Genomic DNA, 57,671 nt, shown 5'->3' with positions numbered 1-57,671 from the left:
AGTGAGTTCGGCCTCGGCTACCTGCAACTCGGCTGCTCGACGACCACGCTCTCCGGTGGCGAGGCGCAGCGGCTCAACCTGGCCGGCGAACTGCTCAAGCAGCGCCGCAACCGCACACTGTTCATCTTCGACGAGCCGACGCGCGGCCTGCACACGGCGGACATCCGGCACCTTCTGGCCCTGTTCGAGCGGTTGATCTCCACGGGCAACACCATCGTGGTCATCGAGCACGACGTGAAGGTGATCGCCATCGCCGACTGGGTGATAGACCTGGGGCCCGGGGCGGGCCGCGAGGGCGGCCGGGTGGTACACAGCGGGACGCCGGAGGAACTCGCGGACAACGCGGAGAGCGTCACCGGCCGGTTCTTACGCCGCCTGCGCGACGAACCCGCTGCCGTCCCGCCGACCGCCCCGGTGGAGGGCCGGAGGCCGGGTGCGGCGCCGGACCTCGGGGTCATCGGCGAGCTCCTGCCGCGGGCCGTCACCGTGGTCGCCGGCACCGCACGACAGTCCGAGCGGAACGGTCCGACACCGTACGGACTGGTGATCGGCTCGCTCACCGTCGTCTCCGACGAACTCGCCCTCATCGGCTTCCTGGTGCGCTCGGGCAGCACCAGCTGGAACGCCATCGCGGACACCGGCCGGTTCTGCGTCAACATCCTCGGCGAGGACCAGCACGACGTGTCCGACGCCTTCTCACAGGGCAGGCCGGACAGCCGCTTCGACGCGCTCGCCTGGACGCCCTCCAGCAACGGCTGCCCGCGGCTGTCCGGCGCCGTCGGCACCCTCGACTGCAGCCTGAAGTCGACCTACCGGATCGGCGACCACGAGTTCGTCCTGGCGACGGTCGTCAGCATCGACATGGAGGCCGGCACCGACCGCCGTCCCCTGCTCCGCGCCGAACGGGGCGACAGCGCTCTCGACGACTACGGGTGGCGCCGGTTCGCCCGGGAAGCGGAGGCCAGGTGACGACGACCACGTCCATCGCGACGCACTACGAGCAGTTCCTGCAACTGCTCACCCGCGGCCCCCGTGCCGGGGCGGACGGCAGCGGCACGGTCCGCGCCCGCTACGGCGAACGGGCCGACCCCTCGGGCGGCTCGCAGCCGATCGTGCTGACCCGCGACGAGTGGATCCTGAACCAGATCGACCTGGCGCTGGCCCTGGGCCGGCTGCTGACCGAGGACGACGTCGTGGTCTCGGCCGTGCCGTACGAACTGTCCTTCACCGGCGCCGAGGTGGACCGTGTGATCGAGATGGTCGGCGCCTCGGTGATCAGCGTCGGGACGAGCGGGACCATCTGCCCGATGCAGCGGCTGCTCGGACTGATCGAGCAGTACGAAGTGACGGCCCTGGTGTGCCCGCCGAGCTTCGCCGCGGAGCTGGCGAGCCTGGCTTCCTCACTCGGACGGCGACCGGAGGACTCGACCGTCCGGACGCTCGTCTGCGTGGGGGAGGCCTGCTCCACCGAGCGCCTCGACCGCATCGGCGCCGCCTGGGCGGCGAAGACCTCCGCCGTGTACGGGACGCCGTCGACACCGACGGTCGCCGTCGCCTGCGACCACGGCGCACTGCACCTGTGCGACCACCGGCTGCGGGCGGAAGTCCGCGGGGCCTCGCGCGGCGAGCTGCTCCTGGACGGCTCACCGACCGGCGAACTGGTCGAGCTGTGGCCGGCCGACCGCCGCTGTGACTGCGGGTCCGCCAGCCGGGTCCTGGTGCCGCTCGGCACCGCGGCGTCGGCGGTACGCGGACCGGACGGACTGGTCTCGACGCTGGACGTGGAGCGAGTCGTGTTCGGCCACAGGAGGCTCGCCCCGCACTTCGCCTGCGCCGTCCGGGACGGCACCTTCCACGTGACCTGCGCCCTGGCCGGACCTCAAGCGGTCGACGAGGGCGCGATGCGGCGCGCGATCCGCAGCGGCATCGGCGAGGCGCTCGGGGTCGAGGCCGAGGTCACGGTCGTCGGCGTGCACGACTGGAGTACCGCCACGTCATGACCCGCACCCGGCCGGGGCACGCAGCCGCCGCGGCCGATCCACCGGTGGCATCTCGAGGAGACAAGACGCATGAGGGTAGCGGTAGTACAGACCCAGTGGGTCGACGATCACGAAGACGGCCTGCGCAACGCCTACCAGGCGATCGAGGACGTCTGCGGCGCCGGCGACATCGACCTGGTGTGCTTTCCCGAGTTCCTGCTCGGCCCGCCGTGGTACATGCCGGGGCAGGACGGCCTGAAAGGGCGGACCGACACTCCGATCCCCGGGCCGATCGTCGACGGCTTCCAGTCCCTGGCCCGCAAGCTCAGCACGCACATCCTGCTGGGTTCGCTCGTCGAGGACCTGCAGGACGGCATGTACCGGAACACGTCCCTGCTGATCGGCCGGCAGGGCGTCATCACCGGGCGCGCCGTCAAGGCACACGCCTTCGGCAACGAGATGGTGGTGTGCCGCCAGTCCGACTCGCTCGGTGTCCTGTCGACCGAGTTCGGGCAGATCGGCATCGCCGTGTGTTCGGACTTCTGGATCCCCGAGGTGGTCCGCCTGCTGGCGCTGGCCGGCGCGCGCACCATCTTCGTGCCGGGCGGAACGCTGGAGCAGAACCAGCCGCTGATGGTGAACGCCCTGCGCACCGCGGCATACCTGAACGACGTCAACATCGTCTACGCGAGTTCGGTCGGCGTCGTCCGCGGCAAGCGCGGGGACCGGCTCGTGGAGATCCACTTCGCCGGTACCAGCCTGGTCGCCGGCCCGCAGGGCGTGATCACGCAGGCCGGCAGCGACGAGCCGGAGACCCTCGTCGTCGACCTCGACGAGCCCGCGCACGGCGACGGCCGCCGCTGGCAGCAACTCCGCCGCCCCGCCGCCTACCGGGCGCTGCTCACCCCGTACGCCGGAGCGGACCGGGATCTCGCGGCCGAACTGCGGGCGAGCCTGACCGGGGGCGGCCCGGACCGGGGCCGGCCCGCCGGCGCGACCAGTGCACATGAGGGGACTCGTCCGTGACCATCTTCGTAGCCCAACACGCCCGCCGGGCCACCCCCGAGGCGACCGCCGACGCCATACTCGACGATCTCGACAGCCGGGTGACCGACGAGGCATCGTTCGTCGTCCTCCCCGAGAACGCGTTCACCACCGGCGACGCCGGCCCGGCACTGCACCGGCCGTTGCGTGAGCGGTGCCTGGACCGCCTGACGGCACTGGCACGGACCCGCGGTACCTACGTGCTCACCGGCTCGTGGGCGGAGGAACGGCCGGGCGGCGGGCTGATGCAGGTGGCCAGGCTGCTCGACCCACGCGGCTCGGAGTGCGCCCGGGTGGAGCGGCCCGTCCTGCCCGACGGGACGACCGGCACCGGCGACGACTTCCCGGTCGTCGAGACGCCGTTCGGCCACGTCGGCGTGCTCCTCGGCCCCGACTTCTGGCTGGTCGAGCCGCCGCGCATCGAATGCCTGACGGGTGCGGAACTGCTGCTGGTGGCCGGGTCCCTCGACGGCACGCAGCAGGCGGCGCAGCGCGCCGCGGTGTGGGGCATCGCGACCCTCAACACCGTCGCCGTCGCGTTCGCCGGTTCGCTGAACGAACGCTGCGGTGGAGGCAGCGCCGTGGCGGCGCCCGAGGGGTTCCTCGCCGAGGCCGGCACCGACGAGGGCGTCATCGAAGCGCCCTGGGACGTGGCGAGGATCCGGCATCTGCGCGAACCCGACCTGCGCTTCCAGCAGACCCTCTGGTTCGGGCTGTGGGCGCGCCGGACGGAGCTGTACACGGACCTGACGGCGCAGGTGAGTTGACATGCGTACCTCCGGCGCTCCCGCCTCCGACGTCCGACGACGGATCGCGACGGAGCTGGCAGACGACGTGCCGTGGAACCGGGTGCTCAATTCCATCTGCACCGAACCCCATCCGCTGGGAGTGGAGATGGCGTCCGCCGCGGCGCACACCAACCTCGGCGACGTACGCATCTTCCGCGGCACCAAGCGGATCGAGCGCAGGGTCGTCCGGCTGCTGCTCGATCTGATGGGCAACCCCGGCGGGTCGGGGAGCCTGGTGTCCGGAGGAACCGAGGCGAACCTGATCGCGCTGCTCGTGGCCCGCGAGTCGGCGCGCGCCCGGGGACGTCTGACCGACCGTCCCGAAGTCGTCGTCAGCAGCACCGTGCACTTCTCCTTCACCAAGATCTTCGGCCTGCTGGGTCTGACCCCGGTCGTCGTGCCGGTCGACGACTCCCTGCGGTTGCCGGCCGGCGAGGTGGCCCGGCGCATCGGCGAACACACCGTGGCCGTCGTCGCGACCGCGGGCAGCAGCGAGTTCGGTGTGGTCGACGCGGTCGACGAGATCGGCCCGGTGGTGGCGGGACGGGACGTGCACCTGCACGTCGACGCGGCCACCGGCGGCTTCATCATCCCGTTCGCCCGGGAACTCGGCCACGACCTGCCCCAGTTCGACTTCAGCGTCGACGGCGTCGACTCGATCACCATCGACCCGCACAAGTACGGACTGGCCAACGTCCCGGCCGGGGCGATCCTGTTCCGGGGCGCCCAGGACGCCGGGCGCTTCGCAGTCGACTCGTTCTTCATCGACACGCCGGTGCACAACACCCTGCTCGGCACCCGGCCGGGCGCCGCCGCGGTGTCGACCTACGCGGTGCTGGAGCACCTCGGGCGGGACGGCTTCCGCGACCTCACCCGGACCAACTACGAGGTCACGCAGTACCTGGTAGGCGGGTTGCGCGCGGCCGGGCACGAGTTGTTCGCCGAACCGCAGCTGAACATCGTGGTGGTCAGGATGCCCCACGCGGTCCGGATCTCGCAGCTGCTGGAGTCCAAGGGCTGGATCGTCTCCACCTCGAAGCGCTTCGGTGAAACCCTGCGGCTGGTCGTCACCCGGCACGTGACCCCCGAGATGGTGGACGCGTTCCTTCCGGTGCTGGAGCGGGCGTGCAAGGAAGTCGCGGCCGAGGTGGCGCCGCGATGAGCCTCTTCCGTGGCGCCCGGACCCGGCTCGCCGCCCTGCAGATGCGGATCGAGCCCGGACAGCGGGACGAGAACCTAGCGCGAGCCGCCAAACTGCTGTCCACCGCGCGGGAACGCGAGGCAGACCTGGCGTGCCTGCCGGCCACCTTCGCCACCGGCCTGAACTTCCCCACGCTGCGCACCGACGCGACCGCCGAGGACGGCCCGGTCGTGGAGTTCCTCGCCGAGCAGGCCCGCACCCTCGGCATGCACATCGCCGCGGGCGTGCTGCTGTCGAGCGGGCGGGACCTCTACGACGCCGCCGTGCTCGTCGGCCCCGGCGGCGACCCGCTCGGCTGGTACCACCGCGCCTGCGTGTGGGCGGGCGAGTCCGAGTACATCTCCACCGGCTCACCCGGCGAGGTGATCGACACACCGGTCGGACGGATCGGCCTCCAGGTGAGCTACGACCTGCGCTTCCCCGAGGCGAGTCGGCAGTACCTGGCCCAGGACGCCGACCTCGTCGTCTGCGTGGCGAACCTCTTCGGGCCGTTCTCGCACCCGCTGCGCTCCGTGTGCCGCGCCCGGGCCGCCGACAACGAGTGCGCCCTGGTGTTCGCCAGCGGAGTGGGGGAGAACCGCTTCGCGAACATGACCTACGTCGGCCGCAGCATGATCGTGGACGGTCTGGTGCAGGACGCCCGGGAGGACCAGGACGCGGACGTCCTCGCCGAGGCCGCCCCGGGCAGCCAGGAGACGGTGATCGACGCGGACGTGCACTGGCGGCAGCGGCGCAAGGTCCGCGCCGGGCTGCCGTTCCACGACGACCTGCGCTCGACCTGGACCACGATCCACGGAGGGCGCGCCTGATGAGGGCAACGCGTATGCGGCAGGAGTCCGGGTGGCTCGGCGACGTCCTCGGCCTCGTCGTCATGGACATGCGGCAGTTCTTCGACAACCGCCTGTTCGCGGTGTCGACGCTGCTGACGTCGGTGTCGATGGTGCTGGCCTTCGGAGCGGCGACCGACCAGATGGTGAGCCCGGCACCGACGGCCGCCAACTACTTCGGCTTCGTCTTCCCCGGCATCATCGGCGCCGGCATCATGTTCAGCTGCACCTACACCGTCGGCTACACGGTCATCATCGACCGCAACCGCCGCACCATCGAGGACCTCATCCTCTCGCCCCTGTCCTACTCGGGGTTCCTGCTCGCCCGGATCATCGGCGTGGTGCTCAAGTGCCTGTTCCAGTTCGTGCTGGTGCTCCTGCTCGGCGTCGGGGTCTTCGACGCCCGGATCGAGTCGGTACCACTGCTCGTGCTGGGCTTCTTCACCGCGTGCACGGCCTTCGCCGGGCTCGGGATCCTCATCGCGACCTACACCAACGAGATCTCCTTCCCGGCGGTCGTGAACATCATCGTCATCCCGCTCATGTACTTCGCCGGGATCTTCTTCCCCCTCGACAACCTCGGGAAGCTCGGCGACGTCTTCGCCAGGCTCCCTCTCTCGGTGCACGTCGACGTCTTCCGCGCCGCCACCTCGCCGGACGTCTCCGCCACCGGGGCGTCGGTGCTGGCGGTGGCCTACTCGTTCCTGGCCCTCTCCATCGCCGCCTGGGCCTTCCGCAGGAGGATCGGCCATGGCTGACACCACGAGCACCGCAGCGCCGGTCCTGTCCGTCTCCCGGCTCGACCACCGGGTGAGCCCCGACTTCGCCCTGCGTTCCCTCACCTTCTCCGTGCACGCCGGCGAGGGCGTGGCCATCATCGGCACCAACGGCGCCGGCAAGACCACGCTGATCCGGCTCGTCGCCGGACTGCTGCGCCCCTCCGGCGGCGAGGTGCGCATCTGCGGCACCCCGCCCCGCCGCTGGGGGCAGGTCGGCCGTCACATCGGGTACGTCCAGCAGGCCAAGGACCTCCCGGACGGCGTCAGTGTGGAGACGTACGTCAAGCACCAGCTCAAACTCCGACGGGCCGACCCCGGCCGGTACGAGGAGCTGATCGCCCTCGCCGAACTGGAGCAGTACCGCCACCAGTACGTGCGCAGTCTCTCCGGCGGCAGCCAGCGCAAGCTGCACGTCATCTGCGCTGTCGCGCACCGGCCCGACCTGCTGATCCTCGACGAGCCGACCACCGGCCTGGACCCGACGGCGCGCGAGACGCTGCTGGAGCTGCTGGGGAGCCTGAAGAAGGACGGCGTCGGCGTGCTCTTCGCCAGCCATCACCGCGACGAACTGGTCGCCCTGGCCGACTCGGTCGTGGTGCTCCACCAGGGCCGCCAGATCCAGGACGCCTCGCTCGACGCCGTCACCCGGTGGGGCGAGCGCTCCAGCCTGATCCTGGAGGCCTTCACCGACGAGCACCTCGCGCGGCTGCACGACTGGGCCGGACAGGAGGTGCAGGCGGGCGGCCTGGTCCGGTCCGTCCGCGCCGTCGACCAGGGCGTGCGGCTCGACCTGTCCGACGGCGACCACCAGGGCACGCTGGCCGAGGTCGTCGCCCGGGCCCACGCCGCCGGCCTCGCCCTGCGCTCCGCGTCCTACTTCCAGCCCACTCTGGCGGACGTCGTCCGTTCCATCGTCGACCAAGTCGAACCGGAGGACATCGCATGAGCATCACCACCACGACCACGAGCATGCCGTTCTGGAAGGAGTACCCGGAGCGCGACAGCGAGTGGGTGCGCCAGTACCCGACCAAGCACGTGCCGGTGAACGAGGAAGAGGTGTTCGCCCGCAAGCCCATGGGCGTGTACGTCCACATCCCGTTCTGCAACCGGCTCTGCTTCAGCTGCCCGTACATCAAGCACCAGACCGACCGGGACCTGACCCGCACCTATCTGGAGGCGCTGAAGACGGAGATCACCAACTACGCCGAACGACCGTACATCCAGGACCACGTCATCACCCTCGGCTACATCGGCGGCGGCACCCCGACCGCGCTCACCGCCCCGCAGCTCGACGACCTGCTCGGCCACATGTACAGCAGCCTCAACGTCGAGGAGGGCGCGGACTTCTCCATCGAGACCACCCCGGTCGACATCAGCGAGCGCAAGGCCACCGTCCTGCTGGAACGCGGCATACGGCGCATCAGCCTCGGGGTGCAGACCTTCGTGCCCGAGGAACTGAAGAACATCGGCCGCCCGAACGACCCGGAGATGCTCAAGGAGAGCATCCGGCTGCTGCGCCGGTGCGGATTCGAGAACATCAACATCGACCTGATGCACGGCATCAACGGCCAGACGATGGAGAGCTGGGAGCACAGCCTCGACGTCGCCATCGAACTCGGCGTCACCTGCATCTCGTTCTACACGTACATGGAGTTCGCGCAGATCTCCACCAAGCGCAGGAAACTGCCGCCGGTCCCGGAGAAGGCCGTGGTCGACGACATGTTCCTGTTCGCCGCCGAGAAGCTCTCCAGGAACGGCTTCCTGGGCTACTACGGCGACTGCTTCGCCAAGCCCGGCTACCAGCCCAAGTACGGTGAGACGTCGTGGAGCGAGGACATCCCCATCATCCCGCTCGGTCCCACCGCCACCGGGCACCTGCGCGACCACTGGTACTTCAACGAACCCGACATCGGCCGCTACATCCAGACGGTGATGGAGGGCCGGCTGCCGATCTCCATGGGCAAGCACATCACCAAGTCGGAGGCGATCCGCCGCTCGATGGTCCTCGGCGTCAAGGCCGGACGGGTCAACCGGGAGCGTTTCCGCAGGATCCACGGCGTCGACTTCATGGAGATGTTCCGCGCCGAGATCGACGACCTGATCGAGAAGGAACTCATCACCGCCGACGAGAACGGCATCGAGGTGACCGGCCCGAAGGGCTGGTACTACCTGGACAACATCTCCAAGGCGTTCTACTCGCCGGAGTTCCGGCGCTACCCGCAGCACCTGGGAGCCGACATCTCCAACTTCATCTCCAGCCGGCCGATTCCCCTGCAGCTCACCACGCGCCCCAAGGACGAGGAGGCCGGCTGTGACCACCACTGAGGCCCGACTGCTGAACCTGACCGACCGGGTGCCGCAGCCCTCACCGCACGACGACATCGACAAGGTCCGCTTCTACGACCTCGGCATGCGTCGCTCCGCGCTGATGGCCTACAAGCGGCCGAGCGACCGCATCCTGGCCCACGTCCGCGACGGGATGACCGACCTCGTCGAAGTAGGCTTCAACACCGGTCTGCTGTCCCTCCACGTGGCCGGCAAACTGCCGGACCTGGCCGTGTCCGGGGTCGAGGAGAACCAGAACCTCGTGGACGTCGCCGAAGACAACCTGACGCTCGCCGTGTGGGCGAACAGCGCCGGCGACGTCGAGTTCGAGATGGCCAAACTGAACCGGCTGCCCTTCCCGGACGACTCCGCCGACATCGTCTTCTCCTTCTCCTCGCTGCACCGCTGGCGTCGGCCGGTCGAGACGCTGAAGGAGTGCGCCCGCATCTGCAAGCCCGACGGCGTCGTGATCATCGAGGACATGAACCGGCACGCCGAGGAAGGGCACATCACCTTCATCCTCCAGTTCGTGAAGGAGGGCGGCGACGAGTTCATGCGCTCGTTGCAGGCCGCCTACACCAGGGACGAGGCGGCCGAGCTGCTCCGGGAGGCCGGGCTCGCGGACTGGCAGGTGGTCGAGGAGGACCTCGGCCTGGTGATCTCCTCACGCCCCCTCGAACCGGTGAGCACGTGATGCCCGGGACGAAGATCGCCGTCGTCCAGATGGAGTCGAAACTCGGCAAGCCGGCCCAGAACCTGCGCCGTGCCGAGCACTACATCCACGAGGCCGTCGAGCAGGGCGCGGACCTGATCTGCCTGCCCGAGGCGTTCTCCACGTCCGGCAACATCCTCGAAGCGGCGGACGTGTCGGTGCCCATTCCGGGACCGGAGACCGAGTTCCTGTGCGAGCAGGCGAAGCAGGCCCGCGTGCACCTCGTGGCCGGCCTGCTGGAGCGCGGCGACGACGGCAAGTACTACAGCACATCGGTCCTGTGCGGCCCCGAGGGAACGATCCTCGGCCACTACCGGCGCGTGCACTGCCACGAACTGGAGGCCCGCTACCTCTCCGGCGGATCGGAATACCCGGTCTTCGACGTCGAGTTCGGGCGCATCGGACTGATGCAGGGCTACGACATCAACTTCCCGGAGGTCGCGCGGGAGTACTGCCGCCGCGGAGTCGACCTCATCGTGTGCTCCGCACTCGTACCGGAGATGTTCGCCTACGTGGCGAACATGCGCCTGCCGGTCAGGGCGGTGGACGCCGAATGCATCGTCGCGTTCGCCTCCGGCATCGGCACCAACCTGTACGCCGGATTCGGCTACATGGGGCGCAGTCAGATCCTGGCCGATCCGCTGTTCCTCGAAGCCGAACGCTTCGACTTCGTCGACGGCGACGAACGGATGGTGGACCTCGGCAAGGAACCCGGTGTCGGCGTCGTCGAGGTCGACCTGGACCGTATGCGCCGCTACCGCACCAAGGCCACCCTGAGCGGCGACCTGAAGCCGGCGACGTACTGGCAGTCCTGACGAGAGTGAAGGCCCATGCGCGTACTGCTCATCTCCACCAACAAGATCCGGGTACCGCGGCCGGCGCTGCCCATCGGCATGGCCTACATCAGCGCCGCGCTCAAGCACGCCGGACACCAGGTCGACGTCCTCGACCTGCTCTGGGAGTCCCGGGAGCTCAAGGCGGTCCGGGAAAAGCTGACCACCGGGACGTACGACGTCGTCGGCATCGCCGTACGCAACCTGGACAACCTGACGTTCATCGACCCGGTCTTCTTCGGCCCGATGACCGAGAAGATCGTCCAGTGCGTCCGCAAGTACACCAGCGCCAAGGTCGTCCTCGGCGGATCCGGCTTCTCCGTCGAGCCGTTGTCGTTCTTCGAGTACGCCCAGCCGGACTACGGCATCGCGGGTGAGGGCGAGGCCGGCATCGTCCAGCTGCTGGACCACCTGGAGTCCGGCGGGCGCCTGGAGTCGATCTCAGGGCTCTGCTACCTCGACGACAACGGCAAGTTCCGCCAGAACCAGTCGAGCCAGGCGTTCGACCTGGGCGCACTGGAGCCCGACCGGTCCGTGTACGACCCCCGCTACTTCGAGGAGGGCGTCTCGGCGGCCTCCGACCTCACCCGCGATCACCAGCCGGCCATCGAGACTCTGCAGACCAAGCGGGGCTGCAAACTGTTCTGCTCCTACTGCATCATCCGCAAGACCGAGGGCAAGGGCGACCGGTTCAAGGACCCGGCCGAGGTCGTCGGAGAGATCCAGCGGGCCATGGCCGAGAACCCGGCCGTGCGGGAGTTCGAGATCGTCGACGCGACCTTCAACTACCCCATGGAGTACGCGGCCGAGGTCTGCGAGGAGATGATCCGCGCCAAGCTCGACGTGCCCTGGTACTGCCAGTTGACGCCGAACGCGGTCACGCCGGAGTTCGTGAAGCTGCTGCACGCGGCCGGCTGCATCCGGGTCGACCTCGGTACCGACGCGCTCACCGACGAGGCCCTGGCGGACCTGATGAAGGGCTTCGACATGGCCCGGGTCCTGGAGATCGACCGCCTCTTCACGGCCAGCCCGATCGAGCACACCCACTGCATCTTCCTCGGCGGGCCGGGGGAGACCCCGGAGGCACTCAGGGAGTCGATCCGCTTCACCGAGCGGTACCTCAACCCGGCCCAGATCTACGCCAACCTCGGCATCCGGATCCTCAGCGGCACCAAACTCCAGCGCCAGGCCGTCAAGGCCGGGATCCTGCGCGAGGGCCAGGGCACCTTCGTCCCCGCCTTCTACGTGGAGCCGGCGATCCTCGCCGACCGGGACACGCTCGACTTCGTCCGCAACGCCTACCTGAGCCACAAGAACTGGTACCTGTGGTGGGGCCTGGGCGGGCAGAACCTGACGGACCGCTCGAAGGACACCATCCAGGCCGTCGCCGACATGCACCAGGAGTACGAGTACGTCATGCAAGGCAAGCCCCGGCTGGAACGCGCACCGAAGCCGGTGACGACCCAGCCGCTCAAACTCACGATCGGCACTCCGTGACCCATGTTCCAGCCGCCGCCGAGGAGCTGGCGAAGACACTCGCGGCCAGGGCCGACCCCGACTTCGCCGTGCGCATGCAGCGGTACTTCCCGCACGAGATCAAAGCCCTCGGGGTCGGCAACGCGGCGGTCGTCGAGATCGCCACCGACTACTTCCGCGAGCGGCGGGACACTCCCGCGGCGACGCGGCTGCTCCTGGCGGAGGAAGTGCTGGCGCGCGCCGAGTACCACGAGGAGGTGCTCCTTGGCTTCGCGGTCCTGCACAAGGTCGCCAGGACCGGACTCGGTGAGGAGCTCCTGGACCGCTGCGAGCACTGGCTGCACACCTACGTGTCCAACTGGGCGCAGTGCGACGACATGTGCCTCAAGCTGCTGTACCCGTTCTTCCTCGGGCACCTGGAGCTGATTGCGCGGACCCGGCGCTGGGCCGGGTCCGCCTCCCCGTGGGCCAGGCGTGCCGCGAACGTGGCCGTCGTGAAGTTCGTCCGGCGCACAGTGGGCCGTACGGTCTTCGAACTGCCGCTGTCGCACGTCTTCGACAACTGCGTCCGGCTGATGCACGACGACCATGTCTACGTGCAGAAGGGCTGCGGCTGGCTGCTCAAAGTCACCGCCGAGGCCCATCCGGACGAGGTGGCCGACTTCCTGCGCACCTGGCACACCGAGATGCCCCGCGACACGTTCCGGTACGCGGTGGAGAAGATGGACCCGCGGCTGCGGCGGTCCTTGATGGAACTGGGACAGGGGTGACGCGATGAGCGCGACCAACCGCTACGCCCACCGGCGGGGCATCCACTGCGAGTCGGCCTGCCAATGCGCCGTTCTCGCGGCCGGCGGATACGACGTGGACGAGGAGATCGTGTTCGGGCTGGACGGAGGGTTCGGCTTCTCGTTCTTCCCGGCGAACGGCAACGCGCCGGACATCGTCGTCGGCAAACAGGCGATCATGCCGCTCCGCGCGGCACGGCTGATGGGCGTCGAGGTTGTTGCGCACACGCCGAAGTCCGGTGACGGCCTGGCCAGGCTGCTCGCATCGGCGCCGGCCGCCATGACCCGGGTGGACCTCGGCCTGCTTCCGTACTGGGGCCTTCAGGGGCGCACCTCCTTCGGCGGGTACTTCGTCAACGTGGTCCGCCCGCTCGGCGCCGACGCGTTCGAGGTGTCGGACCCGGCGTTCGACGAGCCCGTCACCGTGAGCGCGGCCGAGCTGCAGGCAGCACGGTCTAGCCGCGCCTCGCCGCCGCTGAACCCGGACTGGAAGGTGTACGTCTTCGGCGCGCCGCGACGCACTCCGCAGCTGGACCGCGTGGGTCCGGTGGCCGTCCGCACCCTGTGCCGCGAGGTCCTCAAGCCGGGCAGCCGGAACCTCGGCATACCCGGGATGAAACTGCTGGCCACGACAGCGCCGTCCTGGCCGCAGTCCAAACACGGCGAGGTCGAGGACGTGGACCTGGCCGGACACGTGGTGCGGACCGACGCGCTGGCGCGTCAACTGCTGCACCTGGGACGGCAGATCGAGTCATTCGGAACCGGCGGCGGACTGTTCCGCCCGATGATCGGCCGCTACCTGAACAGGGTCGCCGACAGCACCGGCGAGAGCCGCTACGCCGATGCGGCCGCGCAGTTCCTCGACAGCGGCCGGCTCTGGTCGAAGCTGGGATCCGCACTGCTGGCAGCGGGAACCGCCACCGCACGCGACGATCTCAAAACGCTCGTGGACGCGGTGGCGGACACGGCGCGGTCCGCGATGGACGTCGAGAAGCGGGCGCTGACCGCGCTCACCCCTCTGTAGACGCGAGGTCGAGACATGCCCACCGAGGACGAGACCGTACTGCTCCAGGGCCCGGCACGATGGAACGAGCACGCCCGCCGGCGCCGGGCGCGGGGCCCCTTCCGGCCCGACCTGCGCAAGGCGGTGCTGCACGGCGCCGACCTGCAGGGCGCCGAGCTGGCCGACGCGGACTTCACCGACGCGGTGCTGACCGAGTCGTACCTCATCTCCGCCGACCTGAGGGGCGCGAATCTCGAAGGCGCCGATCTGTGCGAGGCGTACCTCATCCTGGCCGAGCTGAACGGCTGCCGCCTCGTGGGCGCGAACCTGGACGGCGCGGACCTCAGCGGAGCCGATCTGACCGGCGCGGTCCTCGACCCGGGCTTCCGGCGGACTGCCGTGATCTCGGACTACCTCACGATCTGGCCATAGCGAAAGGAGCTCCTCACATGATCGTTCTGGGCTACAACGGATTCGGCAGGTCTGCGGAAATCTTCGGACGCCTCTTTCGCGCCACCGGCATCGACCGTCACCTGTTGTACGGCCATGACTCGTCCGCCGCGCTCGTCATCGACGGGGAACTGGTCGCCGCCGTCGAGGAGGAGCGGCTCAACCGGGAGAAGAAGACGTCGAGCTTCCCGGTCAACGCGATGCGCTGGTGCCTGGAATCGGCCGGGATATCGTTCGACGACGTCGACAAGTTCGCCTTCGCCTGGCAGTTCTCCCAGGACGTGGTGAACAAGATGATCACCGAGATCACCGAGGATCGCGCGGCAACCGTCGAGCAGAAGTTCGCGCGCCTGGAGCGTCTGGCGGAGACGCATGCGGCGATGTTCAGCGAGGCCGCGACCGAAGCCGACTTCCTGCAGCACACCGGCCACAGGCTGGACCCGGAGAAGCTGGTCCGGGTCCCGCACCACATCGCGCACCTGATGACGGGATATCACCTGTCGGGCGGCGGGGACGCGGCATTCCTCGTCAGCGACGGCCGCGCCGAATGGCTGTCGTCGATCATGGGCGAGGTGCGCGACGGCGAAGTGAAGGTCTTCGACGACATGACCATCGACTCGCGGCATTCCCTGGCGATGCTCTTCTCCGTGGTGACGCGCTACCTCGGATTCGTCCCGAACAACGACGAGTACAAGGTGATGGGGCTGGCCGGCTATGGCGCGCCGCCCGAGCCGAACCCGTTCCTGGAGCACGTCGTCGAGATGTGCCCCGACGGCACCTACAAGATTCCCTACCCGGCGAACGCCGTACCCGCCTATTACGACCTCTTCGACCGCGTCTTCGGCGGAGATGCCGAATGCCGGGAAGAGTTCGACTACCGGGTACGCGTGGCCAGTGCGGCACAGCACATGCTGGAAACGGTGACCGCCGGCCAGATGCGGACGCTCGAAACCCGCAGCGACCTCCCCCGCGTGATCTTCGAGGGCGGACTGGCCCTCAACTGCGTCAACAACAGCAAGCTGCTGGAGCGTTCACGCTTCACCGGGATGGACGTCAGCTTCGGCGCCAGCGACGTCGGCGTGGCCATCGGGGCGGCGCTGTTCACCGGCGGGCAGGCCGGCACACCGCCCCGGACCGGCACCTCGCCCTACCTGGGCCCGAGCTACGACGGCCAGGAGATCCACGCGGCCCTCCAGCAGTACGCCGACCAGGTCGTCTGGCGGGAGCTGGACCCCGCGGACGTGCCGCGGGAGGCCGCGCACCTGATGCGGGAGCGATGCGTCATCGGGTGGTTCCAGGGGCGTATGGAGTATGGGCCGCGCGCCCTGGGCAACCGCAGCATCCTCGCCAACCCGAAGTTCCCCGACATCAAGGACATCATCAACGAACGCATCAAGCACCGCGAGCAGTTCCGGCCCTTCGCCCCCGTGGTCCTGGAGCACCGCGCGCCCGAGGTCTTCGAGCTCGGCAAGAAGACGTCCTCTCCGTACATGACGTTCGTGGTTCCGGTGCGGCCCGAGTACCAGGAGAAGATCCAGGGCGCCTGCCACGTCGACGCCACCTCGCGGATCCAGACGGTCACCGAGCAGAGCAATCCGCTGCTCGCCGAACTGTTGCGTGAGTTCACGGAGCTGACGGGGATTCCCTGTCTGATCAACACCTCCTTCAACGTCGCCGGTGAACCCATCGTCTGCTCGCCCGCGGATGCTCTGTCCTGCTTCCTCAAGACGGAGATGGATCATCTGTTCCTCGGCAACTTCCTGGTTTCGCGAATCTGACCGAGTGGACACCTCCCTGATTTGGGCGGCCGCAATCGTACTTCAGGAGGTTGCGCTACGCTCTACGCGAAGGAAGGGAGACAAGAACAAGTGTCGCTTTTAGAGGCAGATCCGTACGTTGGAAACCACTGCGAGTCGACCACCCTCGTGAACTTGTTGAGGCAGCGAGAGATCGACTTGTCGGAGTCACTCATCTTCGGGCTCGCCGGTGGTTTGTCATTCATCTACTGGCGGACGAAGCAGATGCCGACACCGTTCGTCGGTGGCCGCATCAAGCCGGACACGCTGTCCGAGAATCTGGCGAATGCGCTGAACCTGCGACTGTCCGTTCACGAGACGTCGTCGGTGAACCGGGCAAGGGAACACTTGCTGGCCGAGCTGGATTCCGGAACCGTCGTCGGTCTCAAGCTCGACCGCTACTTCCTCGACTACTCCACCGACGACTTCCGGTTCGCGGCCCACTATGTAGCCTGCGTCGGGTACGACGACGACCGTTTCGCCCTGGTCGAGACGCAGCCGCTGGGCCTGCAATGGGCATCCGGCGAATCCCTGGCCACCGCGCGAAACGCCCGGGGCCCGATGAGTTCGCGCAATCGCGCCTTCACCATCGATATCCCGAAGGGCGGTCTTCCTGACCTGGGTGGAGCCGCTCGCAAAGGCATCAGATCGGCGGCGGAGAATTTCTTGAACCCGCCGATCTCCAACTTCGGATACAAAGGCATGCACAAAGTCGCCGATCTGATGCCGCAGTGGCTCGACGATCTCGACTCGCCCGCCGAGAGCCTTCCCGAGATCTGCACGATCATGGAGGATGCCGGGACCGGTGGCGGCCTGTTCCGCATGATGTGGGCGGAATTCCTGGCGGAGACCGCCGACATCACCGGCACCGGCGAGTTCCGGGAGATCTCGGACGCGTACCGCGAGGTGTCGAAGAAGTGGACCGAGGTGGCCGAACTTCTGAAAGAGGCCGGAGTCGCGTCGTCGCGGGAATCCCTCCACAGTGCGTCGAAGATCGTGCATGAAGCAGCCGACAAGGAGCAGCACCTGATGCATCGCCTCATGGAACTGTCGAGCTGACCGGAGCCCGGGCCCGATCAGGCACGTCCCGGCCAGGGACCCGGGCGCGATCAGGCCCGCACCGGCGACGAGCGCGGCGTACACCCCCGGCACGACGGCGCTGAGGACGGTGAGGACGATGGCGCGGGAACACGGCGGCCGCGCACGAGCCGCCGAGCATGGCGGTCGCGGCACAGACGAACATCACCGTGTGCAGCCACTCCCAGCCGGCGATCCCGATGGAATTCGGGACGCCATGCACGGGGTCGGTGCCGCTGGGCCGCCGCATCGCGGCCAGTGTGCCGACCCCGGCGACCGTGATGACAGTCCGGGCACATGCCCGACGCGGCGCGCTTTCCAGGCGGCCGTGCGGGAAGAGCAGGGGAACCAAGGGCGTGGCGAACCAGTAGCCGACGACGCCCCAGCAGCCGACCCAGGCCCCCACCTCCCGCCCGGGCAGGGGATCCGCGACGACGAGGCGGCTGCAGCCCGCGTAGTGGGCCGGCAGGTGGTACGGCCCGGTCATCGCGGGGAGCAGCATCGGCCAGCACACGGGACTCGTTCGCTGACGCAGCCTGGGGCGCGGTGATCAAGGGTGCCGCGCCCTCCCGGTCCTCCGTACCGGTCGTTGTCAGTGGGGGCTGCGAGGGTGGACGGATGGACCGTGATGACGAGCAGTTGCTGCGCGGCCGGGTCTACGGCCACGACCATGACGACCCCGACCCGGGCCCGCGCCGCGGGCGGACATATGCCGAACTCGTGGGCGGGCCGCTGGACGGACTGCTGCTGGACATCACGAGGTGGCGGGCGGAGGAGATCGACGAAGGAGCGGCTCTGCCCACCGAACTGGGTCGGTTCCCCGGCGGCCGGGCACTGTACGAGCCGGTGCCCGGTGGCTCCCGCACACCCGGCCCGGGGGTGAGCTGCCGCTTCCACTACTCCGGGGACACGCCCTGACACGCGCCCCGACCCGGGTACGAACGCGGCCGGCCCTGCGGCCGGGCGGGCATGCCGCCCGGCCGCGAGGCGCGTAGGCGCCCGGTGCGACGCAGCTGCTAGAAGGTGAGGTTCCAGGCGTTGATCCGCCCGGTGTCCTGCGTGGCGATGTCGCGGACGCGCAGTTTCCACGTACCCGACGCGGTCTCCGACGAGGCGTCGACGGTGTACGTCTTGAGCACGTCGTCCGCGCCGTCGCTGTCCGCGAAGTCCTCCAGGGAGTAGACCGACCCGTCAGGGGCGACGAGGGAGAGCACCAGGTCGCCGCGGTACGTGTGCTTGATGTCCACGCCGACCTTCAGCGCGGCCGGGGCGTTGCCCGGCACACCGGTCACGCTGATCGGGGACTCGACCGTGGCGTTGTCGGCGACGGTGACGTCGGTGGTGGTCTCGAAGTACCGGCCGGGCTGCGGGCCGGTGCCACCGACGGCCTTCAGCGCGTCGACCTGACCCTCCCCGAAGAAGGCGTTCTTCGCCGTGGTGCCGGTGCAGCGGCTGTCCGACGGGCACGCCGTGTCCGTTGCCTGGCTTCCCAGCCGCGCGCGGAGATCAGCGGGGGTGGCCGCCGGGTCGGCACTCTTCAGCAGCGCGGCGACACCCGCCACATGCGGTGACGCCATCGACGTGCCGTTCATGTTGCCGTACTTGCCGCCGGGGAGCGTGGAGTAGACGCCGTAGGCTCCGTCGCCGCCCGGGGCCGCCACGTCGATGACGTCCCGGCCGAAGTTCGAGTAGGACGCCTTGATGTTCCCGTTGCCCATCGCCGCGACGGTCACGACGCCGGGCAGCTCCGTCGGGATGTCGATGCAGGCGTTGGTGATGGTGCGGCTGACGGGGGTGGAGTCGTTCGGGCTCTCCGTGTCTGTGCGCTTGTTCGCCAGGTCGTAGTTGGAGTTGCCCGCTGCCGCGACCTGGAGCGAGCCCTTGCCCTCCGCGTACTCCTGCGCCCGGCGCACACCCTCGATGATGGCTGCCTGGTCAGGGTTGTCGGGGCAGTTGAACATCCACGGGTCCGTGTAATAACTGTTGTTGGTGACGTCGAAGCCGCGGTCACCGGCCCACATGAACCCGCAGATGGTGTTCTCGGCGAAGAACATGCTGGTACTCGGCTCGGCGATGCGCACGGAGGCGATCTTCACGCCCGGCGCGACGCCGACCACTCCCTTGCCGTTCTTCGCGGCGGCGATGGTGCCCGCCACGTGCGTGCCGTGGGTGCCGACGTCACGCCAGGCGCCGGTGCGGGCGTCGGCCTTGCCGTACGCGCAGGAGACGGAATCCGCCGCGTCGAAGTTGGGCGCGATGTCCTGGTGCCGTTCGTCCACTCCGGTGTCCAGAACACCCACCGTGACGGCCGGCGAGCCGGTGCTGACGGCCCAGGCCTTGTCGGCGTTGATCCTGGTCATGTCCCACCGCGCGGTCTCGGTGAGCGTGGTGGACGACTGCGCGGGAGCACCCGGCAGGGTGGGGGAGTAGGCGTCCGCGGGAACGTCCGAGGTGCGGGTCGCGCCCACCTTCTGCACGCCCGGGGCGGAGCGCATCGCGGTGGCGAAGCCGGCGGAGGTGGAGTGCGCGACCACCACGCCGATCGCGTCGTAGTGCGCGAAGACCGAACCGCCGTTCGTCGTCACGGCGTTGCGCGCGGCCGAGGTGTCACCGGGCGCGGTGATGACGAGATAGGAGCGGGTGCCGGCGGCCCACCCGGCGGCACTCTGGGCGAGCGTGGCGGCGCGAGCCGCGGCCGGGCCCGGCGGAAGGCCGGTGTCCACGTCGGCCGCGCCGGCGGGCGTGGCGAGCGCGAGGGCCGCTCCGACAGCGGCGACGGACAGCAGCGGCCGTCTGAGACGGCGCTGGGATATGCGGGGGGTTGTCACAGCGTCCTCCGAGGGCCCGGGGCAAGGGGTGGCGCCGACCGGGCCGTGGGCTGAATGGGTCGACGCAAGATCTCAGATGAGGGCATGACAAGGGAAGAGTCGGCGGCGGATCAATCGCGCTGCGCAGAGAAGTAGTTAACCCGGCTCCGGATTGATCACGGACACTCGCGGCACGACATCCCGAACGGCACCGGGGACGTGACCGGTGCCGCTGCGGGAGGCGATCGAGGCCGGTGGCGACGATCGCGCGCACCTACGTCGGCAGGTGACGACCGGCCAGGGTGCGGCATGATCGGGAGGTGTGTACGGAGGAGCAGAGAGGTGCCGGGGCTGTGAACGAGCGGGCGGAGATCTCGACGCCGGGGGATGCGGCGAACGATGCCCTGGTGCTGGCCTTCGGCCGGCTGCAGGGGGCTGCGAACCGGCTGGAGTACATCCTGGGCCGGGCCCTGGAGGCGGAGTGCGGCATCAGCCATCTGACGTTCGAGGTGCTGCTCATTCTCGGGCGGGCGGGGGAGCCCGGGCTGTCGATGGGGGCCATCGCCCAGGAGCAGGTGCTGACCACGGGAGGGGCTACCCGCCTGGTGGACCGCATGGTGGCGGCCGGTCTGGTCGAACGGGTCGAGGACCCCGGTGACCGGCGTGCGCGCCTGGTGCGCCTGACCGCGCTGGGGGAGGAGACCACGGTCGCCGCGGCCCGGGCACACGTGGAGAACATCAAGCGCTACTTCCTGGCGCCCCTCCCGGTGGACGACCGGGATCGGTTCACCGAGAACCTCCGCATCCTCAGCCACGCAGCACGGGACATGCTGCCCCGGCTCCCCTGACCACCGCCAGGCCGCCGACGCGGTGATCGGCCGGCACGGTGCTCTGGCGGTGCTGCGCCGGCGGGGACTGGGCCGTTCCTGCGCCTGCGCGCGCTGAGCCCCGCGTCAGTGGGGCGACCGGACACCAGGTCCTGGGCCACCGGCCGGCTCCGCCACGCCGGGCGGCTGATGGCGGCCGCAGTCGCCGTGTACGGCTGATAGGGCGCTCATGCCGTGCATGCCGTGCATGCCGTGCATGCCGTGCATGACGGGCCGTCGGGCCGCTCCTGCCGCTGCGCGCGCCGGGCCTCGGGTTCGCGGGTGACCTGGACGACGAGTACTGCACCATCGACCGGCTCCGCCGCGACGATGGACCGCCCCACCGGCCGGAGCGACACCACCGACCGGTTCCACTCCACCGGCCGGGGCTGCCCCACAGGCCGGGCCGCACCATCAGTCGGTTCCACTCCACCGGCCGGGGCCGCACCACCAGTCGGTTCCACTCCGCCGGCCGGGGCTGCACGAATGGCCGGGCCGCACGACCGGCTGGGGCTGCACCAATGGCCGGGCCGCACCACCTGCCGGCCCGCACCACCCATCGGCCCCGCCCCACCGGCCAGGACCTCCCACCCTCCGGCGGCGACAGCCGGTGAGAGGCCGTCGCCGCCGATCGCGGGCCGTCGCTCACGAGAGCCGGCAAGGGGAGCGCGTCAGCGCTTCGTGTAGATGAAGCCCAGCTTGTCGACCTCGTCACCGGCCCGGCCGTGGAACCCGGCGATCTGCCACCCCGACGGCGCCGTGCGTGTGACGCAGTCGGACGTGGTGGTTCCGCCGGACAGGCTCCTGCCGAGGTTGGTGGAGAACCGGGCGGAGAAGATCCGCGTCCGGCCGTCCTTCTGGCCCCGGCACAACTGGGCGGAGCTGAGGTACTCCCCGCTGCCCAGGTTCAGGGACGACGCCGTGCCGCCGGTTCCGCCGTGGCTGATGACCGTGCCGTCGCCGAGTGTCAGGCCGACGCCGTCGACGCGGGTACCGCTGCGCAGCGAGAGGCTGACCGGACGCGCGCCGGCCGGTACGGCGTCGATGTCGGTGTAGTGGGCGCCGTGGGGCCCGCCGAACTGTTCACTGAGCTGGAAGTCCGCGGCGCGCGACCAGGAGAAGTCCACCTTGATCGGGTCGTGGTCGGACAGCATGAGCCCGGCATCGGTGAGGAACCGGGAGTGCTCGTTGTTGTACGAGGTGGCGTTGAGCGACACGAGTTTGCTGTCGCGGTACAGGACCTTGTCCACGACCTCGCAGGTGTTGGGCACGGTAGGGCCGGTCTGGTCGCAGACCAGGGCGTCGCTGCCCTTGGCGGGCGGTGTGCCGCCGCGGATGAGCTGGACCCAGGGGTCGGTCAGACCGTTCGCGGCGGCGAACTCGGCGATGGTGTCGCCGGAGCGCGTGTAGCGCGTGTTGGTGTCGCCCATGACGACGACCGCGTTCCCGGCCGAGTGGGTCTTGATGAAGGCCGTCAGCTGGTTGAGGTTGTCCGCCCGCGAGGCCAGGTCGCCGGGGTTCGTGCCGGCGTTCGTGTGCAGGTTGTAGAAGTCCACGTACACGCCCTCGGCGAGGCGCTGACGGATGAACGTGAACCCCTTGGGCGTGAGGCAGTCACCGGAGTCGAACTGGCAGGACTTCCAGCGCACCCGCTCGAAGTCGTCGGTGTCGTAGGGGAGTTTCGACAAGGTGTTGAGACCGCTGCCGATACCGGCGCCCCCGCTGGTGGGGGTGCGGTACGCGTGCGCGGTGTCCCCGGCGTAGAGAAAGGCGTGGTAGTTGAAGTCCTCCTGGACGTTGACCACGTCGTACGGCGCGATCCGCCGACCGATTTCCGTGGTGGCGGGTTCGCGGGGAGTGGGTGCGGAGGAGATGCTCTCCGGCAGGCCCGCCACGTTGTAGGCGAGGACACTGAAGGATCCGGACACGGGGTCGGCGGCAGCGGCGGGGGACGGGGTCGTGATGAACCCGCCGATCGCGGCTGACGCCACCACGACGGAGGCTAGAAGTCGGCGCATGGAACCGGGACTCCTGACAACGAGGGGTGGGGGGCCGGAACTTACCGGTGGTAACGGCCGGTCGCCTCTCGCTCGCGCAAGCGAGACCGAATCTTGACCGACGGGTCCGGACCAGGGTCGCGGGAGCCCGTGATCCGCGCCCGGCCCGAAGCGATGCTGCGTGATGTCTTGACGGGGCGCGTCCGGCTGCGTTGATATGTCTGCGCAGTCATGACGGCGCAGTCATACCGACGACACCCTCTTCCGCCGCCGCGCCCGGATCCGAGCCACCGCACACCAGGAGACCCCCATGACGCGAGGAACAGGGCGCGGAAAGACCCCCGCCGCACCACGAAGCGTCGACGTGGCGCAGTTGGCGGGGGTCTCCCAGAAGACGGTGTCCCGGGTTCTCAACGGTGAGCGCTACGTCTCGGAGGACGTGCGCCGCCGTGTCCTGGAAGCCGCCGAGCAGCTCGGCTACCGGCTGAACAGCGCGGCACGGGCGCTGGCCTCGGGGCGGACCCGGACCATCGGCGTGGTGGCACTGGGGACAGCCCTGTACGGCCCGGCTTCCCTGCTCATCGGCGTCGAGCGGGCCGCCCGGGACGCCGGGTACGCGCTGAGCGTGGTCAACACGCTCGAAGGCGACCCGGAGGACGTCGGTGGTGCCATGCAGTCGCTGCTGGAGCGGGGCGTCGACGGCATCGTCGTGTCCGAACCGATCGACGAGGGTTCCGTACCGCTCGCCTCCGAGGTCCCGGTGCTCGTCCTCGGCGCCCCGGCCGGCACAGGCGCCCCGGCCTCGGCCATCGCCGCGGGTGTCGACTCCGTGGAGCTGGCCCGCGCCGCCACGCAGCATCTGCTGGACCTGGGACACCGAACGGTGCACCACCTCGCCGGACCACGAAAGTGGTTCGCCGCCCGTGACCGGCAGGCAGGGTGGCGCGCGGCGCTCACCGCGCACGACCGCGAACAGCCGGTGGCCGTCGAGGGCGACTGGTCGGCCGCGTCCGGCTACGAGGCGGGCCGCGAACTGGCCGCCAGGAGCGACCTGACGGCGGTGTTCGCGGCCAACGACGACATGGCCGTCGGACTCATCCGCTTCCTGACGGAGGCCGGGCTGCGGGTGCCCGAGGACGTCAGCGTGGTCGGCTTCGACGACATCCCCTTGGCCGCCTACGTCCTTCCACCCCTGACGACGGTACGGCAGCCGTTCGACGACGTGGCCCGCGAGGGCCTGCGCCTGCTCGTCCACGCCATCGAGAATCCGGCGGCCGAACCGCTGGCGCCACAGAGCCAGCCCGTCGAACTCGTCGTCCGCGCCTCCACCGCGCCGCCGGCCTCCCGCAGAACCCCGGTCCAGATGCGGCCGGCATCTCCGAACCCGGACGGCGAGGCCCACTCACCCCCCGCCGTCTGACACCGGCCCCACCGGGTGGTGTCCGCCCCCGAGCCGTGCACAGGAATCGACGGAACGGCCTCGACCGGCCCACGTCCGTCGGCTCCTCGGACCTCTGCAACTCCGTGCAGGGCCCTGCCACTTCAACTCCGTCCCCGTCGCCGCTCCCGCGCAAGGGACGACCTACGCATGAGCGGTCCCGCTGCCCAGGGCCGCTCCCCCTTCTCCGCCATCCGGCGCTCCTCCGCCCTGCGGGGCTCACCGCTCTGCGGCGCTCTGCCGCCGGTGGCACCCATCGTTTCCGTCCCTTCCATCGCTCCGGCGGGAGTCCCACGTGCCCAGAACAGTTCTTTCCTCGCCCCTCATGAGCCGTCGCCTCTTCCTCACCGCCACCGGAGCGGCCTCCCTCGGCGCGGCCCTGTCCGCGTGCGGCGGCGACGGCGGCGGAATCGGTTCCTCCGCCGAGCCGGTCGGCAAGGCCGACATCGACAAGGCGATGAAGACGCCGACCGAGCTGACCTTCTGGACCTGGGTCCCCGACATCCAGCAGGAGGTCGCCCTCTTCGAGAAGAAATACCCCGCGATCAAGGTCAACGTCGTGAACGCCGGTCAGGGCGTCAAGCACTACACGAAGCTCAGGACCGCCCTCAAGGCCGGCACCGGCGCACCGGACCTGGCACAGATCGAGTACCAGGCGATCCCGACGTTCACGATCACCGACAGCCTGCTCGACCTGCGCCCGTACGGGGCCTCCACGCTGAAGGGCGAATTCGTCGACTGGACATGGGGGCAGGTCAGCGGCCCGGGCGGCGAGGTCTGGGCGATCCCCCAGGACACCGGCCCGATGGGCATGCTGTACCGCAAGGACGTCTTCGACAAGCACGGCATCCAAGTCCCCACGACCTGGGATGAGTTCGCCGAGGCGGCGCGCAAGCTGCACAAGGCCGACCCGGACGTCTATCTCACCAACCTCGCCGCCAACGAGGCCGCCGCCTGGCACGGACTGCTGTGGCAGGCGGGCGCCAAGCCGTACGGACTGTCCGGCAAGAGCGACATCGCCATCAGCGTCGACGACGCCGTCTCCAAGAAGCTCGGCACCTATTGGGGCGGCCTCGCCCGGGAGGGTGTCATCAGCACCGACCCGGACTTCACCGACGGCTGGTACGCCGGCTTCAACAAGGGCAAGTACGCCACCTGGCTCACCGCCGCCTGGGGACCGGCCTTCCTCTCCGGCTCGGCCAAGTCCACGGCGGGCAAGTGGCGGGCCGCCCCGCTCCCGCAGTGGGACGCGGCCAAGCCCGCCTCCGGCAACTGGGGCGGCTCGACCACCGCCGCCATCCGCTCGACCAAGAACCCCGTGGCGGCCGCCCAGTTCGCCCAGTTCCTCAACAGCGACCCCGCCAGCGCGAAGATGTTCGCCACCCGGCAGTCCTTCTTCCCCGCCACCAGGACACTGCTCACCGACCCGTCGTTCACCGGCGACCTCCCGTCCTTCTACGGCGGCCAGAAGGTCAACCAGCTGTTCGCCTCCATCGGCGACACCGTCGACGACGCCTTCCAGTGGCCGCCGTTCCTCGACCAGGCGGCCACCGACTGGACCGAGACCGTCGGCAAGTCCCTCGCCGACCGGACCGACACGGCCGCCGCGCTCGGCACCTGGCAGACCCGTCTGACCACGTATGCCAAGAAGCAGGGCTTCACCGTCAAGGGAACGTGACCATGACCGCCACCACCGCACCCCAGGCCCGCAGGCCGAAGCGGGCAGGTCCACGCCGCCTGGCGGGCCCGGCGTTCATCGCCCCGTTCATGGTCCTGTTCCTCCTCCTCTTCCTCGCCCCCCTCGGCTACGCCGCCTACCTCAGCCTCTTCCAGGAACGCCTCATCGGCGGCACCGTCTTCGTGGGCCTGGACAACTACGTCACCGCCCTGACAGACCCCCAACTCCTCTCGGGCATCGGCCGGGTCGCCCTGTTCTTCGCCCTCCAGGTCCCGCTGATGCTGCTCCTCGCCCTGCTGTTCGCCCTCGCCCTCGACAGCGGACTGCTGCGCTTCGCCCGGCTGATCCGGCTCGGCATCTTCGTGCCGTACGCCGTCCCGAGCGTGGTCGCCGCCCTGATGTGGGGCTACCTGTACGGGCCGGACTTCGGTCCGTTCGCCCAGCTGGGCCGCGAACTGGACGTCCCGGTACCCAACTTCCTCAGCGAGGGCTGGATGCTCGGCAGCCTGGCGAACGTCGTCACCTGGGAGTTCGTCGGCTACAACATGATCATCCTGTACGCGGCCCTGCGCACCATCCCGCACGAGCTGTACGAGGCTGCCGCGATGGACGGGGCGGGCCCCTGGCGCGTCGCCCGCTCCATCAAGCTGCCGGCTCTGAAGCCCGCCCTGCTGCTGACCCTGCTGTTCTCCGTGATCGGCAGTTTCCAGCTGTTCAACGAACCCAACCTGCTGATGAAGATCGCCCCCGACGTCATCAGCAGCTCCTACACCGCCAACCTCTACGCCTACTCCCTCGCCTTCACCGGCCAGCAGGTCAACTACGCGGCCACGGTGTCCTTCCTCCTCGGCCTCCTCATCGTGATCGCCTCCTACGGCCTCCTGCTCACCGCGAACCGCAGGAGGACCCCGTGACCACCACCACGCCCCCGGCACCCGCCGCCCCTGCCGCCGTACGCCGGGCGCACGTCCGGTACCGCCGGCCCAGCCGCCGCTCACGACCCCGCCGCAGCACCCCCCTGACGATCGCCATGCTCGCGGCCCTCGCCTACTTCCTGCTCCCGTTGTTCTGGCTGATCATCGCCTCCACCAAGAGCGCCCAGGACCTGTTCGACAGCTTCGGCCTGTGGTTCTCGCACAGCCCGCGGCTGCTGACGAACGTCGAGAGCACGTTCACCCAGAGCGACGGGGTCTTCGCGCGCTGGCTGCTGAACACCGTCGGGTACGCGGGGGTCAGCGCGATCGGCGCGGCCTTCCTCGCGGCGGCGGGCGGCTACGGCTTCGCCAAGTTCCGCTTCCGCGGCGACCGGCTCGCCTTCAACCTGGTGTTGGGCGCCGTCATGGTGCCGACCACCGCCCTGGCGATCCCGACCTATCTGCTCTTCGCCGAGGCGGGCCTGGTCAACACCCCCTGGGCCGTCATTCTGCCCTCCCTCGTCAACCCCTTCGGCCTCTACCTCATGCGGGTCTACGCCGCCGACGCCGTCCCGGACAGCCTGCTGGAAGCCGCCCGTATCGACGGCGCCGGCGAGGCACGGATCTTCTTCCGGATCGTGCTGCGGCTGCTGGCCCCCGGCCTGGTGACCGTGCTCCTGTTCACCCTGGTCGCCACGTGGAACAACTACTTCCTGCCGCTGATCATGCTCAACGACCCGAACCTGTACCCGATCACGGTCGGCCTGTCCTCCTGGGCCGAGCAGGCGCAGAACGGCGGCGGCGGGGTGAGCAGCGACATGATCGCCCTGGTGGTGACGGGCTCTCTGGTCTCGATCGTCCCGCTCGTCGTGGCCTTCCTGCTGCTGCAGCGCTACTGGCAGAGCGGTCTGGCCACCGGCAGCGTCAAGCAGTAGGACGCGCGGCCCTCGAATCCCCCCTTCTTTCACGGAGGTTGTCCCCATGGCGGATCTGCCCGCCCGCGTCCTGTTCGGCGCCGCGTACTACCACGAGTACCAGCCCTACGACCGCCCTGCGCAACGTCTCAAGACCGACCTCGCCCTCATGGCCGAGGCCCACGTCAGCGTCATCCGGGTCGGTGAGTCGGTGTGGTCGACCTGGGAGCCCGCGAACGGCCGTTTCGAGCTCGACTGGCTCCAGCCCGTCCTGGACGGCGCCCACGAGAACGGCATCTCCGTCGTCCTCGGCACCCCGACGTACGCGGTGCCGCCGTGGCTGGCCCGGCAGTACCCGGAGATCACCGGGGAGCGCCGCACCGGTGAGCGCATAGGCTGGGGCGCCCGCCAGGAGGTGGACTTCACCCACCCCGCGTTCCGCTTCCACGCGGAGCGGGTCATCCGCGCCATCGCCGCCCGCTACGCCGGCCACCCCGCCCTCATCGGCTGGCAGGTCGACAATGAACCCGGCCTGGAACTCTTCCACAACCACGGTGTCTTCCAGCGCTTCGTCGACCACCTGCGTCAGACGTACGGCGACGTCGAGACCCTCAACCGCGAGTGGGGGCTGGTCTACTGGTCCCACCGCCTGTCGACCTGGGCGGATCTGTGGACGCCCGACGGCAACGCCCAGCCGCAGTACGACGTCGCCTGGCGGGCGTTCCAGGCCCGGCAGGTCACCGAGTTCATCGGCTGGCAGGCCGGCATCGTGCGCGAGTACGCCCGACCCGAGCACTTCGTCACCACGTGCATCTCCTACACTCGCCCCGCCGTCGAGGACGACGAGCTGACCGACCGCCTCGACATCGCCTCCGGCAACCCCTACTACGACATGCAGGACGGCCTGCTGCTGCCCGACCCCACGCCCGACGACCACGAGCAGAAGTGGAAGACCACCGGCGTGTGGGCGCTGTACCGGACGGCCGACTGGATGTTCTCCTCCCGCCAGGCTCCGTTCCTGGTCACCGAGACCAACGCCGGCTCGATCGGTGAACCCTGGAACAACCACCCCGGTTACGACGGCCAGTGGCGGCAGGCCGCCTGGGCACTCGTGTCACGTGGCGCCCGCATGATCGAGTACTGGCACTGGCACACCCTGCACTTCGGCGCGGAGACCTACTGGGGCGGCATCCTGCCCCACACCGGGCAGCCCGGCCGCATCTACGGCGAACTCGCCCGGCTGGGCGCCGAGTTCGAGCAGGCCGGGGGACTGGTCGCCGGACTCGAACCGGACGCCGACATCACGTTCGTCTATTCCACGCCCAGCAAGTGGCTGATGCAGAAGTACCCTCCGCTGGCCAAGCCGGACGGCGAGCCGGACCCGGCCGCCTACCACCGCATCCTCGATCCCTTCTACCGCGGCGCCTTCGACACCGGCCGCCAGGTCCGCATCGTCCACGCGCGGCAGTTGCACGATCCCCGGGGCGAGAGAGGGGGAGCGTCCCCCGAGGAAGCCGTACACCGCCACCCGGTCCTGGTCGTCCCGGCGCTGTACATGGCCCATGACGAGACGCTCGACTGGCTCGCCGCCTACGCGCACGCCGGCGGGCACCTGCTCCTCGGCCCCCGCACGGGTTACGCCGACCACGAGGCCCGGGCCCGTCACGAGCCGGCGCCCGGACGGCTGGCCGACGCCGCGGGCGTCCACTACGACGAGTTCAGCAACCTGAGGACCGCGGTGCCGGTCCGGTCCGTGGCCGGTGGCCCCCTGCACCTGCCGGGTGACGCGACGGCCACCCGCTGGGCCGACGCACTGACCGTCGCCGGCGCCGACGTCCTCGTCGAGTACGACCACCCGCACTTCGGGCGCTGGCCCGCCGTCACCACCCGCCGTCACGGAGCCGGCCGCATCACCTGCGTGGGAACGGTGCCCGGCCGCGCCCTCGCCCGGGCGCTGGCCGTCTGGCTCGCCCCCGAGCCCCGCAGCGGCTGGCGGAACCTCCCGGCGGCCGTCACAGCCACCACCGGCACGTCCCCCGACGGCCGACACGTCCACGTGGTTCACAACTGGGCCTGGGAGCCCGCCCTGTGCACGGCACCCGCGCAGCTGTCCGACGCCCTGTACGGCGACGTGACACCCGCCGGAGAGCCGGTCGAACTCGGCGCGTGGGACGTACGCGTCTTCGTCTCAGCATCCGACGTACAGGAGGCACAGGACGGATGAAAGGAGCCGCACCCGTGGTCGTCTTCGAGGAGGGGTCATGAGAAGAAGCAGGACACGCAGGGCGCTGGGCACCTTCGCCGCGGCATCCGCGCTGCTGGCGGCCCCTGCCGCCGGGGCACAGGCGTACAACCCGACCGGCGGGATCATGTACCAGCTCGGCGACGAGCCCTGCCTCAAGGGGCGCGGCAACTGCGCCGTCTACCCCAAGTCGGCGCAACTGCCGAGCGGCCGCCTGGTCGCCTCGTTCGAGAAGGCCACCGTCGTACCGAGGACCGGAAGCGCCGACGGCGAGACCCTGCCCGTGTACAAGAGCGATGACCACGGCACCTCCTGGCAGGCACTGTCCGAGGTCGAGGCACCGGCCTACCTCTCCACCGATCCCAGGTACGCCAAGTACACCAGCAACTGGACGAACCCCTATCTCTACGTGCTCCCGCAGAACGTCGGACCGCTGAAGGCGGGCACGCTGCTCCTGGCGAGTGTCGTCTCCGGAGACGACGACTACTACAAGGAGCACAAGGCGGCCGACCCGAACTGGACGCCGTCCAACGACGGGGACCGCGCAGACCTGGCGATCGCCCTGTACTCCAGCACGGACGAGGGCCGCACCTGGAAGGTCGTCAACGTCGTCACGACCGGCGGCCGGCAGGGCGGCAGCGCGGGCGCGGTCGGTCGGAACATCGCGGCCGCGAACCGGTACCGGCAGGTCGATCCCGTCTGGGAGCCCTACCTGATGGTCCACCAGGGCAAGCTGGTCTGCTACTACTCGGACGAGAGCGACTTCACCGGCTTCGATCCGGTCACCGGGGTCGCGAAGCGCGACCCGGCGAACGACACCGCCACCGACTCCCACGGCCAGCTCCTCCTCCACCGCACCTGGGACGGCCGCAGCGCGCAGTGGAGCGATCCCGTCGTCGACGTCGCCGGCCGCCCCGTGGACATGGGCGGCGGGAAGACGGAGATCGGCGGCGGGCGGCCGGGCATGACCAACGTGGTGCCGACGACGGACGGCAAGTGGCTGCTCACCTACGAGGACTGGGGCGGCGGGGCCAACGTGAAGTACGTGATCGCCGACGACCCGCTGAAGTTCTTCCGGGGTTCGTCCGGCAACGCCATCACCTCACTGAAGGTCGACGCCGGTTCCCGGCCCCTCGCCACCGGCGGCAGCCCCGTGATCATCCGGCTGCCCGACGGGCGCCTCGTCTACAACGCCGCCGGCAGCGGCAACGTCTGGGTCAACGAGAGCGGCCGCAGCGACGGCGTGTGGAAGGAGTACCAGACGACCTCGCGGGCCGGCTACAGCCGCAACCTGCAATACGTCGAGGGCACCGGCCGCATCTCCGTCCTCAACAACCAGGGAACCTCGCAGATAGCCTTCGCCGAGGTCGACCTCGGCCGCTCGGACGGCGCCTACTTCCAGCTCGTCAACCGGAAGACCGGCCAAGTGATCGGCACCGGCGGCAGGACCAACGACGCGAACATCGGCAACGCCGATGTGCCGGACATCGTCCTGGAGGACGCCGGAGCGGCGGCGAACGAGGCCACCCAGTCCTGGCACGTGGTGACCGAGCCGCAGGGCGGCGTCACCCTGCTGAACAAGTCGGGAGGCCGGGCAGCGGCCATCTGGACGGGCAGCGCGACGCCCGGCCAGAAGATCGGGCAATGGGTCGACAACAGCCCTGCGGGCACCTGGAACATGATCAGAACCGCCGACGGCTCCTACAAGTTCCAGGCGGCCAAGAACACCGGCGTGTACCTGACGGGAGCGTCCCGAGGCGCCGCGCTGACCCTGCAGAACGCGTCCGGCGACGGCTCGCAGGACTGGCGCCTGGTCCAGCAGGCCCCGGCCCGCGCCGAGCTGACGCAGGCCCGGCACGCACCGGGGCTGATCGCGGCGCCGCGCGTCGGTCGGACCGTGCGGCTGGCCGCCACGGTGCCCCACCGGGGCGGCACGGACCGGCACACGAACACGGCGGGCCGGGCGTACGCGCTGACGTCGCGCGGGAGAACCGCCGATCTCGGTCCGGTCTCCTTCGACCAGGACGGGAAGGGCGCGGTGACCCTGCCGAAGGCGTTCGTCCCCGGCACCGCGTTCAAGGTCGCGGTGGTATTCGACGAGGCTCCGCTGATCTGGGACGCGGCGATCGTGCGGTGAGACGGGGCGGGGTGCGCCGACCGCTCGGCTCACCCCGCCTCCGGTCGCCCAGTCGGGGACCCTTCGCTCCCCGGCTTCCGTCGACCTGTACGTGATCATGGATAATTATCTGACACGTCAGGTACTGTTGAGTCAGGTGAATCGCCACACCAGGCGGATGCCCCACCGTCATGCCGAGGTCCCCGATGAAGCTCGTCCACGTTCTCGACGCCTACTGCGGCTGGTCCCACGGGTTCTCCCGGCCGCAGCCGCCGTGATCGCCGCCTTCGAAGCCCCTGGACACAGCAGGCGACCGAGGCCGATCTCCGCCGGGCCGCCGACCTGGGAGTCACCGGCTTCCCCACGCTCCTCGCCGCCGACGGCGACCGGTTCACCCCTCTCGCCCGCCAAAACGCCACCACGGCCGAGGTCGAGCAGCCACCTCGGCCCTCCGCGCCCAGTGAGCTCCCCCGTCCCCAGCCACCCCTCCCCACAAGGAACCAACAATGAGCAACCTCTCCTTCAAGGTCCTCGACCTCGACTTCCCCCCCGGCAGCAAGAACAAGACCGCCACCCTCGTCACCGGCGAGCACGAGGCCCTCCTCGTGGACGCCGCCTTCACCCGAGCCGACGGCCACCGCCTGGCCGCGGAGATCCTCGACTCCGGCAAGAAGCTGACCACGGTCTTCGTCAGCCACGGCGACCCCGACTTCTACTTCGGCGCGGAGGTCCTGGCCGACGCATTCCCGGAGGCGAGGTTCGTGGCGACCCCGATCGTCATCGAGCACATCCGGCACTCCTACGAGGGCAAGCTCACGGCGTGGGCGGCGGTGGGCGAGAACCTGCCCACCCGCCTGGTCGACCTGGAGCCCCTGACCGGTGACCTCACCCTCGAAGGGAACCGCTTCGAGCTCAGGGGCGGCCCGGAGACGCTCCCCGACCGCCACTACCTGTGGCAGTCCGAGCACCGCGCGATCCTGGGCGGCGTACTGCTCTTCCAGCGGGAGCACGTCTGGGTCGCCGACACCCCCACCCCCGGCGACCGTTCGGCGTGGATCGGCCTGCTGGACGAGATGGCCGCCCTGGAGCCGGAGCTGGTCGTCCCCGGCCACCGCCTGCCCGGCGCTCCCGCCGACGCCTCCGCCATCGCCGCGACCCGCGAGTACCTGGTCGCGTTCGAGCAGGAGCTGGGCAAGGCGGCCGACGGCGCCGCGCTCACCGACGCCCTCGTCGAGCGCTACCCGGACAACGGCATGCTGATCGCCGCTCAGATCGGTGCGAAGGTCGCCAAGGGCGAGATGAAGTGGGGCTGACGATGAGCGAGTTCGCCACGTCCACGGCCCCGGCCGACGTCGTACGCCGCCAGTACCTGGCCTCGGCGGCCGGCGACCTTGCGGCGCTGCGGGCCACGCTCGCCCCTGACGTGGAGTGGACGGAGATGGCCGGCTTTCCCCTCGCCGGCACCTACCGCACCCCCGAAGGTGTCACCGCCGGCGTCATGGAGAGGCTCGGTGAGGACTGGGACGGCTGGACCGCCCACGACGACACCTACGTCGCCGACGGTGAGAACGTCGTCGTCCTCGCCCGCTACACCGCGACCCACAAGACCACCGGCAGACTGATCGACGTCCGGGTGGCCCACCACTTCGTGGTGCGCGGCGGCCTGATCGTCCGCTTCGAGCAGTTCACGGACACCGCGCTCGTCCGCGACGCGATGAGCCGGTGAGGCCCTTCTCGTGAATCCGGCCGTCGTCCGCGAGCGACGTCAGACCACCTCGTTCAATGCGGCCTGCATCTGCGACGCTTCGACGTCGCGCGTGACGGCCTGGGCGAGCAGCGTCACCAGCCGCCCTACGCAGACCAGCACGACCTCGGCCGACAGTGAGGCAGAGACGTGAGGCGCGGAGTCGGACGCCCCGGGGGAGTGGCACGGATCACTGCCGACGCCGGGGAGGTGCGGAACAACAACAGCTGGTGGCCCGTTGAACAAACCGTGGGTGCGGATGGGACAGTGTCCCCGGGCCTCACCATTCGCCCACTGGGACGATCGTTCGGCTGAAGCCCTGTGGAGCCCTTCGCCGCGAGGCGACCGCCCTCCGCGCCCACCACCGGACCGCCCCGGCCGTGATTCCCCCGTCCGGCCGGGGCTTTCCTCGCTTCTCCAGGACGAAGACCGGCTTGTGGCCGGCGCGGCCGGAGGTCAGCACGTCGGGAAAGCCGCGGCACGGGTACTCCGACGGATGCTCAGTGATCCACCGGAGACGCCTCAGCCGGTGAAGGGGTCTTCGAGTGTCGGGATGCACGGAGACAGCAGTGCCTCCGTGTGCTGTGTGACCATGCCCCACATACTCGAAAAGCTCGACCACATCAGGCGACGTGCGGTGGTTGGAACAGCCTCCGAGATGGATGATCGGCTCGCAGTTCATGTACCTGAGGTCCAGCAGGTAAGGGCTGGTCCAGGTCGCGCCGAAGTCGACGAAGGGGAGTTCGGGAAGGGGGTCCGTCCACGTCGAGGAACAGTATGGGTCGGCTCACGGTTTCCCCCTGCTATGCCGGGGCGTCCCAGCATCCCCTTCGATAGGTCTACAGCCAGATACCAACCGCCAGGCTCACCGTCGAAACGGTGGCCAGAACACCACAGGTGAACCTGATCATCGCTGGCGTCAAGAGCCGATTGCTTCCCGGTCCGTTGGCCATGCAGCCGTGGATTCGCCATGCGGCATCGCGGTAGTTGAGCGCCACGAGCAAAGTAGCCGCCGAGAAGGCCAGATTCCAGCCGAGCCCTGCCCATCCACCCATCGATTCTCTCCCAGGTCAGAGGCGAAAGGCCGAGCTTAGGCCAAGGACTCGAAGTACGCCTTCTGCGCGGGGTAGTAGTCCTCGAAGTCAGGCCGCGGCCCGTCCGTGCGCGCGGCGGTGAGCATGTCCAGGTAGTACTCCCAGCCCGGGCCGGTATCGCCGAGGTGCTCTGTGGAGGCGAGATGCTGGACCAGACGGAGCTCAGTGGCGCCATCGGACTCGGCCAGCAGAAGCTCCATCGACCAGGATCCTGCCTCGTCCTCCATCGAGACGGCGAGGCGGCGCGGCGGTTCGCAGGCTTCGATCCGGAGTGGGCACCAGGGCGCCGATTCCTCGAAGACCAGCTGCACCTCGACCGTGTGGCCGGGCGCGGCCCGACCACGCCACGGACCGAACCAGCGGGCGGTGCGCTCGGGCTCGGTGACACTCGCCCAGACGTCCTCGGCCGGTGCGCGGTAGAGGCGGGTGAGGACGAGGTCGTGCCCCGTCGGCGTGGGGATGAGTCGTCCGGTGGGCTCAAGGGTCATGCCGTGTCCTCCTTGGGATGGCGCGCGATGTTCTGATCAGCAGTGGGCTCAGTCCGACTGCGGTCCCGTCGAGTGCGGTAGATCTCGGTCTCCAACGCCGCCAGATGCTGTGACCAGCCGACACGCTTGGTATCGAACTGGGCGAGCCAGGCGCCGAGGTCACCCAGCCGGGAGCTGACGAGCGAGTAGCGCCGATGGCGTCCGGTCTGCTGGTCTCGGACCAGACCGCTTTCCCGCAGCACGCGGAGATGGCGGCTGACCGCGGGCCGGCTGATGTCGAACCGGGCAGCGATGTCGCCTGCCGTCAGCGGGGTGACTCGCAACATCATCAGGATCTCCCGCCGTACGGGATCAGCGATGGCGTCCGCTACCTCGCTCAGTCCGTCCACCCCAGAAGCGTAACCTATAGGTTACGCGTTAGCGGGCGAATCTCCGTCCTCCGCCGAACGGGGGAGAACGGACCGCCGTTGCGGACGACGCGCTGCTGACGCGTCCCCGGACAGCATGGAGTCATGACCGCAGCAGCCGCTTCTGCCCCCGCCGTGCCTCTCTGGGCCCGCCGAGCCGCCCACGCCATAGCCCTGTGCGCAGCCCCGTCCGGCCTGTGGCGCATCGCCATGGCGTCCGGGGCCCATGTCGGCTACAGCGACCAGGTCCTGCGGGACGTCTTCGACATCCCGGGATGGGGCATCGCATACGTCGTCGGCCTCTCTGTCCTCACCGAGCTGGCCGCCTTGTTCCCGCTGCTTCTCGTCAGCGACCGGTGGCGGCCGCTGCGGCCCAGGAGCCTCGCCGCGCTGGCCTGGACCGCCTCGGCCGTCCTGGTCCCGGTAGCACTGTGGCAACTCGTGGTCGCCTTCACCGTCGAGAGCCGGACGTACTTGTCCAGCGGTACGGCCCAGACCGTCTGGGGCATCGCTTTCGCTCCGCTGGTCGCCATCCCGGTTCTCATGACAGCGGTGACCTGGTCATACACAAGTCGGCACAGGGCAGGGCGCCGGTTCCTCGGCGACGGTGATACCGAGCGCGGTGTGGTCGGCTGACAGCGACGACGAGTCGTGTGCGACGGCAGCGCCAGTGCTGGTGGCGGATTGTGCTCTGAGGGCGCAGCCTCGTCTCAGCGCGCTGAGGAAACCCTCCCGCCTCATCACCGGCCGGAAGTTCCCGCAGCGCGTCGGGCTGGACTTCACCGGCGAAGTCGCCGCGCTCGGCACTGGCGCGACCGGCGTAGGGGTCGGTGACCAGGTGTGGGGCGTCCTGGGCCGCAGCTCCGGATTCGGCAGCGCCGCCGAGTACGTGACGGTACGGCCCGAGCGGCTCGGCCGGGTCCCGGACGGGCTGGACCTCGTGGCCGCCGCCGCGCTGCCGGTGGGCACCACGGCCGTCACGGCTCTCCGCGACAAGGCCGCACTGCGCCCCGGCGAACGGCTGCTCGTACGGGGCGCGGCGGGCGGCGTCGGCAACGCCGCCGTCCAGCTCGGACAGGCGTACGGCGCCGAGGTCACTGCCCTGGCCCGCACTGCCAACCTCGACTTCGTGCGTGGGCTCGGTGCCCACCACGCCGCCGACCACCGGACCGTGTCCCCTGCGGAACTGGGTTGTTCGACGTGGTCCTCGACACGGCGGGCACCGACCTGCGTGCCGTACGGCGGATGCTGAAGCCTGGCGGACGCATGGTCACCATCGCCTTCGACCTGACGCGGCCCGCCGCCTCGCTGGGCTAACGTCGCCATGCTCCTGGGTCTCGTCCCCGTCACCCTGGGATGGCAGGCCCGCTCCCGCCGAACCGGGTGACCGGGACCGGCCCCGCCTCCTGTCTGATCCCCGCCGGACGGCCGGGCCTCACTTCAGGTGCCGGTCCAGGAACCGGCAGCCGTCCTCCAGCTCGAACCACGGGGTGCCGGTGTGCCCTCCCAGATTTGCGTGCAGCGTCTTCTCCTCGCTGCCGAAGGCGTCGAACAGGTCCAGGGCCCGTTGCCGGGGGTTGCCCTCGTCGTCCCACTGCAACAGGAACAGCAGCGGGATGGTGACCTGCCGGGCCTCCTCGCGCTGGGCACGGGGCACGTAACCTCCGGCGAAGAAGCCTGCGGCCGCGATGCGCGGCTCGACCACCGCCAGCCGGATGCCGAGGGCGGTCCACCCACCGGAGTAGCCGACCGGCCCGCCGATCCCGGGCAGTTGGAGGAGGGCGTCCAGAGTGGTCTGCCATTCCGGGACCGCGTTGTCGACCAGTGGGCCGATGAGGGACTCGAAGATCTCGTCGACCGGCTCGCCGGCCCGCATCGCCCGTCGGAGGTCGGCACGGGCCTGCTCGTCCGCGGCGGAACGGGAGCGGCCGCCGCACCCGGCGGCGTCGATGGTGGCCACGGCGTAGCCGCGCGCTGCGGTGTAGCGGGCCCGGGCCACCAGCCGGGGGTCCGCCTTGGGCAGGCCGTTGTTGTGGGCCATCAGGACCAGCGGGGCCGGTGCGGATCCAGGCTTCCACAGGGTGCCGGGAATCTCGCCGAGGGTGAAGGCGCGCTCGACGACACCGTCGTCGAGAAGCTGTTCAGAAGTGAATTGCACGGTCGTGCCTTTCGGGAGGGCGCTTGAACGGCGCTCCCGGACGACCTACCGCCCGACCGTGACCCCGGAGAGGAGCACCCATGTCGACACTGCGTTCACGGGTACCACCTCCTTGTTCTCTCGCACGGCCTTCGGGAGATTAGCAACGGTCGCCATGGCCCGCGACCGGTTTTCGCGGAGACTCCCTGGCCGGATGCCCCACCCGACCCGGACGGGCCGAGACTCGACCTGGCCGTGGCCCGCCGCAAGGCCACCGCCCGGTGTTCAGCCGGCCCAGTGCCGAGGGCCGCCGCGAGTTCGACGTCGTCAGCTTCGACCCGCGCGCCGTGGGCGGCAGCAACCCGGTGACCGGTTCAGGAGACCTGCTCGCCCGGCGACCGTCGCCGGTGCTGAAGAGCCAGGGGACTTCGCTGCCCCGTGGCGTACGACAGGCGGCTACCCGCCGACTGGCGGGCCTACCGGCCCGGTGTCCGGCCACCTCGACACCGGCCAGACGGTCCGGGACGTGGCCGCCCTCCGCGCGCCGCCCTCGGCGAGCGGAAACTGGGCCGTGGACAGCTATCTTCACCGACCTGGCGGCCCCACCACGAGGCAGCAGCTGCCCTGCCCTGCCCGGGACTCGGTCAGCGCGGCGGGACCGCCGCCTCAGCGGCTGCCTTGATCCGGGCACCGAAGGCAGGGGCGTCCTTGCGGGCGGCGGTGAGTGCCAGGCCGACGAGCAGCTTGCCGAGTCCATGGCCCTCCAGCACGTTGTGGAGACGGACCCGCGTCCTGCCGTCGGCCAGCGGCTCCAGGTCGTAGCCGCCCTCGGCCACCGCCACGCTGTTCTTGGACACCTCGGTCCACCGGATCCGCGTCGGGGCGTCGAGCTCGGTGATACGGAACTCCCTGGCCGACTTCACGCCGGCGTCCTTGACCGTGCTGCGGAAGACCGTTCCCACGGCGGTCGGTGTCTCGGGAACCCGCTCGATCCTCAGCACTCGGGGGCTGAACTGCGGATCGTTGTGCCCGTCGGCGAGGTAGTCGAACACGGCCTCGACGGGCCGGTCGATCTCGGTGGTCGCTTCGAACTGTCCTGACATGAGGGCTCCTCGGTCACCGGTCCGCGTGAAGGGCCGTCAGTGCGTCCTGCCGTAACGGCATCGAGACCCTACGGGAGCGCCGGGCGTCCCGCGAGGCGACAGGCAGGCCATCAGGGTGCCGGCCCGGAGTGATGAAAGGAGTCCGGACGTCACGCGGGTGGCCATTGCTCCGTACGCCACACCGCATACCAGGGAGACGATCAGCGCTGCCGCGGGGGAGTGGTCCCGCAGGTGGGGATAGACGTGGAAGTGCGTCAGGTAGATGTAGAGCGAACTGCCCGCCAGGACGCCCGCCAGCCGGTTGACCGCGTCGATGCTGGGCAGGGCGGGCACCCAGAACAGCAGGACAAGACCGCCGAGCACGATCGATGTCCGCAGGGTCTGCTCCCCGGGGAAGAGACCCGGCACGGTGACCAGCGTGGCCGCGGTCAGCCCCAGCCGCTGTCCCGCGGTGCGCGCCCGGGCCGCCGCCCAGCCCAGTGCGAACAGGAAGAAGACCACGGTCGGGCTCAGGTGGAAGCGGACGTGCGCGAGGCCCCAGGGGTCGTAGCGGCCGGCGATTCCCAGGGCGACCAGCGCCAGGGCGAAACCGAAGGGGGTGCGCCGCTCCGCGCGGTGCAGCCAGGGGATCGCCAGCAGGACCGCCAGCCCGGCCAGGAAGTAGACCAGAGCCTCGACGAACCAGTAGCGCCACTCCGGGTCGGAGTTGTCCTGTTCGAAGAGACTGTTGGCCAGAACGACGTTGGCCAGGTCGTATTCGCGGGTCAGCAGCAGCGCGAAGGCTATCCACACCATGCTCGGAACGGCGACGCGGGCGATGCTCCGCCCCATTCTGCGCAGGCGCTCCCGGCGTTCGCCGACGGAGAGGTGGAAGCGCGCGAAGTTGTATCCGGCGACGCCGAGCAGCACGTGGGCCCCGCCTTGGACGAGGAAGACGGGGATGTGCGAGCCGACGACGAGGACGATGCCGGCCGCCCGCAGGGCGATGCCCGTCTCCAGGCTGCGCCGCAGCCCGCGCCGCGGGACGGCCGGGGGCGTGCGCCGAGCGGTGTCCGGGGCCCGCAGCCGGCGGATCGGTGTGGTGTGCCAGTCGGGGGGCAACACGCCAAGGGCCTGCTCCAGCCGCAGCGACATCTCGACGTACGAGAGTGAGTCGCCGCCCAGACTCACGAAGCTGCTGTCCTCGGTGACGTCGGTCCGGTCGAGGATCTCGGCGTAGAGGGCGCAGAGGTCGTCGTCGCCCGGTGCCGGTGTTGGTGCCGGGATCCGAGCGTCGCGGGCCAGCCGTCGTACGGCTTCGTAGTCGGTCTTGCCCGAGGCGAGCCGCGGAAGCTCGGCCACCGGCAGCACCCGTATCGCGCGCGGCGGCAGACCGCAGCCTTCGCTCACCAGCCGCCGTACGGCCTTCGAGTCGGCACCCTCCGTGCTCGCCGCGACGACGGTCAGCGCATCGTCATCGCCCACGCACGCGGCGTGGATGCCGTGCCCTTCCAGTCGCGCCTCGACCCGGTGCGGGTCGAGGCGCAGACCGAGGATCTTGATGAAGCGGCTGCGCCGCCCCACGATCTCGTACAGCCCGTCGGGAGCGCGTCGGGCTATGTCCCCGGTGGGCAGTTCCTCCAGGGTGCGGCCGAGCGCGAGGTCCGCGGGCGCCTCGGCGTAACCGAGCATGACGTTGGGACCCGAGTAGACCAGTTCGCCGGTGTCGGGCGACGCGATGCCGTCGACCGGCCGCAGCCGGAAGGAGCCTCCCGGGATCGGCACGCCTATGGCCTCCGGGCGCTCGTGCGCGAGCGCCGGGGGCAGATAGGCCATGCGGGCCGTCGCCTCGGTCTGCCCGTACATGACGAACAGCTCCCAGCCGGATCTGCGGCCCAACTCGGCGAAAGCGGCGACCCGTTCAGGTGCCAGGCGGCCGCCGGCCTGGGTCACGTAGCGCAGGTGGGGCAGCCGCATGTGGGCGAAGCCGACCCGGTCGAGCAGGTCGAAGGTGTACGGCACCCCGGCGAGCGCGGTGCCGCGGGCCGCGCGGAACTCCTCCCAGAAGGCTGTGTCGGCCACCGAGCGCTCGGTGAGGATCAGTCCGGCGCCGCGCAGCAGGTGGCTGTGGATGACGGACAGGCCGTAGCAGTAGTGCGGGGGCAGGGTCGTGGCCGCGCGGTCGGACTGACGGATGCCCAGGTAGCCGGCTATGGACTCGGCGTTGGACTGGAGGTTGTCGTGAGAGAGCCGGACCAGCTTCGGTGAGCCGGTCGAACCCGAGGTGCTCAGCAAGAGCGCCAGGTCGGGGTGGAGGGTGTGGGTGCTGGTCCGGCGCCGCTCGTCGAGGGTCCAGGTGCCGTGGTCGTCCGGGCGTGCGATGACGTCGGGGTCGTAGGCGGCCGTCAGGGCGTCGATGGTGCAGGTGCTGTCGCCGGGTACGAGCAGGACGGGGTGCCCGCCGGCGAGGGCCGCGAGGTGGATCACCAGAGCGTCGGCCCGGTTGGCGCCGGCCAGCAGCACGAGGCGGCGCGTACGGCCGAGGCGTTCGGCGGTGGCGGCGACCCGCTCCGCGAGCGCCCGGTAGGTGACCTCGCCCGATGGCGTGATCAATGCGGTGCGATCTCCGTGGGCCGCGAGGTCACGCGCGAACGGCACCCCCGGCCCACGCACGGGCGGCTGCGGCGACGAAAGGGGGACAAAGCGAGGAAACCGCGTGCTCAACGGGACCGAGGCGGGTCGGGATGAGTCGATCACGGGCGCGCAACCTTTCTGCGGCAGCGTCCGCAAATAGCACCGATCCCTTGACGGTTAGGCAAGCTTTACCTTATTCATAGCATGTTCACAGCTGGCTTGAAAGCATCGCTTCGCCGCTCGCTGACCCGACGACGCGGCCCGCGGCGTACCGGCGAGCCACCCAGGAAGGCACACCACATGCGACGCCCTTCGGCTCGTCGGATCTCCGCGCTCCTCGCGGCCGGCCTGCTCCTGCCCGTCCTCGCCTCCTGCGGCTCCGGCGACGACAAGGGCGGCACCGCGGACGGCGGCGACTCCGCCCTCGTCATCTACTCCGGGCGCAACGAGAAGCTGGTCAAGCCGATCCTGGACAAGCTGGAGAAGGCGGTCGGCGCCAAGGTCGAGGTGCGCTATGGCGACAGCGCCGAACTGGCCGCCCAGATACTGGAGGAGGGCGACCGCACCAAGGCCGGACTGTTCTTCTCGCAGGACGCCGGCGCTCTGGGCGCCCTGTCCAAGGAGGGCATGCTCGCGAAGCTGCCGCAGTCGAGCCTCGACGAGGTGGACAAGGCCTACCGCGGCGAGGAAGGCGACTGGGTGGGCCTGTCGGGGCGGGTGCGTGTCATCGCCTACAACCCGGACAAGGTCGCCGAGGACAAGGTCCCGGACCGGGTCGTCGACGTGATGAAGCCCGAGTGGAAGGGCAAGGTCGGCTTCGCGCCGACCAACGCCTCCTTCCAGGCCTTCGTCACCGGCATGCGCGTCCTGGAGGGTGACGACGCAACCCGGCTGTGGCTCAAGGGCCTGAAGGCCAACGGCAAGGTGTACACCAACAACCTCGCCACCCTCGACGCCGTCGAGTCGGGCGAGGTCTCCCTCGGCCTGGTCAACCACTACTACTGGTACGAGCGGGTCGCCGAGAAGGGCGAGGGCAAGGTCGGCGCACAGCTGAAGTTCCTGCCCGGCGGGGACCCCGGCGCGCTCATCAACGTCGCCGGCGTCGGCATCCTCAAGGACGGCGGCCAGGCGGGGACCGCCCAGAAGGCCGTCGACTACCTGCTGTCGAAGGAAGCGCAGACCTACTTCGCCGACACGACCAAGGAGTACCCGCTGGCCGCGGGCGTCACCAGCAACGTCGAAGGCCTGCCGCCGTTCGAGTCCCTGGAGTCCCCGGACATCGACCTGGGCAAGCTCGAATCCCTCCAGGAGACGCTGGCCATGCTCCAGGACGTCGGACTGGTCTAGGAAGAGTTGAGACGACCGGCAGAAACCCTGAGCCCGACGTGACCACATCGGCATCCGGAGGCCGCCCGGCCGGAGCACCCGCTCCCGCCGGGCGCCGCCCCCTCCGCAAGACGGACGGTGCACCCGCTCCCGCCGGGCGCCGCGCCGTCCGCAAGACAGACCGGGCACCCGCCGGCCGCAGACCTCCGTGGGTCCTGCTCGTCCCCGCCTGCGTCGCCGCGCTGTTCGCGCTGCTGCCCCTGGGCTACCTCGCGGTCCGGGCCTTCGAACGCGGTCCGCGCTACGCCTGGGACGTCGTCGGCGACGAGGGGACGCTGCACCTCCTCGCCCGCAGCCTCTCCCTGACAGCCGTCGTCGTGGCGGCCTGCCTGCTGCTCGGCGTCTCCCTGGCCTGGCTGACCGTACGCACGGCCCTGCCCGGTGCGCGCGCCTGGTCGGTGCTGGTCACCCTGCCGCTCGCCGTGCCCAGCTACGTCGCCGCCTTCACGTGGCTGGCCAGCGCACCCCGGACCGCCGGGTTCGGCGGTGCCGCGCTCGCCCTCACCCTGGTGAGCTTCCCCTACGTCCACCTTCCGGTCGCCGCCGCGCTGCGCGGGATCGACCCGGCTCAGGAGGAGGCCGCCCGCTCCCTGGGCCACGGACCGGTGCGCACCTTCCTGAGGGTCACGCTGCCCCAGTTGCGCCCGGCCGCCGCGGGCGGAGCGCTGCTCGTCGCGCTGTACGTGCTCTCCGACTTCGGCGCCGTCTCGCTGATGCGCTACGACACGTTCACCCGCGCCATCCACACGTCCTACCGCGCCTCCTTCGACCGCACCCCGGCCGCCGCGCTCAGCGTCGTGCTGGTGGTGATGACGGTGGCGCTGGTCGCCGCCGAGGCCCGCACCCGCGGGCGCGCGGGCCATGCCAGGACCGGCGGCGGCACCGCCCGCCCGGTCGTCGCGGTGCCCCTGGGACGCTGGCGGATCCCCGCCCTCGCCTGGTGCGCCACGCTGGTGGCCGCCGCCGTGGCCTTCCCGCTCGGCACCCTCGGCTACTGGCTCTCTGTCGGAAGCTCGGCAACGTGGGACCTCGGCGGACTCGCCGAGGCCGCCTGGGTCACTCTCGGCGTCGCCGCCGCGGGAGCCGCCCTCACCACGCTGCTGGCGCTGCCCGTCGGCGTGATCGCCGCACGCTGCCGGGGACGCGGAACCGCGCTGCTGGAACAGGCCGCCTACGCCGGCCACGCACTGCCCGGCATCACCGTCGCGCTCTCCCTCGTCTTCTTCGCGGTGCGCTACGCCTACCCGCTCTACCAGCAGCTTCCCCTGCTGATCTGCGCCTACGCCGCGCTGTTCCTGCCGGTGGCCGTCGCCGCCACCCGCGCCGCCGTCCTGCAGGCGCCACCCGTGCTCGAGGACATGGCCCGTTCGCTGGGCCGTTCGCCCCTGCGGGTGCTGCGCGAGGTGACCGTCCCGCTGGCCGCACCGGGTGTGGCGGCCGGCGCCGCGCTCACCTTCGTGGTGTGCATGAAGGAACTGCCGGCCACCCTGCTGCTGCGCCCCACCGGCATGGACACCCTGGCCACCCGGCTGTGGACCGAGACCGGGGCCGGCTCCTTCGCCGCCGCCGCACCCTACGCCGCGGCCCTCATCCTCCTGGCCGCCGTCCCCTCCTACCTCCTGGGCAGGCACCGCACATGACCGACCGCCACAACGAGCTCCGCGTCGAGCAGCTCACCAAGGCCTACGGCCCGGAAGCCCCCGTTCTCCGAGGCGTGGACCTCACCGTGCCGGGCGGGACACTGGCCGCCGTGCTCGGACCCTCCGGCTGCGGAAAGACCACCCTGCTCCGCATCGTCGCCGGGTTCCTGCGCGCCGACGCGGGCACCGTCGCACTAGACGGACGCACGGTCGCGGGTCCCGCCGTCCATCTGCCGCCGGAACGGCGCCGCATCGGAATCGTGCCGCAGGAAGGCGCCCTCTTCCCCCACCTGAGCGTGGCCCGCAACGTGGCCTTCGGCCTGACCGGCCTCGACCGCGGCGAGCGGCGCCGCCGGACGCAGGACATGCTCGACCTCGTGGGGCTGGCCGGACACGGCGACCGCATGCCGCACGAACTGTCCGGCGGGCAACAGCAGCGCATCGCCCTGGCCCGGGCACTGGCCCCGCGCCCCGCACTCGTCCTGCTCGACGAACCGTTCAACGCCCTCGACAGCGCGCTGCGCGTCGGGGTCCGGGCGGATGTGCGAGCCGCGTTGCGAGCGACAGGGGCCACGGCACTGCTGGTCACCCACGACCAGCAGGAAGCCCTGTCCACCGCCGACCTGGTCGCCGTCGTACGGCAGGGCCGCATCGCCCAGTGCGACACCCCTCATGACCTCTACCGGCGCCCCGCCGACCCCTGGGTCGCCGGCTTCGTCGGCGACGCCGTACTGGTCCCCGGAGAGGTGCGCGGCGGTGGCTCCACGGCCATCACGCCGCTGGGCACCGTGACGCTGGCCGCACCACCACAAGGCCGAAGCACGGGCACGGTCGTACTGCGCCCCGAGCAACTGCGACTGGCCGACGCGAGCACGGAGGAGGGTGTGCGCGGCACGGTCCGGGACGTCTTCTACTACGGTCATGACGCCAAGGTGACCGTGGCGATACAGGGCCTCGACGCCCCCGTCGACGTTCGCGTGGCGGGCCCCCTGTCGATAGTCCCCGGCCAGGAAGCCGCAATCCGCGTGACCGGCGAGGCGACACTGCACCCGTAGCCCCTGCCGCGGCCGGAGACTCGGCACGAGCGAGTGCGAGCGATCGCCGAAGGACGCAACGGGTTCAGTCACTGACTGACGTCCTGCCGGGCCTCCACCCGCCGGCGCCGGCTCCCCCGCGGCGGCGACCGGGCAGCCCACGCTGCCCCCCCCACCGCATCGCCTGGTCGCACGCAGGGCGGCCTGCGTGACGGTGCTCCCGGCCGGTGAGCAAGGGGGCGCGGCGGCGCTCCCCTCACCATCACCTTCCCCGCAAGGTGGCGACATAGTAGGCGTTGAGGGGGTCGCCGTCCACGGACTTGATGTCGACATCTGCGAAGCCGGCTTCCCGGAGCATCCGCACCGCTGTCTCCTGCCCCCAGACAGTGCCCAGCCCGGCTCCGCCGGTGCTGAGCGAGGTCGTCATGCAGTAGAAGACGGAGAAGCCGTAGAGCGCGGGCCCGAAGGGATGGCCGATGTTCTCCTCCAGCCTGCTGGAGGCGGCGATGTCGCCCATGAGGAACGTGCCGTCCTCAGCCAGAGCCCTCCTGATCGCCTCCAGCGTCTCGGCCGGCCGTGCCAGGTCGTGGATCACGTCGAAGGCGGTGATGAGGTCGTACGTGCCGCTGATCTCCGTCGAGTCGCCGAGGGTGTAGCGGAGGTTGCCCAGGCCGGAGCGGGCCGCCCGCGTGCGTGCGACGTCGATCCCCGCCTCCGACTGATCGATGCCGTGGAAGCGGCTGGCGGGGAAGGCCCGCGCGAGCACGAGAGGAGCGTGTCCCTGTCCCGTGCCGACGTCGAGAACGTCGATGCCCTCGCGCAGCCGCTCCGTGAGCCCCGGGACCAGCGGCACGATCGTGTCGACCAGTGCCTGGTCATAGACCCGGGCGGTTTCCTCGGCCTGCAACGCCTGGAACCGCGGATAGGCCGAGTACGGCACGCCTCCTCCCTCGCGGAAACTGCGTATGACCTGCTGCTCGACCTCGCCCATGAGGGCGATGTAGGGCATCATCCCGGCCAGGCACTCCGGGCCGGCCGCGGTGGTCAGAGAGGCGGCGTGCTCGGGCGGCAGCGTGTAGCGCTGCCCCTCCGGCTCGTACTCCACGAAGCCGCCCACGACCATGCCACCCAGCCACTCGCGCACATACCGCTCGTCCAGATCCGCCGCCTTGGCGATCTCCGCGCTGGTCGACGGGGGAAGGGAGGCCAGGGTGTCGAACAGGCCGCACTGATGGCCCACGCTGGTCAGCAGGGCGAGCACGCCCTTGTTCAGGACATCGGCGACTTCGCCCGCGAACGCCTCCTGCCTCGCGGGGTCGGGGGGAGCCTGGTGCGTTTCACGAGTGGACATGATCGCCCCTTCGGTCAAGGTGGCTGAGACGCACGGCCAGAACAGACCTTTTTGTCATGCTAAGCCCGTATCGCCGACCAGGCCGTCACGGTGCCGCCTCCCCCTGGCGGGCGTCTCCAGCGGGCGAGGACGGGACGCGGGGCCGTTTGTCGAAAACGTACGCCGTGTAGCGCGCGACGCGCTCGATGGCCTGGTGGGCTCGGATGACGGCGAGGGCCTCGTCCCACTCGCGGGCGTCGAGACTGCTCAGGCCGGGCCACCGCACGCACAGGGCCTGCCGGCCGGCCCGGGTGGACGCGATGCCGTCGAACAGGGCACAGAGCTGGGCCGCCCGGTGGAGTACGGGGGTGGTCCAGTCGAGGACATGGCGCGTGGTGAAGCCGGAGGCGGAAGCCGTCAGCGGGTACCGCTCGTACGGTTCGAGGTCGTCGAAGCGCCAGGTGCCGCGGACGAGGCCGTTCGGGTCGAGGGTCCCGATCGGCTGATCCGTACGGGACGTGACATCCACGAGGACGAGCCGCCCTCCGGGGCGGAGCAGCCGGAAACCTTCGCTCAGGAAGGACCTGCGGCCCTCATGGCCGAAGTGGAAGGCGGCCTCCAGGCAGTGCACCCGGTCGACGGAGCCGTCCGTCAGCGGGATCTCCGCTGCCCGCCGCGGCAGAGCGGTGGCGTCGGCTACGGCGAATCGCGCGCCGGAACAGCCACCGAAGCGGCGGCGTGCCTGGGCGATCTGCGCGGGCTGGATGTCCACCCCCAGGGCCCGGCATCCCGCGGCGCCCAACCGTGCCGTGGTGTCACCGCGACCGCATCCGGCATCCAGGACGAGCTGTCCGGGCCGGGCGTCCAGCAACGCCAGCGACCGGCGGGCCAGACGGCGCTGAAAGGGCACAGGCCCTGTCAGAGGCACGACCGGCAAGGTGGGCAGCGTGAAGTAGCCGATGTTGGCCAGGCTGTCCCAGCCGAGGTGCCGGAGCACCCGGAAGAGCACGCTGTCGTCGCTGTAGGCACTCGCCAGGTTCCCGCCGTCACTCATCCCGCAACCTCCGCTTCCGGGGCGCATCTGTGGCCCCTGCCCGTGTCACCGCACAGACCTGCACCTACACTGAGCCCATAAAGGACGTTCGTGACATACCGGAACTGCCATGCGCCATCAGCGGATGCTCGTACCGGTCCTCGCCCTGGCCCTTGTCATGCTGCCCGCGATCTCCGCACGGGCGCAGGGTGGGGAAGTCCCGCGCGGCCCCACGTTCTCCGCGCGCGCTCTGCAGGCGCTGATCGACGGTATCCAGTTCGGGGTGATCATCGCGATCACCTCGGTCGGGCTCTCACTGATCTTCGGAACCATCCATCTGATCAACTTCGCGCACGGTGAATTCGTCACGATCGGCGCCACCTTCGCGTTCTTCCTCAACGTCTCCGCGGCGGGTCCGGGCTGGCACCTGATTCCCGCCGCTCTCGCCGCGGTGGTCTTCGGCGCCCTGCTGGGCGCGGCGGTCGATCGCGGCATCTGGCGCCCGCTGCGGGCCCGGGGCACCGGGCTGATCAACATGTTCATCGTCACCATCGGGCTCTCGCTGTTGCTGCGCCACGTCGTACTCGTGCTGTACGGAACCCGTCCCGCCTCCTACGCGCAGTACGACATCCAGAGCACGGTCGACCTGGGGCCGGCCGGCATCACGCCACGGGACCTCACGGTCACCCTGCTCGCCGTGCTGGTGCTGCTCGGCGTCGCCGCGCTCCTGCAGAAGACGCGGATCGGCACGGCCGTCCGGGCCGTCTCCGCCAACCGTGACCTCGCGGAGGCGTCGGGCATCGACGTGCAGCGGGTGGTGCTGTTCGTGTGGATGCTCGGCGCCGGGCTGGCCGCGCTCGGCGGTGTCTTCTTCGGCCTGGTCGAGATCGTCACCTGGGACATGGGCTTCAAGCTCCTGCTGCTCATGTTCGCCGGGGTCATCCTGGGAGGGCTCGGCTCCGCCTACGGAGCGATGGTCGGCAGCCTCGTCATCGGCATCGTCGCCCAGATGTCCACCCTGTGGTTCCCGGTCGACCTGCAGTACGCCTGGGCGCTGCTCGTCCTCATCGTCGTCCTCCTCGTCCGGCCGCAGGGCATCCTCGGCCGGGCCGAACGCGTCGGGTGAGGGGTGCGCCATGGACTTCTCGGACATCGTCTCCAACGCCCTGCGCTCGGGAATCGGCCCCATCGCCGCCGTCTACGCCCTCGCCGCGATGGGACTGAACCTGCACTTCGGCTACACGGGGCTGCTCAACTTCGGCCAGGTCGGATTCATGCTGGTCGGCGGCTACGGGCTCGCCATCACGGTGTCGACGTACGACGGCCCGATGTGGCTCGGCGTCCTGGGCGGCATCGCCTGCGCGATCGTGCTGGCCCTGCTCCTCGGTCTGCCCACCCTGCGGCTGCGCGCCGACTACCTCGCCATCACCACGATCGCGGCGGGGGAGACGCTACGGCTGTTCTACCGCTCCAGCTGGGCCGAGCCGGTCACCGGCGGAGTGTTCGGGCTGCAGAGGTTCGCGAACGACTTCTACGCGCTCAACCCCTTCGAGCCCGGCAGCTACGGCGTGTGGCTCGTGAGGTTCGGCTCCCGCGACCTCTGGGTCATGACCGTCGGATGGACGCTGGTGCTCCTGGCCGGAATCCTGCTCGCCCTGCTGATCCACAGCCCGTGGGGCCGTGTCATCCGGTCGATCCGGGAGGACGAGGTCGCCGGGCGCAGCCTCGGCAAGAACGTCTACGCGTACAAGATGCAGAGCCTCGTGCTCGGCGGCGTCATCGGGGCGGTCGCGGGCATGATGCAGGCGATCCAGGTGCAGTCCGTGAACCCGGACAGTTACGATCCGGCCGTCACGTTCTTCCTGTACACACTGCTCGTCCTCGGAGGTGCCGGGCGGATCCTCGGCCCGGTTCTCGGCGCGATCCTGTTCTGGTTCGTCCTCAGCTTCCTCGACAGCGCGCTCCGCCAGGCCATCAACGCCGACTACATCTCGCCGGACCTCATCAGTACCTCGGAGGTCGGCGCGGTGCGCTTCGCCCTGGTCGGAGTCGCCCTGATGCTGCTGGTCGCGTTCCGGCCGCAGGGGATTCTCGGCAGCCGGAAGGAGATGCTGCTCAGTGGCCGCTGACCCTGTCGGATCCCACCCGGACCGGCTCTCCGCGATCGATCCCGAGCCGGGGGTGCGCAAGCCCGATCCCCTGCTGGATCTGGACCAGGTGACCCGTACCTTCGGAGGCCTCGCCGCCGTGCGGGTCGAGCACCTGGAGGTCCAGCGTGGGGTCATCACGGCGCTCATCGGGCCCAACGGCGCCGGCAAGACCACGCTGTTCAACGTGGTGAGCGGGTTCGACCGGGCCGACGGCGGCCGGTGGTCGTTCGACGGACGGCCGCTCACCGGCGCCCCGGCGCACCGGGTGGCGCGGCGCGGAATGGTCCGTACGTTCCAGCTCTCCAGAGCGCTCGCCCGGCTCACGGTGCTGGAGAACCTGCTGCTCGCCGCGCCCGGTCAACGCGGCGAGCGGGCGCTGCCCGCGCTGCTGCGACCGCTGTGGCGCGGGCAGGAGCGGGAGCTCGAGCGCCGGGCGGACGAACTGCTGGACCGGTTCCGGCTCGGGCACCTGCGCGACGACCACGCCGGCACGCTCTCCGGCGGTCAGCGCAAACTGCTGGAGCTGGCCCGCGCGCTGATGACCCGGCCGGTCATGCTCCTGCTCGACGAGCCGATGGCCGGGGTGAACCCCGCGCTGACCCAGTCGCTGCTCGCACACATCAAGCGGCTGCGGGACGAGGGGCTGACGGTGTGCTTCGTCGAGCACGACATGGACGTGGTGATGGGCATCAGCGACTGGGTGGCCGTCATGGCCGACGGCCGCCTGGTGGCCGAGGGCCCACCGCACACGATCGGCCGGAACGCCGCCGTCGTGGACGCCTACCTGGGCAAGCGGCACGACGAGCCGGAGGCGGCCGAGGAGAAGGACGAGGAGGAGTAGCGATGTCCGTCGCGGAACAGGCACCGGTACTGGCGGCCGACGACATCGTCGCCGGATACGTCCCCGGTGTCGATGTGCTGCGCGGATGCAGCGTCGAGGTGCGGCCGGGCGAGGTGGTCGGCGTGATCGGCCCCAACGGCGCCGGCAAGTCGACTCTGATCAAGGCCGTCTTCGGGCTGTTGCGGGTGCGCGGCGGGACCGTGCGCCTGCGCGGCGAGGACGTGACCGGCCGGCCCGCGCACGAGCTGGTCCGGCGGGGCGTGGGCTACGTTCCGCAGCTGCAGAACGTGTTTTCCACACTGACCGTCGAGGAGAACCTGCGGATGGGGATCTATCTGCGGCCCAAGGACCAGGCGCGGCGGGTCGCGGCGGTCGAGGAGCTCTTCCCCGTCCTGGCCGACCGCCGCGGGCAGAAGGCCGGCGCGATGTCCGGCGGTGAACGCCAGATGCTAGCGATGGCCCGCGCGCTGATGATGGAGCCGCAGCTGCTGCTGCTCGACGAGCCGTCCGCCGGCCTGTCACCGCTCCATCAGGACCATGTCTTCGAGCAGTGCAGGACGATCAACAGCGCGGGCGTCGCCGTGCTCATGGTCGAGCAGAACGCCCGCAGGTGCCTGCAACTCTGCGACCGCGGCTACGTCCTCGACCAGGGCCGCAACGCGTACACCGGCACGGGTACGGCCCTGCTGCACGACGAGAAGGTGATCGAGCTCTACCTCGGCACGCTCGCCCGCGTCCGTTGACTCCCGCTGTCGGTCCTCCCGGTCACTCCACGCCCCTGCTGGTCTCGGTACGCAGGGTCTCCAGCTGTCCCTCGTCGTTGTAGCCGTAGACCTCGATCGTCGCCTGTCGGGGTTCGCCCTTGTCGGTGAACTCGAGCGGACCGCTCACACCGTCGTAGTCGATGTCCCTGCCGTCGGCGATCAGTTCCTTGCAGGCGGCGAACGAGTTGCACTTCTCGCCGTCCCTGGTGATCCCGTTCATTTCCTTCACGTACTCGCGGGGATCGTCGGACTCCGCCTTCTCGGCGGCGAGCGCGATCGTCGTCACGCAGTCGAACACCTGCGGTGCGAACTGGAGCTCCTTCAGGTCCGGCGCGAATTCCTTGAGATCGTTCACGTACTGTTCGTTCTCCGCCGATGCCGGCGCGGTCCCCTTCATCCCGGAGAGCCTCTCCGGCTGGCCCGGGGACACCAGCGACGGCAATTCCTCGCTGCGCAGTCCGTCGGCGCCGTAGACGCCGATCTGGTCGGGTCCGAGACCGGACTCGAGCATGCCCTGGAGGATCTGGGTGCCTTCCTCGAAGGCGATGACCACGGCGGCGTCCGGCCTGGAGTTGTCCATCTGCCGGACGACCTGGTCGAAGTTGGTCGCCTTCGGGTCGTAGGTCTCGGCGAGCGTCACCGTCGCACCGCGCTCCTCCAGCGACTTCCGGGTGGCCTCCATCAGGCCGCGCCCGTAGTCGTCCGCCCGTGCGACCAGGGCCACCCGGTCGTGGCCGTCGTCGCGGACGGTATCCGCCAGGATGGGCCCCTGCAGGGCGTCGCTCGGGACGGTACGGAAGTAGTAGCCGTCGTCCTCGTAGTCGGTGAACGTGGGAGCGGTGTTCGACCCCGAACACTGCACGACGCCCGCACCGGTCACCCGGTCGATGAACGCCAGCGACATCCCGGAAGCCGCGGCGCCGATGACCGCGTCCACGCCTGCCGAGAGGACCCGGTCCGCGGACTGCGCGGCAACGGCCTCCTGGCCCGCCTCGTCACTGGCGACCACATTCGGCACGGACTTGCCCAGGACCCCGCCGGCGTCGTTGATCTTCTCTATCGCGAACTTGAGAGACTCGATCTGCGGCGGGCCGAGGTAGGCCAGCTGTCCCGTCTCCGGCAGGACGTAGCCGAACTGGAGCTCGCCATCGCCCGGATCGGCCTGGGCGGTGCCCGTCGTGCCGCAGACGGCTATCACAAGAGCGGCCGCGCTCGCGAAGACCGCGGACCGCCGTATCGACGCTTTCATCTCCGCCTCCGCTCATACAGGCGGCGGTGGTCGACTGGCCGGCCATCGCCCGCCATCTGTACATGAGACTAGATCTCATCAGGAGCCCGGAAAAGTATGAAACGTACACTTTTTCGATGGAGTGTGCTTCTTCGGCATCGAACGCGTGGAAGAGGTGAGTGCCGCCAGCTCACGACGTCCGCGCCAGCCGCGCGATCGCTGCGATCGACTGGTCGACGTCGTCCTCCGTCGTGGCGTGGCCGGAGACCGAGACGCGCATCAGCCGTCGGCCGCGCCAGGTGGTGGCACCCATCCAGCAGGTGCCGTCGTTCTGCACGGCCTGAACCACGCGGTCGGTGCGGGCGTCGTCACCGAAGCCGACGAGGACTTGGTTGAGCGTCACGTCGTTGACGACCTCGAAGCCCGCCGCGGTCAGGCCCTCGGCGAAACGGCGGGCGAGGGAGCAGCAGCGGTCCACGAGTGCGGCGACGCCGTCCCGGCCGAGTTCACGCAGCGCCGCCCAGGTGGCGAAGCCGCGAGCGTGGCGGGAGGACTCGACGGTGTAGTCCGCGCCACCGACCGGCGCACCGTCCGCGCGGGTGAGATAGGAGGCCGTGTACGCCAGAGCGTCGGCGTGGACGGCGGGGCGGGAACAGAAGGCGTAGCCGCAGTCGTAGGGCACGTTCAGCCACTTGTGGCCGTCGCAGGCCCAGGAGTCGGCCAGTTCGACGCCGTCGACGAGGGGTCGGGTCGCCGGGCTCGCGGCCGCCCACAATCCGAAGGCGCCGTCGACGTGCACCCAGCCGCCGTGGGCGTGGGTGAGACCGCAGACCGTACGGAGATCGTCGCAGGCGCCGGTGTTCACGTTTCCCGCCTGGGTGCAGACGATCGCCGGTGCGTCCGGGGCGGATGCCAGCACGCGACGCAGGTTTTCGGTGTCGAGGGCGCCGCGTCCGTCCGCGCGGACCGTTTCCACGCAGTCGGTGCCCAGGCCGAGCAGCCGCAGCGAGCGGTCGATGGTGGCGTGACGCTCCTCGCCCGCGACCACCCGCAGGCGCGGGGCGCCGCCCAGGCCCTTGCGCGCGACGTCCCAGCCTGCCTCGGTGAGCAGGTACTGCCGGGCTGCCGCCAGCCCTGCGGTGTTGGCCGCCTGCCCGCCGGTGACGAACCCGGCGGACGCTGTGGAGGGGAGCCCGAGGAGGTCTTTCAGCCAGGCGCCCGCCGCCTCCTCCGCGGCGAGGGCGGCGGGGGAGAGCGCGGCGTTGAAGGCGTTCTGATCCCACCCGGCGGCGAGGATCTCCGCGGCGGTGGCCGCGGGCAACGCCCCGCCGACGACGAAGCCGAAGAAGCGCGGCCCCGCGTTGGCGACGAGTCCCGTCTCGGCGGCGGCCACCAACTCGTCGATCACCGTGAGCGGGTCGGCGGGCGAGCGGTTCAAGGGGCGGGAGAAGGCGGTGCGCAGTGCTGCGTGGTCCACGGGGCGCGCCACCGGCCGCACGGGCAGTGAGCGGCGGTAAGCGGCGGCCTGCTCGGCGGCGTGACGGATGACCCTGGTCAGCTCGTCCATGCTCGGACGGTAACCGCCCGTCCGAGCGGCCGGGAACGGCCAACTGGGGGAGACTGGCCTGTTCGTGAACGAGCTGATACGAGACGGTCCGTCTTGGCCTGTTCGCCTGGTTGTCCCAGTGTCCTGACAGATGTCAGGAAGACACCGGTGGTCCGGGTGGATACGTTCCCGGTGATGCCGCAGTGCATCACGGCTTCCTCAGGAAGGGAAGGGCATGTCCATTCTGAAGCGGTACGCATCCCTCGCTGCCACAGCGTTGGCCCTGTTGACGGTCGGACTGGCGGGACCGGCATCCGCAGACACGGCACAGACGTCTGCGGCCTTCGACCGACAGGCCCGCGCTGCCGGCCTCAGCCGGGACGAAGCCGACGCTCTCCAGGCCAAGGTGGACCGCTACCTGTCCCGCCAGGACGGACGACAGGTCTCGGCGAACGAGATCGTCCTGGCCGACGGTGCCAAGCTGACGGTGACCGTTCCCGGCGAGCGCTACGTGCGGGAGATGAGCACGTCGGCCGCAGGCCGGGCCGCTGCACAATGGGAGTGCGACTACACGTACTTCTGCATGTTCCGTCAGACACTCGGCATGGGCGACCGACTCGCGCTGTACCACTGCCAGGACCACGCGCTGCAGAACTGGGCCGGCGAGGGCTCCTACTACAACAACCAGACCCCCGGCACCCGTGCAGTGTTCAAGAACCAGAATCGCAACGTCATCCACACGACCCTCGGCGCGCCCTTCAGCGTCGCGAGCTATGACTGGACGCCCGTCTGGTTCGTGAGGCCCTGCTAGTCAGCAGGCCCCGGGTCGGTCGAACCTGCCGGTCGTCCTTGACTGCTTCCGCCTTCGCCGAGCCGCCGCGTCCGCTGACCTGGGTTAAAGGACAGGTTAAGTGACGAGGTAAAGGCTGGTAGGCTCCCGGGCGGGAGGTAGACCGACATGGCATCCGAGGAAGAGCTGTTCGCCAACGTGGACGCTCTGCTGGAAGAGGAGCCGCAGCTCCCGCACCCGGCGGAGCGGGCGCGGCTGCGAGAGGCCGCCGGCGTCACCCAGGCCCGCCTCGCCCGGGCGCTGAAGACCACGACGCAGACAGTGAAAAACTACGAGAACGGCCGCTCCGAGCCGAAGTCGCCACGCCTGGAGGCCTACCAGCGTCTGCTCCGAGGCTGGGCCGAGAAGTACCCCGCACACAGCGCCCCGGTTCCGGACGCCCCGCCCCAGCCGGAGTCGCGGGCAACGCTCGGCAGCCCACCCCCGTCCGAGGAGACGGAGCCGGAGAGCGCCGCTCCCGCAAGGGCACCCGTCGCGCCGGAGCGCAACGCCCCCCGGCGCCCGGCCACGGCACCGCGGCGCCCGGCGCCGAAAACGCCCCGTCAGTCCGCCGCCGACGCACGCTTCCCGCACGGCCCGCTGGCCGTGCTGGACGGAGACGGCTCCGCGTACGGCGTCGGCGGCATCGTCCTCGACTGCCCCGCCGCGTCCGTGCCGGAGTTGGTGGAGTGGACGCTGCGCGAGTCCGGCCTCGGCGCACCGCGCCTGCACCGTAACGGCAAGGACTCCGACCCGTTGATCGTCCTCACCCCCGCGGCTGCCGTAAAGCTCGGGCTTCCCGAACGCCTGGAGGGCCATGAGCAACGCCGCTCCCTGCGCCTGCCCGACGACCACCCGGTCGTCAAGCAGGTGACGAAGGCGAAGTGGCAGCTCACCCAGCGCGGGTTCGGCCCGTGGGCGCGCATCTACCGCAAGGCGCACGGCACCCAGCGACAGTGCGTACAGCTGGCCCTCCTGTCCTGGGACGCCCTCGACGAGCGGTCCTGGCCCGGCCTCGCCGACATGGAACCGGCCGACATCGCCCGCGCCCTCGGTGTCTACGCCCAGCGCGTCATCACCCCGCGCGGTTCCACCGCCGTCTCCGGCCTGGAGCTGATGACGGCCCTGCGCCCGCCCACACGCGCGGTACGCGACGAAGCGACCGGCAACTGGACCCCCGGCCACAATCCGGGCAGCCTCGGGACGGAGCCGATGGACCCGGCGCCGCCGGAAGCCACGCCGGAGCACCCCGTGGTCGTCAACTCCGGCTGGAAGGGCGGCTTCCTGAACGAGGAGGCCTACCAGTGGGTCCGCGACATCGATCTGCTGACCGACGAGGAGTGCCACCTGCCCTATGCGGTCGGCCTGGACCTGAACACCGCGTTCCTCGCGGCCGCCGCCCGCCTCACCGTCGGTCTGTCGGCACCGGACCACTTCCGCGCACCGCAGTTCAATCCGAAGATCCCCGGCTCCTGGCTGGTGGACCTCTCGCACGTGGAGCTCGACCCCCGTCTGCCCAGCCCGTTCACGCCGACCGGTGAGCGGCCGGTCGGCCCGGCCTGGTACCAGACGCACACCGTCGCCTACGCCCAGGAACTCGGCTACAACGTGCAGCCGCTGGAGGCGTACCTGCGCCGGGAGACCGGCGCGTACCTGGATCCGTGGCACGACCGGCTCAAGACCGCCTACCTCGACACCCTCGCCGACCTCGGGGTCACCCGAGACCTGGACGACGACGCCTTCCTCGCGGCGATGGAGCGGCACAAGGACGCCGACCCGGCCCTGACCGCCGTCCTCGCGGCGGTCAAGGCCACCGTCAAGGGCGGCATCGGCAAGTTGCGCGAACGCCCCCAGGGACGGCACTACAAGGAGGGGGAGCGGTGGCCGGCCCTGGAGCGCCCGACCTGGCGCCCCGACATCCGCGCGGCGGTCATCTCCAAGGCACGGGTCAACATGCACCGCAAACTGCTGAACATGTCCCGGATGACGGGCCTGTACCCGCTCGCGGTACTGTCCGACTGCGTCGTCTATCCCAGCCCCGGCCCCTCACCGCTGGACTTCCTCCCCTACGCCGCCTCCGGCAAGCCCCAGCCCGGCGGCTTCCGCCTCGGCCCCAGCCCGGGCATGGCGAAACTGGAAGGGGTCCAGGAGATGCTCTGGGCGGTCGACCTGATGGAGAAGGGCCTGAACCCCTCCCGCCACGTCAAGGGCGGCGACGCCGTCCTGGACGAGGGCGAGTAGAGCTTGATCCGGC

48 protein-coding genes and 2 pseudogenes (1 of these 50 cut by a window edge) are annotated in these 57,671 nt (G+C 70.2%); 38 read left to right on the top strand and 12 right to left on the bottom strand.

Annotated elements, in window-relative coordinates; genetic code table 11:
* From A4E84_RS01175 to A4E84_RS01090, 18 genes are all read left to right on the top strand, one after another.
* A protein-coding gene (locus A4E84_RS01175; protein ID WP_062924743.1) for a flavin reductase crosses the window boundary here: on the top strand, nucleotides 1-969 show its end. The gene continues 2,064 nt to the left of window position 1, outside the view; only the last 969 of its 3,033 coding nucleotides appear in the window; the start codon falls outside the window, past its left edge; its stop codon occupies nucleotides 967-969.
* Entirely contained in the window at nucleotides 966-2,000 is a 1,035-nt protein-coding gene (locus A4E84_RS01170; RefSeq protein ID WP_062924742.1) for an AMP-binding protein, read from the top strand. The genes A4E84_RS01175 and A4E84_RS01170 overlap by 4 nt, the downstream gene beginning before the upstream one ends.
* A 69-nt stretch (nucleotides 2,001-2,069) precedes the next feature.
* Complete coding sequence (locus tag A4E84_RS01165) at nucleotides 2,070-3,005, top strand: carbon-nitrogen hydrolase family protein (RefSeq protein ID WP_062924741.1); 936 nt, start codon at nucleotides 2,070-2,072, stop codon at nucleotides 3,003-3,005.
* Nucleotides 3,002-3,790, top strand: coding sequence for a carbon-nitrogen hydrolase family protein (locus A4E84_RS01160; RefSeq protein WP_062924740.1), 789 nt, complete (start codon nucleotides 3,002-3,004; stop codon nucleotides 3,788-3,790). Before A4E84_RS01165 ends, A4E84_RS01160 begins: the two co-directional genes overlap by 4 nt.
* Nucleotide 3,791: 1 nt before the next feature.
* Nucleotides 3,792-4,973 carry a tyrosine decarboxylase MfnA gene (gene mfnA, locus A4E84_RS01155; protein ID WP_062924739.1) on the top strand — a complete coding sequence of 394 codons (1,182 nt, stop codon included), beginning with the start codon at nucleotides 3,792-3,794 and terminating at the stop codon, nucleotides 4,971-4,973.
* The gene (locus A4E84_RS01150) at nucleotides 4,970-5,821 is read left to right on the top strand and encodes a carbon-nitrogen hydrolase family protein (protein WP_062924738.1); all 852 of its coding nucleotides are present in this window, start codon (nucleotides 4,970-4,972) and stop codon (nucleotides 5,819-5,821) included. Before mfnA ends, A4E84_RS01150 begins: the two co-directional genes overlap by 4 nt.
* Nucleotides 5,821-6,597 carry an ABC transporter permease gene (locus A4E84_RS01145; protein WP_237304755.1) on the top strand — a complete coding sequence of 259 codons (777 nt, stop codon included), beginning with the start codon at nucleotides 5,821-5,823 and terminating at the stop codon, nucleotides 6,595-6,597. Before A4E84_RS01150 ends, A4E84_RS01145 begins: the two co-directional genes overlap by 1 nt.
* Nucleotides 6,590-7,564, top strand: coding sequence for an ABC transporter ATP-binding protein (locus A4E84_RS01140; protein ID WP_062924736.1), 975 nt, complete (start codon nucleotides 6,590-6,592; stop codon nucleotides 7,562-7,564). The genes A4E84_RS01145 and A4E84_RS01140 overlap by 8 nt, the downstream gene beginning before the upstream one ends.
* Nucleotides 7,561-8,943 (top strand): coproporphyrinogen-III oxidase family protein, encoded by a 1,383-nt coding sequence (locus A4E84_RS01135; protein WP_062924735.1) that lies wholly within the window; start codon nucleotides 7,561-7,563, stop codon nucleotides 8,941-8,943. Before A4E84_RS01140 ends, A4E84_RS01135 begins: the two co-directional genes overlap by 4 nt.
* A complete protein-coding gene (locus A4E84_RS01130; protein ID WP_062924734.1) occupies nucleotides 8,930-9,637 on the top strand; it encodes a class I SAM-dependent methyltransferase in 708 nt (235 codons plus the stop codon). The genes A4E84_RS01135 and A4E84_RS01130 overlap by 14 nt, the downstream gene beginning before the upstream one ends.
* Nucleotides 9,637-10,470, top strand: coding sequence for a carbon-nitrogen hydrolase family protein (locus tag A4E84_RS01125; protein WP_062924733.1), 834 nt, complete (start codon nucleotides 9,637-9,639; stop codon nucleotides 10,468-10,470). Before A4E84_RS01130 ends, A4E84_RS01125 begins: the two co-directional genes overlap by 1 nt.
* Nucleotides 10,471-10,485: 15 nt before the next feature.
* Nucleotides 10,486-11,985: a B12-binding domain-containing radical SAM protein gene (locus tag A4E84_RS01120; RefSeq protein WP_062924732.1), complete on the top strand. Its 1,500-nt coding sequence runs from the start codon at nucleotides 10,486-10,488 to the stop codon at nucleotides 11,983-11,985.
* Nucleotides 11,982-12,734, top strand: a complete 753-nt coding sequence (locus A4E84_RS01115) for a DNA alkylation repair protein (protein WP_062924731.1) — start codon at nucleotides 11,982-11,984, stop codon at nucleotides 12,732-12,734. The genes A4E84_RS01120 and A4E84_RS01115 overlap by 4 nt, the downstream gene beginning before the upstream one ends.
* Nucleotides 12,735-12,738: 4 nt before the next feature.
* Entirely contained in the window at nucleotides 12,739-13,776 is a 1,038-nt protein-coding gene (locus tag A4E84_RS01110) for a BtrH N-terminal domain-containing protein (RefSeq protein WP_062924730.1), read from the top strand.
* A gap of 15 nt (nucleotides 13,777-13,791) precedes the next feature.
* Complete coding sequence (locus tag A4E84_RS01105) at nucleotides 13,792-14,187, top strand: pentapeptide repeat-containing protein (protein WP_062924729.1); 396 nt, start codon at nucleotides 13,792-13,794, stop codon at nucleotides 14,185-14,187.
* A 17-nt stretch (nucleotides 14,188-14,204) separates the two neighbouring features.
* A complete protein-coding gene (locus A4E84_RS01100) occupies nucleotides 14,205-15,983 on the top strand; it encodes a carbamoyltransferase family protein (RefSeq protein WP_062924728.1) in 1,779 nt (592 codons plus the stop codon).
* 90 nt (nucleotides 15,984-16,073) lie between these two features.
* Nucleotides 16,074-17,060, top strand: coding sequence for a BtrH N-terminal domain-containing protein (locus A4E84_RS01095; protein WP_079128811.1), 987 nt, complete (start codon nucleotides 16,074-16,076; stop codon nucleotides 17,058-17,060).
* Nucleotides 17,061-17,696: 636 nt separating this feature from the next.
* Complete coding sequence (locus A4E84_RS01090) at nucleotides 17,697-17,996, top strand: hypothetical protein (protein WP_062924727.1); 300 nt, start codon at nucleotides 17,697-17,699, stop codon at nucleotides 17,994-17,996.
* A 98-nt stretch (nucleotides 17,997-18,094) separates the two neighbouring features.
* Here the strand turns inward: A4E84_RS01090 and A4E84_RS01085 are convergent, their stop codons facing one another.
* A complete protein-coding gene (locus tag A4E84_RS01085; RefSeq protein WP_237304752.1) occupies nucleotides 18,095-19,906 on the bottom strand; it encodes a S8 family serine peptidase in 1,812 nt (603 codons plus the stop codon).
* Between the two features lie 332 nt (nucleotides 19,907-20,238).
* Between A4E84_RS01085 and A4E84_RS01080 the strand changes: the two genes are divergently transcribed.
* Nucleotides 20,239-20,733 carry a MarR family winged helix-turn-helix transcriptional regulator gene (locus A4E84_RS01080; RefSeq protein ID WP_062924726.1) on the top strand — a complete coding sequence of 165 codons (495 nt, stop codon included), beginning with the start codon at nucleotides 20,239-20,241 and terminating at the stop codon, nucleotides 20,731-20,733.
* Nucleotides 20,734-21,422: 689 nt separating this feature from the next.
* Here the strand turns inward: A4E84_RS01080 and A4E84_RS01075 are convergent.
* On the bottom strand, nucleotides 21,423-22,769 hold the full coding sequence (locus tag A4E84_RS01075) for a jacalin-like lectin (RefSeq protein ID WP_062924725.1): 1,347 nt from the start codon (nucleotides 22,767-22,769) through the stop codon (nucleotides 21,423-21,425).
* A 289-nt stretch (nucleotides 22,770-23,058) separates the two neighbouring features.
* Between A4E84_RS01075 and A4E84_RS01070 the strand changes: the two genes are divergently transcribed.
* From A4E84_RS01070 to A4E84_RS01035, 8 genes and pseudogenes are all read left to right on the top strand, one after another.
* Complete coding sequence (locus A4E84_RS01070) at nucleotides 23,059-24,168, top strand: LacI family DNA-binding transcriptional regulator (protein ID WP_062924724.1); 1,110 nt, start codon at nucleotides 23,059-23,061, stop codon at nucleotides 24,166-24,168.
* Nucleotides 24,169-24,511: 343 nt separating this feature from the next.
* Nucleotides 24,512-25,864, top strand: a complete 1,353-nt coding sequence (locus A4E84_RS01065) for an ABC transporter substrate-binding protein (protein ID WP_062924723.1) — start codon at nucleotides 24,512-24,514, stop codon at nucleotides 25,862-25,864.
* Between the two features lie 2 nt (nucleotides 25,865-25,866).
* Nucleotides 25,867-26,778 (top strand): carbohydrate ABC transporter permease, encoded by a 912-nt coding sequence (locus A4E84_RS01060; protein WP_062924722.1) that lies wholly within the window; start codon nucleotides 25,867-25,869, stop codon nucleotides 26,776-26,778.
* Nucleotides 26,775-27,713, top strand: a complete 939-nt coding sequence (locus tag A4E84_RS01055) for a carbohydrate ABC transporter permease (protein ID WP_062924721.1) — start codon at nucleotides 26,775-26,777, stop codon at nucleotides 27,711-27,713. The genes A4E84_RS01060 and A4E84_RS01055 overlap by 4 nt, the downstream gene beginning before the upstream one ends.
* A gap of 46 nt (nucleotides 27,714-27,759) precedes the next feature.
* Nucleotides 27,760-29,916, top strand: coding sequence for a beta-galactosidase (locus tag A4E84_RS01050; RefSeq protein ID WP_062924720.1), 2,157 nt, complete (start codon nucleotides 27,760-27,762; stop codon nucleotides 29,914-29,916).
* Nucleotides 29,917-29,953: 37 nt separating this feature from the next.
* Nucleotides 29,954-31,753, top strand: a pseudogene (locus A4E84_RS01045) (RICIN domain-containing protein); the annotation flags it as partial.
* An 803-nt stretch (nucleotides 31,754-32,556) separates the two neighbouring features.
* On the top strand, nucleotides 32,557-33,363 hold the full coding sequence (locus A4E84_RS01040) for an MBL fold metallo-hydrolase (RefSeq protein WP_062924719.1): 807 nt from the start codon (nucleotides 32,557-32,559) through the stop codon (nucleotides 33,361-33,363).
* 2 nt (nucleotides 33,364-33,365) lie between these two features.
* Nucleotides 33,366-33,776 (top strand): nuclear transport factor 2 family protein, encoded by a 411-nt coding sequence (locus A4E84_RS01035; RefSeq protein ID WP_213084202.1) that lies wholly within the window; start codon nucleotides 33,366-33,368, stop codon nucleotides 33,774-33,776.
* Nucleotides 33,777-34,633: 857 nt separating this feature from the next.
* Here the strand turns inward: A4E84_RS01035 and A4E84_RS42785 are convergent.
* The 3 genes from A4E84_RS42785 to A4E84_RS01025 are packed head-to-tail and all read right to left on the bottom strand — an operon-like array spanning nucleotide 34,634 to nucleotide 35,765.
* Nucleotides 34,634-34,849: a hypothetical protein gene (locus A4E84_RS42785; RefSeq protein WP_159029541.1), complete on the bottom strand. Its 216-nt coding sequence runs from the start codon at nucleotides 34,847-34,849 to the stop codon at nucleotides 34,634-34,636.
* 35 nt (nucleotides 34,850-34,884) lie between these two features.
* Nucleotides 34,885-35,376, bottom strand: coding sequence for an SRPBCC family protein (locus A4E84_RS01030; protein WP_062924717.1), 492 nt, complete (start codon nucleotides 35,374-35,376; stop codon nucleotides 34,885-34,887).
* On the bottom strand, nucleotides 35,373-35,765 hold the full coding sequence (locus A4E84_RS01025; RefSeq protein ID WP_062924716.1) for a metalloregulator ArsR/SmtB family transcription factor: 393 nt from the start codon (nucleotides 35,763-35,765) through the stop codon (nucleotides 35,373-35,375). Before A4E84_RS01025 ends, A4E84_RS01030 begins: the two co-directional genes overlap by 4 nt.
* Before the next feature lie 123 nt (nucleotides 35,766-35,888).
* On the opposite strand from A4E84_RS01025, the gene A4E84_RS01020 reads away from it, so the two are divergent.
* Together A4E84_RS01020 and A4E84_RS01015 are read left to right on the top strand one after the other, a co-directional pair.
* On the top strand, nucleotides 35,889-36,419 hold the full coding sequence (locus A4E84_RS01020) for a hypothetical protein (RefSeq protein WP_062924715.1): 531 nt from the start codon (nucleotides 35,889-35,891) through the stop codon (nucleotides 36,417-36,419).
* A gap of 97 nt (nucleotides 36,420-36,516) precedes the next feature.
* Nucleotides 36,517-37,097: pseudogene (locus tag A4E84_RS01015) on the top strand (zinc-binding dehydrogenase); the annotation flags it as partial.
* Between the two features lie 121 nt (nucleotides 37,098-37,218).
* On the opposite strand, the gene A4E84_RS01010 reads toward A4E84_RS01015, so the two are convergent.
* From A4E84_RS01010 to A4E84_RS01000, 3 genes are all read right to left on the bottom strand, one after another.
* A complete protein-coding gene (locus A4E84_RS01010; protein WP_062924714.1) occupies nucleotides 37,219-37,941 on the bottom strand; it encodes a dienelactone hydrolase family protein in 723 nt (240 codons plus the stop codon).
* Nucleotides 37,942-38,564: 623 nt separating this feature from the next.
* Nucleotides 38,565-39,023, bottom strand: a complete 459-nt coding sequence (locus tag A4E84_RS01005) for an SRPBCC family protein (RefSeq protein WP_062924713.1) — start codon at nucleotides 39,021-39,023, stop codon at nucleotides 38,565-38,567.
* Between the two features lie 36 nt (nucleotides 39,024-39,059).
* The gene (locus A4E84_RS01000) at nucleotides 39,060-41,615 is read right to left on the bottom strand and encodes an AMP-binding protein (protein ID WP_237304750.1); all 2,556 of its coding nucleotides are present in this window, start codon (nucleotides 41,613-41,615) and stop codon (nucleotides 39,060-39,062) included.
* 321 nt (nucleotides 41,616-41,936) lie between these two features.
* Here A4E84_RS01000 and A4E84_RS00995 point away from each other — a divergent pair, with 321 nt between their 5' ends.
* Genes A4E84_RS00995 through A4E84_RS00985 form a run of 3 tightly spaced genes read left to right on the top strand, consistent with a single transcriptional unit; the run spans nucleotide 41,937 to nucleotide 45,717 of the window.
* Entirely contained in the window at nucleotides 41,937-42,983 is a 1,047-nt protein-coding gene (locus A4E84_RS00995) for an iron ABC transporter substrate-binding protein (protein ID WP_062924711.1), read from the top strand.
* 38 nt (nucleotides 42,984-43,021) lie between these two features.
* Nucleotides 43,022-44,662 (top strand): ABC transporter permease, encoded by a 1,641-nt coding sequence (locus A4E84_RS00990; RefSeq protein WP_062924710.1) that lies wholly within the window; start codon nucleotides 43,022-43,024, stop codon nucleotides 44,660-44,662.
* Nucleotides 44,659-45,717 (top strand): ABC transporter ATP-binding protein, encoded by a 1,059-nt coding sequence (locus tag A4E84_RS00985; RefSeq protein ID WP_062924709.1) that lies wholly within the window; start codon nucleotides 44,659-44,661, stop codon nucleotides 45,715-45,717. Before A4E84_RS00990 ends, A4E84_RS00985 begins: the two co-directional genes overlap by 4 nt.
* Before the next feature lie 241 nt (nucleotides 45,718-45,958).
* Here A4E84_RS00985 and A4E84_RS00980 read toward each other — a convergent pair whose 3' ends face one another.
* Together A4E84_RS00980 and A4E84_RS00975 are read right to left on the bottom strand one after the other, a co-directional pair.
* A complete protein-coding gene (locus A4E84_RS00980; RefSeq protein ID WP_062924708.1) occupies nucleotides 45,959-47,047 on the bottom strand; it encodes a class I SAM-dependent methyltransferase in 1,089 nt (362 codons plus the stop codon).
* A gap of 85 nt (nucleotides 47,048-47,132) precedes the next feature.
* Nucleotides 47,133-48,080, bottom strand: a complete 948-nt coding sequence (locus tag A4E84_RS00975) for a class I SAM-dependent methyltransferase (RefSeq protein ID WP_079128810.1) — start codon at nucleotides 48,078-48,080, stop codon at nucleotides 47,133-47,135.
* 109 nt (nucleotides 48,081-48,189) lie between these two features.
* Between A4E84_RS00975 and A4E84_RS00970 the strand changes: the two genes are divergently transcribed.
* The 4 genes from A4E84_RS00970 to A4E84_RS00955 are packed head-to-tail and all read left to right on the top strand — an operon-like array spanning nucleotide 48,190 to nucleotide 51,793.
* Nucleotides 48,190-49,185 carry a branched-chain amino acid ABC transporter permease gene (locus tag A4E84_RS00970; RefSeq protein ID WP_062924707.1) on the top strand — a complete coding sequence of 332 codons (996 nt, stop codon included), beginning with the start codon at nucleotides 48,190-48,192 and terminating at the stop codon, nucleotides 49,183-49,185.
* Nucleotides 49,186-49,195: 10 nt separating this feature from the next.
* The gene (locus tag A4E84_RS00965) at nucleotides 49,196-50,188 is read left to right on the top strand and encodes a branched-chain amino acid ABC transporter permease (protein WP_062924706.1); all 993 of its coding nucleotides are present in this window, start codon (nucleotides 49,196-49,198) and stop codon (nucleotides 50,186-50,188) included.
* Complete coding sequence (locus A4E84_RS00960) at nucleotides 50,178-51,050, top strand: ABC transporter ATP-binding protein (protein ID WP_062924705.1); 873 nt, start codon at nucleotides 50,178-50,180, stop codon at nucleotides 51,048-51,050. Before A4E84_RS00965 ends, A4E84_RS00960 begins: the two co-directional genes overlap by 11 nt.
* A 2-nt stretch (nucleotides 51,051-51,052) precedes the next feature.
* Nucleotides 51,053-51,793: an ABC transporter ATP-binding protein gene (locus tag A4E84_RS00955; protein ID WP_062924704.1), complete on the top strand. Its 741-nt coding sequence runs from the start codon at nucleotides 51,053-51,055 to the stop codon at nucleotides 51,791-51,793.
* Nucleotides 51,794-51,815: 22 nt separating this feature from the next.
* Here A4E84_RS00955 and A4E84_RS00950 read toward each other — a convergent pair whose 3' ends face one another.
* A complete protein-coding gene (locus A4E84_RS00950) occupies nucleotides 51,816-53,063 on the bottom strand; it encodes an ABC transporter substrate-binding protein (protein ID WP_062924703.1) in 1,248 nt (415 codons plus the stop codon).
* 169 nt (nucleotides 53,064-53,232) lie between these two features.
* Nucleotides 53,233-54,609, bottom strand: a complete 1,377-nt coding sequence (locus A4E84_RS00945; protein ID WP_062924702.1) for a pyridoxal phosphate-dependent decarboxylase family protein — start codon at nucleotides 54,607-54,609, stop codon at nucleotides 53,233-53,235.
* Nucleotides 54,610-54,823: 214 nt separating this feature from the next.
* On the opposite strand from A4E84_RS00945, the gene A4E84_RS42780 reads away from it, so the two are divergent.
* Nucleotides 54,824-55,399: a peptidase inhibitor family I36 protein gene (locus A4E84_RS42780; RefSeq protein WP_062924701.1), complete on the top strand. Its 576-nt coding sequence runs from the start codon at nucleotides 54,824-54,826 to the stop codon at nucleotides 55,397-55,399.
* Nucleotides 55,400-55,546: 147 nt separating this feature from the next.
* Entirely contained in the window at nucleotides 55,547-57,658 is a 2,112-nt protein-coding gene (gene tap / locus A4E84_RS00935; protein ID WP_062924700.1) for a telomere-associated protein Tap, read from the top strand.
* The last annotated feature ends 13 nt before the right edge of the window (nucleotides 57,659-57,671 follow it).

This window comes from Streptomyces qaidamensis, from assembly GCF_001611795.1.
Lineage (GTDB): Bacteria > Actinomycetota > Actinomycetes > Streptomycetales > Streptomycetaceae > Streptomyces > Streptomyces qaidamensis.
The sequence above is the reverse complement of the archived record's forward strand: the minus strand, read 5'-3'. Positions and strand labels throughout refer to the sequence as shown.

Excerpts from the sequence above, each read along its gene's own strand:
- A4E84_RS00965 (WP_062924706.1), top strand. The coding sequence starts at position 49,196 with ATGGACTTCTCGGACATCGTCTCCAACGCCCTGCGCTCGGGAATCGGC.
- A4E84_RS00950 (WP_062924703.1), bottom strand. The coding sequence starts at position 53,063 with ATGAAAGCGTCGATACGGCGGTCCGCGGTCTTCGCGAGCGCGGCCGCT.
- A4E84_RS01100 (WP_062924728.1), top strand. The coding sequence starts at position 14,205 with ATGATCGTTCTGGGCTACAACGGATTCGGCAGGTCTGCGGAAATCTTC.
- A4E84_RS00955 (WP_062924704.1), top strand. The coding sequence starts at position 51,053 with ATGTCCGTCGCGGAACAGGCACCGGTACTGGCGGCCGACGACATCGTC.
- tap (WP_062924700.1), top strand. The coding sequence starts at position 55,547 with ATGGCATCCGAGGAAGAGCTGTTCGCCAACGTGGACGCTCTGCTGGAA.
- A4E84_RS01110 (WP_062924730.1), top strand. The coding sequence starts at position 12,739 with ATGAGCGCGACCAACCGCTACGCCCACCGGCGGGGCATCCACTGCGAG.
- A4E84_RS01145 (WP_237304755.1), top strand. The coding sequence starts at position 5,821 with ATGAGGGCAACGCGTATGCGGCAGGAGTCCGGGTGGCTCGGCGACGTC.
- A4E84_RS01125 (WP_062924733.1), top strand. The coding sequence starts at position 9,637 with ATGCCCGGGACGAAGATCGCCGTCGTCCAGATGGAGTCGAAACTCGGC.
- A4E84_RS01060 (WP_062924722.1), top strand. The coding sequence starts at position 25,867 with ATGACCGCCACCACCGCACCCCAGGCCCGCAGGCCGAAGCGGGCAGGT.
- A4E84_RS01035 (WP_213084202.1), top strand. The coding sequence starts at position 33,366 with ATGAGCGAGTTCGCCACGTCCACGGCCCCGGCCGACGTCGTACGCCGC.
- A4E84_RS01065 (WP_062924723.1), top strand. The coding sequence starts at position 24,512 with ATGAGCCGTCGCCTCTTCCTCACCGCCACCGGAGCGGCCTCCCTCGGC.
- A4E84_RS01075 (WP_062924725.1), bottom strand. The coding sequence starts at position 22,769 with ATGCGCCGACTTCTAGCCTCCGTCGTGGTGGCGTCAGCCGCGATCGGC.
- A4E84_RS01050 (WP_062924720.1), top strand. The coding sequence starts at position 27,760 with ATGGCGGATCTGCCCGCCCGCGTCCTGTTCGGCGCCGCGTACTACCAC.
- A4E84_RS01030 (WP_062924717.1), bottom strand. The coding sequence starts at position 35,376 with ATGACCCTTGAGCCCACCGGACGACTCATCCCCACGCCGACGGGGCAC.
- A4E84_RS01090 (WP_062924727.1), top strand. The coding sequence starts at position 17,697 with ATGGACCGTGATGACGAGCAGTTGCTGCGCGGCCGGGTCTACGGCCAC.
- A4E84_RS00975 (WP_079128810.1), bottom strand. The coding sequence starts at position 48,080 with ATGAGTGACGGCGGGAACCTGGCGAGTGCCTACAGCGACGACAGCGTG.
- A4E84_RS00980 (WP_062924708.1), bottom strand. The coding sequence starts at position 47,047 with ATGTCCACTCGTGAAACGCACCAGGCTCCCCCCGACCCCGCGAGGCAG.
- A4E84_RS01120 (WP_062924732.1), top strand. The coding sequence starts at position 10,486 with ATGCGCGTACTGCTCATCTCCACCAACAAGATCCGGGTACCGCGGCCG.
- A4E84_RS01140 (WP_062924736.1), top strand. The coding sequence starts at position 6,590 with ATGGCTGACACCACGAGCACCGCAGCGCCGGTCCTGTCCGTCTCCCGG.
- A4E84_RS01070 (WP_062924724.1), top strand. The coding sequence starts at position 23,059 with ATGACGCGAGGAACAGGGCGCGGAAAGACCCCCGCCGCACCACGAAGC.
- A4E84_RS42780 (WP_062924701.1), top strand. The coding sequence starts at position 54,824 with ATGTCCATTCTGAAGCGGTACGCATCCCTCGCTGCCACAGCGTTGGCC.
- A4E84_RS01005 (WP_062924713.1), bottom strand. The coding sequence starts at position 39,023 with ATGTCAGGACAGTTCGAAGCGACCACCGAGATCGACCGGCCCGTCGAG.
- A4E84_RS01135 (WP_062924735.1), top strand. The coding sequence starts at position 7,561 with ATGAGCATCACCACCACGACCACGAGCATGCCGTTCTGGAAGGAGTAC.
- A4E84_RS01165 (WP_062924741.1), top strand. The coding sequence starts at position 2,070 with ATGAGGGTAGCGGTAGTACAGACCCAGTGGGTCGACGATCACGAAGAC.
- A4E84_RS01105 (WP_062924729.1), top strand. The coding sequence starts at position 13,792 with ATGCCCACCGAGGACGAGACCGTACTGCTCCAGGGCCCGGCACGATGG.
- mfnA (WP_062924739.1), top strand. The coding sequence starts at position 3,792 with ATGCGTACCTCCGGCGCTCCCGCCTCCGACGTCCGACGACGGATCGCG.
- A4E84_RS01150 (WP_062924738.1), top strand. The coding sequence starts at position 4,970 with ATGAGCCTCTTCCGTGGCGCCCGGACCCGGCTCGCCGCCCTGCAGATG.
- A4E84_RS00945 (WP_062924702.1), bottom strand. The coding sequence starts at position 54,609 with ATGGACGAGCTGACCAGGGTCATCCGTCACGCCGCCGAGCAGGCCGCC.
- A4E84_RS01040 (WP_062924719.1), top strand. The coding sequence starts at position 32,557 with ATGAGCAACCTCTCCTTCAAGGTCCTCGACCTCGACTTCCCCCCCGGC.
- A4E84_RS00970 (WP_062924707.1), top strand. The coding sequence starts at position 48,190 with ATGCGCCATCAGCGGATGCTCGTACCGGTCCTCGCCCTGGCCCTTGTC.
- A4E84_RS42785 (WP_159029541.1), bottom strand. The coding sequence starts at position 34,849 with ATGGGTGGATGGGCAGGGCTCGGCTGGAATCTGGCCTTCTCGGCGGCT.
- A4E84_RS00985 (WP_062924709.1), top strand. The coding sequence starts at position 44,659 with ATGACCGACCGCCACAACGAGCTCCGCGTCGAGCAGCTCACCAAGGCC.
- A4E84_RS00995 (WP_062924711.1), top strand. The coding sequence starts at position 41,937 with ATGCGACGCCCTTCGGCTCGTCGGATCTCCGCGCTCCTCGCGGCCGGC.
- A4E84_RS01020 (WP_062924715.1), top strand. The coding sequence starts at position 35,889 with ATGACCGCAGCAGCCGCTTCTGCCCCCGCCGTGCCTCTCTGGGCCCGC.